The following is a 56032-nucleotide window of genomic DNA, read 5'->3' as shown; positions in this document are numbered from 1 at the left end:
GCGCTGGGCCGACAAGATCGCCACCAGCAACGGGTTCTCGAACATCAGCCACACCGTGGAGATCGTCGGGACGTGCTCGACCTGCGCGGCGGGTTGACGGACGAGTCCGGTGTCGTTGCCGGGCAGTGTCGGACCTCCGTGGGATACTGACCACTGAGTGAGGAGGTCGTAGCGATGACTGCCCTTCCCGAGCCGGAATGGGCTCACCTAGTGGGACAGGACCGGCTGATGACCGTCGACGAGTATGCCGCGCTGGGGGAAACCAAGTCCGGCTATACCGAGTTAATCGAAGGCCGGATCATGATGTCGCCGAGTCCCGCGCCGAAGCACAACATCGCCCTGGGTGAGCTGTTCATACAGCTCAGGGGGCAAGTGCCCGCACACCTGCGCGTCATCCAAGACGTCGACGTCGATCTCGAGTTGGTGGCGGCCGATCAACCCGGATTCTCCCGCCGGCCCGACCTCGTCGTCGTGGAAAGTGAGGCTGTCGAGCGGGTGGAACGCGAAGGCGGCATGCTTCGGGCAGCCGAGGTCGTCGTCGTGATCGAGGTCGTCTCCCCTGGCTCGCGCCGCATCGACTACAAGGACAAGCACGGCGAGTACGCCGACGCGGGCATCCCGCACTACTGGATCGTCGACCTGGACGAGCCAGCCTCGGTCGTTGCTTGCCACCTCGCCGGTGTCCTTGGCTACCAGGATGCTCCCGATGTCACCGGCGTGTTCGCGGTCCAGGAGCCGTTCCCGGTCGAGCTAGACCTTCGTCGACTGCGCTGACGGACGACTACTGCTGCTCGACGTCGGCCATACCGAGCAGGTCCGAACGCAGCTGCGACGCGGTGGAGACCACCAGCATCAGCAGCGTGCCCAGCGGCGTCTCCTCCAGCCCGTCGGCCGGGAAGGCGTAGCGCAGCGTGACGTCCAGCCCGGTCTCGGTGTGGACAACACCGAGGGTGCCGAACAGTCCCTGACCAGCGCGTTCGGCCGCCGACGCCGCCAGCGAGGGGTCGTCGGGCAGATCCCACGCGACGACGCAGGTCAGGCTCAGCACGGTCAGGCCCTCCGCGAGCCGCACCGCCTGCACGGCGCAGGGGACGTCGGAGTGCCGGAAGGTCAGCGCGCCGTCGTCGTCGACGTGCACCTCGATGTAGCGCTCCAACGCCTCCTTGGCGTTCGCCAGCAGCTCGGCGGTGTGGGTGGCCTCGGTACTCATCATTGACTCTCTTCCACGGCGTCACGGGCGGCCCCGAAGCGTCGATCGCGCTTGGCGTACTCCAGGCAGGCCTGCCAGAGATGGGTGCGGTCGAAGTCGGGGAACAGCGTGTCCTGGAAGACGAACTCGGCATACGCCGACTGCCACAGCAGGAAGTTCGACGTCCGCTGCTCACCGGACGGCCGCAGGAACAGGTCCACGTCCGGCATCTCCGGCTGGTACAGGTACTTCGCGATGGTGCGCTCGTTCACCTTCGCCGGGTTGATCTCGCCTGCCGCCGCGAGCTCCGCGATGCGGCGCGCGGCGTCACCGATCTCCGCACGACCACCGTAGTTCACGCACATGGTCATGTTCAGCTTCGTGTTGTGCTTGGTCTTCTCCTCGGCCGCCTGCAGCTCCTTGATGACGCTGCGCCACAGCTTGGGACGACGTCCCGCCCAGCGGATCCGCACCCCGATCGAGCCGAGGTAATCGACCTGGCGGCGAATGGTGTCGCGGTTGAAGCCCATCAGGAAGCGCACCTCCTCGGGGCTGCGCTTCCAGTTCTCGGTGGAGAACGCGTAAACCGACAGCCACTTCACGCCCAGCTCGACCGCGCCGCTAGCGACGTCGATCATGACGGCCTCGCCCCGCTTGTGACCCTCGATGCGCGGCAGTCCCCGCTGGTTGGCCCAGCGGCCGTTGCCGTCCATCACCAGGGCGACGTGACGCGGCAGGAACTCGGCGGGGATGTCCGGCGGTCGCGCACCGGACGGGTGGGGGTCCGGTGCGTTGATCGTGCCGGGCGTGCCCGGGTCGTGACGGCTACGCCGCACTGTTTCAGCCTCCGCTCGCTGCCTCACTCGCTGCTTCGGTGCCCAGGGTCCCCTGCCACACGCGCCGCTCAACCAGCGGAAGTGAGCGTAACTGACGCTCCAGATGCCACTGCAGGTGCGCGGCGACCAGGCCACTCGCATCGCGTCGAGTACCCTGCGCCGTCGCGTCCGCCGTGTCCCAGTCGCCGTGCAGCAGCGCCCCGAGCAGGCCGATCACCTCGGGGGCGGGGCTGACCGCGCCCGCGGGCTTGCACCGCGCGCACACCAGCCCGCCCGCCTGCACGCTGAACGCCGAGTGCGGGCCGGGAAGCCCGCAACGGGCGCACTCCGACACGGCGGGCGCCCACCCCGCGAACGCCATCGCGCGCAGCAGGAAGGCGTCCAGCACCAACGAGGAATCCCGCTGCCCGTCCGCGAGCGCCCGCAGCGCGCCGACGACCAACAGATACAGCCGCAGCGCCGGTTCGCCCTCCTCCGCGGCGAGCCGGTCGGCGGTCTCGGCGATCGCGCTGGCCGACGTGTAGCGCTGGTAGTCCGACACGATGCCGACCGCGAAGGCGTCCACGGTCGTGACCTGGGTGATGACGTCCAGCGTGCGGCCAGGGTAGAACTGCGCGTCGACGTGGCCGAACGGCTCCAGCCGCGCGCCGAACCGCGAGGTCGTGCGGCGCACGCCCTTGGCGACGGCACGTAGCTTGCCATGCTTGCGCGTCAGCAGCGTGATGATGCGATCAGCTTCACCGAGCTTGTGCACGCGCAGCACCACACCGGTGTCGCGATACAGATGGGCCACGCCCCGATCATCCCACTCCGTCGGGTGTCAGGGGCGCTGGCCACGCGGTGTGGACAACGGTGGCGAGTCGATCGGACCGCCGTGGTGTGGAGTGTGAGCAGTTGTGGTCGTCCTGGCGACCACAACTGCTCACACTCCACTCGGGAACGGCACGGCGAGGCTGTGCGGCACGTCGGGACAAGGCGACGTCGTCAGATGACGGGCTTGCCGGTGCGCAGGCGCCTGCGGGTGTCCCACCACACCAGGTTGAGCGGGAACTCCCGCAGCACCCGTGGCAGGAACCGGTTCACCAGCCGGATCGCGCGCAACAACGCGTCGAACCGGCGCTGCCTGCGCTCGTCCCAGCGCAGGCCCATCGCCTCACGGAACGGTGGGTGCAGAAATCCGGTGGTGATGAACTCGCCGAACCCACCCAGTAGCCAGGCCACCGGACGTCCGTAGAACCGCAGCCGCGCGATGCCGAGCAGGTACTCGCGGGTGGGCTCATCGACGTCGATCAGCTCGGTGCCCTTGGCCCAGTACTCCTCGAACGCCGCGAGGTCGGCGGGCCAGGCGTCCTCCCGCACCTGCAGCGTCGTGCCCAGGCGTTTGCCGTCCCTATACAGCGTCTCGGCGGTGGCTTCGTCGAGCTCGCCGACGAACGCGCGATAGGTGTCCTCGACGCCCCGGTAGAGACAGGCCGCCACCCAGAGTTGCAGCTCGGGGTCGAAGGCGTTGTAGGGCACTTCGGCGTCCGGCGCTGAGCGCACGTGCGCGTGGACGCCGTCGATCTGTTTGCGCAGCGCACGACGTTCCTCGTCGGTGCCGCGCATCGCGGTCATGAGGTAGGCCAGGGTGGTGCGGGTGCGCTTGATCGGGTGTTCCCAGATGTTGCCCGTGGCCACGGGGCTGTACATCACGCCGTGCCCCACCGGCTTGCGGGCGAGCTGCATGATCACGTTGGCGCCACCCGCGAGGAGCGACGCGCCGTGGATCTCGTCACCCAAGGCACTCCCCGCGCTGGTCTGTTGGGAACGGCGCACCACGGCTCACCACACCTTCGTCATTGTTGACTAACTGCCAACAACAATGGCAAGGCGCGGTGGCGCTGTCAACCTAGCGGCGAGGCGATGGACGTCAGAAGCCGAGGCGGCGGAGCTGCTTCGGGTCGCGCTGCCAGTCCTTGGCGATCTTGACGTGCAGGTCGAGGTAGATCTTCGTGCCCAGCAGGTTCTCGATCTGCTTGCGCGCCTGCGTGCCGACCTGCTTGAGCCGCTGCCCCTTGTGCCCGAGGACGATGCCCTTCTGGCTGGGCCGCTCCACGTAGAGGAACGCGTGGACGTCGAGCAGATCGTCGCGGCCTTCGCGCGGCAGCATCTCTTCGATCGTCACCGCGAGCGAATGCGGCAACTCGTCCCGCACGCCCTCCAGCGCCGCCTCGCGGATCAGCTCCGCGACCAGCGTCTGCTCCGGCTCGTCGGTCAGCTCCCCGCCCGGATACAGCTCCGGCCCCTCGGGTAGCCGCTTGACCAGCAAGTCGGCGAGGACGTCGAGCTGGAAGCCGTCCTTGGCCGATACCGGCACGATCTCGGCGAAGTCGAGCAGGTCCTGCATCGCCACGAGCTGCGCGGCGACCTGGTCGCGCGGCGCGAGGTCGGTCTTGGTGACAATGCCGATCACCGGCGTGCGTTTGGCGACCTTGCGCAGCTCACCGGCGATGTAGCGGTCACCGGGCCCGATCTTCTCGTCGGCCGGCACGCACAGCCCAACGACGTCGACCTCGGACCACGTCGCGTACACCAGGTCGTTGAGCCGCTGACCGAGCAACGTCCTCGGCCGATGCAGACCCGGCGTGTCCACGATGATGAGCTGCGAATCGGGGCGGTGCACGATGCCCCGGATGGCGTGCCGGGTGGTCTGCGGCTTGCTGGATGTGATCGCGACCTTGCTGCCGACCAGCGCGTTCGTCAGCGTCGACTTGCCCGCGTTGGGCCTGCCGACGAAGCACGCGAAGCCGGACCGATGCGGCTCGCTCACCCGATGACCTCGGTGACCGTGCCGCGCGCGTCGGCGACGTAGATCGGTGCCTTCTCGGCGAGGTCACGCACCGCGCGCACCGACGTCTGATCGACGTCGCCATCGGTGACGACGGCCGCCGCCTCGATCCCCTCCGCGCCGCTGGACACGGCGGCGGCGATCGCGGCCTGCAATGCCGTCAGGGACAACGACGGCAGCGAGACCGTGGCGGCGGCGTAGGTCCTGCCGTCGGTGTCGCGCACCGCGGCGCCCTCGGCGGCCTGCGTGCGGGCGCGGGACGACCGCGCCAGCGTCACGATCTTGGCATCCTCGTCGTCCAGCTGGATCTGCTCCGGCATCCGCAACGCTCCTACTCGTCTCACTCGCCACGGTCGATGTGGTCAGTGGGCTGCGACCCGTTCCCCGTGACACCGTTGGCCGCGAGGCTCACCTCGGGGGCTTCCGGACGCACCACCACGGTGCTGATCCGCATGCGGCCCCTGCGGTCCTTGCCGCCCTCCGCGTGCAGCCGCAGGCCAGAGACCTCGGCTTCCGCACCCGGCAACGGGACTCTACCCAGCCGCTGCGCGAGGAGCCCCACCACGGTCTCCACATCGTGTTCGCTGAAGTCGACGCCGTACAACTCGCCCAAGTCGTCCACGCCGAGCCGCGCCGAGACGCGCACCGCGTCCTCGTCGAGGTACTCCACCGGTGGCCGTTCCTCGAGGTCGGACTCGTCGGTGATCTCGCCCACGATCTCCTCGATGATGTCCTCGATGGTGAGCAGGCCAGCCGTGCCGCCGTACTCGTCGACAGCGATGGCGACGTGGTTGCGCGAGACCTGCATCGCCCGCAGCAGCGCGTCGAGGCGCTTCGAGTCGGGCACGAACGTGGCCGAATTCATCACCTCGGCGACCTGGCGCGCGTCACCGCCAGGCACCATGCTGGCGCTGACGAGGTCCTTGATGTTGACGATGCCGACGATGTCGTCGACGTTCTCCCCGATCACAGGCAGCCGGCTGAACCCGCTGCGCAGCGACAACGCCAGCGCCTGCCGCACGGTCTTGGTGCGCTCGATCCAGACGATCTCGGTGCGCGGCACCATCACCTCGCGGGCCACGGTGTCGCCCAGCTCGAACACCGAATGGATCATCTCGCGTTCGGAGTCCTCGACGACGCCACGTTCCTGCGCGAGGTCAACCAGCTCGCGGACCTCGACCTCGGTGGTGAACGGACCCTGCCGGAAGCCCTTCCCTGGGGTGATGGCGTTACCCAGCACGATCAGCAGCCTGCTCAGCGGGCCGAGCAGGAACCCGAGCACCCGCACCGGCCCCGCGACGGCCAGACCAACCCAGTACGGATGCTGCCTGCCGATGGTGCGGGGACCGACGCCGACCAGCACGTAGCTAACGACGAGCATCACGCCCGCCGAGGTGACCACGGCGAGCCACTCCGGGTCGATCCAGCGCAGCATCACCACGGTGAGCAGCACCGTCGCGGTGAGCTCGCAGCCGAGGCGCAGGAGCAACAACAGGTTGATGTGCCTGCTGCGCTCCTCGACGACGGCGGAGAGCTGACGCGAACCGGCGGTGCCCGAGCGAACCAGCCCGGCGACTCGGGCCCGGGAGACGGCGCTGATGGCGGCGTCCGCCGCCGCGAACAGTCCGCCCGCCAGCACGAGAGTCACCGCCAGTACCACGAGTACCGCGGAATTGGTCATGATGCCGCCGGGCTCAACTCTCAGCCGAGCCGCGAGGCTCGTCGAGGCCCACGATGCCTAGCAGCCGCTCGTCGGCGCTGCGCTGCGCGTTCCTGCGCCGCGCGTGGACGATGGCGTCGGCGTAGTCGTCAAGGATGCGTTGCTGCAACCCGAACATCTCGCGCTCCTCCTCCGGCTCGGCATGATCATAACCGAGCAGGTGCAGCACGCCGTGCACGGTGAGCAGGTGCAGTTCGTCCAGCAGCGCATGTCCCGCCTGTTTCGCCTGGTCCTTGGCGAACGCTGGGCACAGCACGATGTCACCGAGCAGCGCTGGCGACGGCTCAGGGGCGTCCGGCCTGCGGACGTTGTACTCGTCCATCGGGAACGCCATCACGTCCGTGGCTCCCGGCAGGTCCATCCAACGCTCGTGCAGCTCTTCCATCACATCGAGCGTGACGAGCACGATGGACAGCTCCGCGAGCGGACTGACCTCCATGCGGTCCAGCGCGAACCTGGCGACGTCGACGATCGTCTCGTCCTCGACATCGATCCCCGACTCGTTCGCGATCTCGATGCTCACCTAGTGCCTTTCTCACCGTCACGCTTGCGTTGATCACCGGGCTTGCGGTCTTTCCCGGACGACCGGCGCTCGCCGTCCGCCTCGGCGTCGCGCTCGGCCTGCCACTTCTCGTACGCGTCGACGATGTCCCCGACAAGGCGGTGCCGCACCACGTCGCTCGACCCCAGTGTCGAGAAGTGCACGTCGTCGACCTCTTCGAGGATCTCACGCACCACCCGGAGGCCACTGCGCTGGCCCCCAGGCAGATCGACCTGCGTGATGTCACCGGTGACGACGATCTTGGAGCCGAACCCGAGCCGGGTGAGGAACATCTTCATCTGTTCCGGCGTGGTGTTCTGCGCTTCATCCAGGATGATGAAGGCGTCATTCAGGGTCCGACCCCGCATGTAGCCCAATGGGGCGATCTCGATGGTCCCCGATTGGATGAGGCTCGGGATTGACTCCGGGTCGACCATGTCGTGCAGCGCGTCGTACAGCGGCCGCAGGTACGGGTCGATCTTCTCGTAGAGCGTGCCGGGCAGGAAACCGAGCCGCTCCCCCGCCTCGACGGCGGGCCTGGTCAGGATGATGCGGTTGACGTCCTTGGCCTGCAGCGACTGCACCGCCTTGGCCATGGCGAGATACGTCTTGCCGGTGCCAGCCGGACCGATGCCGAACACCACGGTGTGCTCGTCGATGGCGTCGACGTAACGCTTCTGGTTGAGCGTCTTCGGCCGGATCGTCCTGCCCCGCCGGGACAGGATGTTCATGCTCAGCACGTCGGCGGGCGACTCCGCACTGTCTCCCGCGAGCATGCCGACCGTGCGGCGGACAGCGTCCGCACCGATGTGCTGCCCCTTACCCGCGAGCGCGAGCAGCTCGGTGAACACCTGTTCCGCGAACGTGACGTCGGCCTGCGCGCCCGTCAGCGTGACCTCGTTGCCCCTGACATGGATATCGGCGTCGAGCTGTTTCTCCAGCGCGATGAGGTTCTCATCGGCTGAGCCGAGCAGTGTCAGCGCTGCCGCCGCTGGGATCGTGAACTGTGACTGCGCTGGTGCCGTTGTGGTCGTCGGGTCGGTGGGGAGCTTGCCGCTCGCCTGGGGGCTTCCTGCCACGTGTTGCGGGCCTGCTTTCTCGATGTGATCGCACTGATGGACACTGCCTTCGGTGCCCTCGATGCTAGCCGGTCTCACCGACATTCCGCAGCCGTGATTACCTGGCGTCAGCACGGACTGTGCCGAGCCACGTCGTCGACCGGCCGCTGGGCCTCTGGGGTGCGTCACGCCACGCGGGCGGCCGGTCCCTGGCCTCCCAGGGGGCGTCACGCCACCCGACGTGGCGTCAGCCCCTGGCCTCCGGACCGAGCGGGCCACCGCCGAGCACGTGCGCGTGGACGTGGAAGACGGTCTGGCCAGCGTCCTCGCCGGTGTTGAACACCACGCGGTAGCCCTTGTCGGCGACGCCCTCGAGCTCCGCGACCTTGGCGGCGGTGTTGAGGACGTCGGCGAGCAGACCGGCGTCCGCCTCGGCGAGCTCGGCGACGTTGCGGTACCGCGTCTTAGGCACGACGAGCACATGCGTCGACGCACGCGGATTGATGTCGCGGAAGGCCAGCGTCGTGTCCGTTTCGTACACGATGTCGGCCGGGATTTCCCGCGCGATGATCTGCTCGAACAAGGTCTCGCTCATGGGTATTTAGCGTATTGGGTCAGCGGTACCCGGCAAGCGAGGGGCTGGTGGCCGACCAGACGTCGGGTATGCCGGACACAGTGTCGTGAGTGCCGGACACAACGTCGTGAGTGCCGGACACAACGTCGTGAGTGCCGGACACAACGTCGTGAGTGCCGGACACAGCGTCGTGAGTGCAGGACACAGCGTCCGGAGTGCAGGACACGGCGTCGGGGACGGGGGACACGGGTTAGCGGGAGTCGACGGCGGGGGCGGCCGCGAGGATCTGCTGCCAGGTCAGGTGGAGGGGTTCCTCGCCGACACCGGCCGTGAGCAGGCCGAGGGTGCGGCGCAGCGCGTGCGCCGACAGCTCGTCACCGAAGCGGTCGACGAACACGAGGGCGCGGGGCCGGGCGAGTCCGCCCAGGACGTCCCGTACGGCGTCGAGCAGGTCGCGGGCGACGCACTCGTCGGCCGCGATGTCGGGGGCCAGCACGACGGCGGCGGCGAGCGAGCGTCCGAGCTGCGAGTCCGCGCGTTCCACCACCTCGGCGGACACCACGAACGGATGGTCCAGGAGCACCTGGCGCACCTCACCCAGCGACACCAGCTGCCCGGACACGCTGGCGACCTCGTCGAGTCTGCCGAGGAACTCCAGGGTGCCGTCCGGTTTGCGCCGCGCCACGTCGTAGGTGGAGTACGACCCCGCGCGGTGCCAGTGCCGCTTGGCGACGTCTTCAGCGCCGGTGCCTTCCATGTCGCGCAGCATGCCCGCCCAGGGCAGCCGCATCAGCAGTTCGCCACTGGCGCCGTCGGGGAGTTCGGTGCCGTCGGCGTCGACGATCGCGAATCCCGGGTCGGGCAGCGCGTCGACGTCGATCGGCCGGTCCACGCTGACGACCCCGCCGAGCTGCACCTGTCCCCAGCCGTCGGCGACGGTGATCTCGCCGCGACCGACGTCGTCGGCGAGCCACGCGGTCAGCGGCGGGTCGACCGGCTCGGCGATCATCACCACCCGGCGCAGACTCGCGACGACGTCCGGCTCCGGTGGGCGACGGGACCAGCCGCGCAGCAGCCGGATCACCGTCGGCGTCGTCAGCAGCGTCGTGACGCCGTAGCGGCGCACGATGTCCCAGGTGCGGTGGCGCGTCGGGACGTCGAGGGTGCCCTCGAACATCACCGCGCTGGTGCCCGCCAGCAGTGGCCCGTAGACGCCGTGGGCTTGCGCGCCGACCCATGAGACGTCGCCCGCGCACCAGAAGACGTCGCCGTCGGCCAGCGCGGCGCGGTGGATCGCCAGCGCCGACGCCGCGAGCGTCGCGGAGCCGTGCAGCACGGAGACCGGTCTGCTGCGGCGGTTGGCGAGGTGGCAGGCGAGCGCGGGGTGCTCGGCGTCGACCGACACGGGATCGGTGTCCGGGGCGGTGGCACCCGGCCGCGTGCCCGCGACGAGGTCGTGCAGCCAGCGGTCACCCTCGTACCAGGCGACGTTGACGCCGGTGCGCCGCACGACGACGGTGTGCTCGACGCCGCCGACCGCGCCAAGTGCCTCGTCCGCGCGAGCCTTGAGCGGCAGGATCGTGCCGTGCCGCCACGCGCCGTCCTGGGTGAACAGCACGCGCGGGCCGAAGTCCTCCAGCCGCTCCGCGAGCGCTTCCGCGGGCAAGGGCGTCGGCAGCACGGCGTGCACCGCGCCGATGCGCGCGCAGGCCAGCATCGCCACCACGATCTCCGGCAGCCACCCCATGTGCAGCGCGACGCGGTCGCCGACGCCGATGCCGAGCGTGCGCAGGGCACCAGCGAGCGCGACGACCTCGTCGTGCAGTTGCTTGTAGGTCAGGGTGCGGCGATCGCCAGGCTCGCCCTCCCAGCTGATCGCGACCTGCTCGCCGCGCTCCGGCAGGTGCCGGTCGACGCAGTTGACGGCGAGGTTGAACATGCCGTCCGCGAACCAGCGTCCGTAGCGGCCGTCGTCGGAGTACAACGTCGTCCACGGCTGGTCCCAGTCGAGCTCATCCGCGACGGCCGCCCACGGTTCGAGCCCTTCGGGTACGACACGGTCAGGCATGGCTCAACGTCCTTCCCGCCGCGCGTCCCGCGCGCGCGAGATGCGCGGCGATCTCCGCGATCTGCGACTCGGACGCTACAGGTGGCGGGGTCGCGGCGAGCGCGGCGATGGCGCGCCCGCTGCCGTCGAGAACGGGGACGGCGATCTCGGGAGGCTCATCCGAGTCGCCGCCCTCGGTGAGGAGGTGGGCGGCTTCCCGCCAGGTCGCGCGCTCGTTCTCGGCGCGTTTGCTGTCGTCGGGGGTGGCGGCGTCGAGGCACTGCTGCCACGCGTCGTCGGTCGCGCGAGCGGCGAGCAGCCTGCCAGCGGCGGTCTCGAACGCCGGGTGCACGCGATGGGTGTCGCGGTAGAGCCCGCCGTCGGCGCCGTCGACACGGTCCACGTAGACGACGTGCCCCCTGACCAGCACCGCGACGTGCACGGTGTGCCCGATGGCGTCGCGCAGTGGCACCAGGTACGGCGCGAGCGCGCCGAGAATCGGCAACCGGGCGAGGTAGCGCTGCGCCAGCCGGGCGACCTCGGGGCCGAGGCCGTAGCGCGAGGAGTTCGGATCCTGCTCGACCAGGTCGGCGAGCACGAGCGAACGCAGAAGCCGGTGCACGGTGGGCACCGAGAGGCCAGAGCGATCCGCGAGGTCGGTGAGCTGCTGGTAGGCGGGGCCTTCCGATAACAACCCGAGCAGGAGTACCGCGTTGCGGACCGTGCCGAGCGTGCCCCTGGCGTCCGGCTCACTCACGCCGCCCAACCCTTTCCTTGTGCCGCATGGCCCGCACTCTACACGGAGATGCGTGTCGGTATAAGAGACACACTTACACATAGTGGAATCGCTTGCTGAGAGGGTGAGGTGGCGCGCCGTGAAGGGCCTCTTACTGGCGTCAGGCGCCATGAAGATGCCCTTCACGGCACACCCACACCGGAGCGCACCTCCAAAATTAGGTATTGCCTTTCAAATAGTGAAAACGTAGGGTCTGCGTCACATCCCCCAACGACGGAGGTGCGCCACTCGTGATCTCGCGGGCCTACCAGCATCCCCTCAACAGCAGCAGGGTGCCGCCGGGCGAGACTCTGCTTGACGTCTCCGGTATCACGCTGCGCTTCGGTGGCATCACCGCGCTGGACGACGTCTCTTTCCGCGTCACGCAGGGGCACGTGCACGCGGTCATCGGCCCCAACGGCGCGGGTAAGTCCAGCCTGCTGAACTGTCTCAGCGGGCTGTACCGGCCGCAGCAGGGCAGCGCGACACTGCACACCCGCGCCGGCGGCGCCGAAGGCAACGGCTCCCCCGAGGCCGCTCCCACCACCACGCACGACCTGGTGCGCATGAAGCCGCACCGAATCGCCGCGCTCGGCGTCGCACGGTCGTTCCAGAACATCGAGTTGTTCCGGCATCTGACGGTGCTGGACAACCTGATGCTTGGACGTCACGTCCGGATGCGGCATCGGCTCCTGCCGTCGCTGGCCTGGTACGGCCCGGCGCGGCGGCAGGAGATCGAGCATCGCGAGCTGGTCGAGGAAGTCATCGACCTGCTGCAGATCCAGGCCGTGCGCCACACCCCGGTCGGCGCGTTGGCCTACGGCTACCAGAAGCGCGTCGAGCTGGGCCGCGCGTTGTGCCTGCAGCCCGCGTTGCTGCTGCTCGACGAGCCGATGGCGGGCATGAACGCCGAGGAGAAGGAGGACATGGCCCGCTACATCCTCGACGTCCACGAGCTGGCAGGCGTGACCGTGATGCTCATCGAGCACGACATGAACGTCGTCATGGACATCTCCAACCGGGTCAGCGTGCTCGACTTCGGCGCGCTCATCGCTGACGGCACCCCGGCCGAGGTCAGCAGCCACCCGGATGTCATCAAGGCGTACCTGGGTGAGGAGCTGAGCGCATGAGGATTGCTCGCAGATCCGAATCATCGGCTCCGATGCCCACTACGGCCCATCCCCCGGCGTCGCAGGCGGTTGCCGGTGCCCGCACCCCCGACACCTTCCCGCTGCTGCTGCGCCAGCTCGCCGCGACGCGCCCCGACGACGTCGCGTTGCAGGAGAAGCGCTACGGCATCTGGCAACCGATCACGTGGCGCGACTACGCCGCCAGGGTCGCCGACTTCGCCCACGGCCTGGCCGAGCTGGGCGTCGAGCGCGGGCAGGTGGTCGCTGTCATCGGTGACAACCGTCCAGAGTGGCTGATCGCCGAGCTGGCGGCGCAGTCCATCGGCGCGGCGGTGGTCGGTATCTACCCGAGCAGCATCGGTGAGGAGGTCGTGCACGTGCTCGACCTCGCGCGGGTGCGGGTGGTCGTCGCCGAGGACCAGGAGCAGGTCGACAAGATCATCCGGCTCAAGGACCGGCTGCCGAACGTCGAGACCGTCGTCTACTACGACCCGCACGGTCTCGAGCAGTACGACGAGCCGTATCTGCGGGAGTTCACCGACGTCGAGACGTCCGGCCGCGCGTGGGGCGAGTCGCACCCCGGTCGCCTGGACTCCTGGGTCGAGGCGACCACGGCGGAGGACATCGCGATCATCTGCACGACGTCGGGCACGACGTCGTTGCCGAAGCTGGCGGAGCTCTCGCACGCGAACCTGCTCACCATGGCCGGTCACCTCACCGAGGTGGACCCGCTGCACAGCACCGACCGGTACGTGAGCTTCCTGCCGTTCGCCTGGATCGGCGAGCAGATGCTGGCGGTGGCGTGCGGGCTTTCGCACGGCCTGACGTTGAGCTTCCCCGAGGACTCCTCCACCCAGCGCGCCGACCTGCGCGAGATCGGCCCGGACGTGATGTTCAGCCCGCCGCGCATCTGGGAGTCGATGCTGTCCGACGTCCAGGTGCGCATCGACGAGGCGGGCGCGCTCAAACGCAAGGTCTTCGGCTGGGGCTACAACGTGGGCGACGCCGTGGCGGAGCGGCGGGTTCGCGGGAAACGACCGAACCCCTGGCAGCGGATCGCGCATCGGATCGCGGACGCCGTGGCGTTGCGTCCGGTGCGTGACCAGCTGGGGTTGGCGCGGCTCAAGCGCGCTTACACCGGCGGCGCGCCGCTCGGGCCGGACGTCTTCCGGTTCTTCCACGCCATCGGCGTCAACCTCAAGCAGATCTACGGTCAGACCGAGATCTGTGGCATCGCCGTGGTGCACCGGGACGACGACGTCCGGTTCAACACCGTCGGCCAGCCGATCCCGGAGACCGAGCTGCGCATCGCGGACGACGGCGAGATCCTGCTGCGATCGTCGTCGGTGTTCCGGGGCTACCACCGGAACAGCGAAGAGACCGCGGGCACGGTCGACGCCGACGGCTGGCTGCACACCGGCGACGCGGGCTACCTCGACGAGGGTCACCTCGTGGTGATCGACCGCGCCAAAGACGTCCGACGCACCGCGGACGGGCAGCTGTTCTCGTCGGCGTTCGTGGAGAACAAACTCAAGTTCAGCCCGTACGTCGAGGAAGCGGTGGTGTTCGGTGGCGAAGCCGACGACGACGTCACCGCGATGATCATCATCGATCCCGCGACGACCGGCGCCTGGGCCGAGCTGCAGCACATCACCTACACCACCTATACCGACCTGGCGTCGAAGCCCGAGGTGTATCGGCTGATCGCCGAGGACGTGGTGCGCGCCAACGCCGACCTGCCGGAGCGCGTCGGCGTGCGGCGATTCGTGTTGCTGCACAAGCAACTCGACCCCGACGACGACGAGATCACCCGTACCCGCAAGGTGCGCAGGGGCGTGATCGCCGAACGCTACGCCGACATCATCGACGCGCTCGCCCGCGGCGACGAGGAAGTCACGCTCTCTAGCACCGTGACCTACCAGGACGGCACCACCGTCGAGCGCAAGACGCCGTTGCGCATCTTCGATCTGTCCACCTTCGCGCTGCCCGAGGGGCACCGGCGCAGGCCTGTCTGGAGTGGCCGCACATGACCGAGTTCTTCCAGCTGACCCTGTTTGGGCTGTCCAACGGCGCGATCCTGGCGCTCGCCGCGCTCGGTTTCGTGCTGATCTACAAGGCAACCAGCGTGATCAACTTCGCGCAGGGCCACTTTCTGCTGATCGGGGCGTACGTCTTCTACGCCGCGATGCTGGTGTTCGGGTTCCACTGGAGCCTGGCGATCCTCATTGGCGTCGCCGTGGCGATCGCGCTCGGTGTGCTGGTGGAGCGGTTCATCCTGCGGCCCATGATCGGCGAGGACGCCATCGCGGTGATCATGGTGACGATCGGGTTGTCGTCCGTGCTGGGTGGCGGCGTGCAGTTCTTCTTCGGGACGTCGCCGAAGCAGACGCCGCAGTTCCTGCCGTCGGGCTCGCTGGACATCGCGGGCGCGACCATCCCCTACAGCCGCCTCGCGGCGATCGCGATCGCAGCCGTGGTGCTGACCGCGTTCACGCTGTTCTTCACCCGCTCCCGGCACGGCATCGCGATGCGTGCCGTCGCCGACGACCAGCAGGCGTCGCTGACCATCGGCATCAGCGTGCGCAGGGTGTTCGCGCTGGCGTGGGCGCTGGCGGCGGTCACGGCCGTGATCGGCGGCATCCTGCTCGCCGACCTCACCGGGGTGTCGGCCAACCTCGCCGGGTTCGGCCTGGTGGTGTTCCCCGTGGTGATCCTCGGCGGACTCGACTCGGTACCGGGAACCATCGTCGGCGGCGTGATCATCGGCCTGCTCGTGCAGTACTCCGCCGGTTACATCGGCAACGGGTTCGAACAGGTCGTTCCGTTCATCGTTCTCATCGCGATCCTGATGGTCCGCCCGTACGGACTGTTCGGTCAGACACGAATCGAGAGGGTCTAGGTCATGCCAGCGACCGCTACCGGGGTCTTCCATCGCAGCTACGCCAGCGAGCTGCGGCTGCGCCACACCCGCGCCGAGAAGGCGCGGCTGGTGCTGGTGGCGCTGCTCGTGCTGACGCTGCCGTTCCTGGTCTCGCCGTACTGGTTGACCATCGTGAACCAGATCGGCATCGCCATCGTCGGCGCGATCGGGCTCAACATACTCGTCGGCTACACCGGCCAGATCAGCCTCGGCCAGGGTGGTTTCCTCGCCGTCGGCGCCTACAGTTCGGCGATCCTGCACCTGCGCGGCGACCTGCCGGTGCCGGTCTCGATCGCGCTGGCGGTGCTGACGACCGCGGTGATCGGCGCGTTGTTCGGCATCCCCGCGCTGCGGCTGAAGGGGCTGTACCTGGCGATCGCGACGCTGGCATCGCAGGAGATCATCCTGTTCACCGTCCGCACCTGGGACGCCGTCACCGGCGGCACCGACGCGATCTCGTTGCCACGCCTGGAGATGGCCGGGTTCGTGTTCCGCAAGGACTTCCACTGGTACTGGATCATCGCGGGCTTCGCGGTGCTGGCGGTGATCACCGGGCGCAACCTGTTCCGCACCGGGCTCGGCCGGTCGTTCATGGCGGTCCGCGACCAGGACATCGCGGCATCGGCGATGGGCATCGACGTCACCAAGACCAAGGTGCTGGCGTTCGCGATCTCGTCGGCCTATGCAGGGTTGGCTGGCGCGCTCACCGCCCACTACACCGGGATCGTCACCTGGGAACGGTTCACTTTGGACGTCTCGGTGCTGTATCTGGCGATCATCATCGTCGGTGGGCTCGGCTCCATCGCGGGCAGCGTCTACGGCGCCGTCTTCATGATCACCCTGCCCGCGCTGATCACCCGGTTCGGCCAAGACCTCCAGAGCGCGTGGTCGGAGGCGGCGGCGAAGGTGCCCGCCGTGCAGGTGATCGTGTTCGGTCTGGTGATCGTGCTGTTCCTGATCTTCGAACCACGCGGGCTCAACCGCATCTGGCAACGCATGAAGGACTACATCCGGTTCTGGCCGTTCCGGTACTGACCGGTCGGCAGGTCCCCAAAGGAGGATTGACGAAGTGAAACACAGGATGCGCACCACCCTCGCCCTCGCGGCAGCGGCGGGCCTCACCCTGACCGCCTGCGGCGGCCCCGACGCGGGCACCGGTGGCGAGGACGGTGGTCCGATCGCCATCGGCGTGCTCTCGGACCTCTCCGGCGCGACGGCGGACGTCGGCACCCCCTACAGCGAGGGAATCCGCGGCTACGTCGACTGGCTCAACGCCAACGGCGGCATCGACGGCCGCGACCTTGAGCTGAAGCTCAACGACTACGCCTACGACGTCGCCCGCGCGGAACAGCTGTACTCGCAGTACGTCAACGAGGACGTCGTCGCCATCCAGGGCTGGGGCACCGCCGACACCGAGGCGCTGCGGCAGAAGGTCGCCCAGGACGAGCTGCCGTTCATGTCGGCGTCCTACGCGGAGACGCTGGTCGACCCCGAGGAGACGCCGTACAACTTCGTCGTCGCCACCACCTACTCGGACCAGATGCGCGTCGCGCTGGACTGGATCTCCGAGGACGCCGGTGGCGAGTCCGAGGTGGCGGTGTTCCACCACGACAGCCCGTTCGGCGAGTCTCCCGTCGCCGACGGCAAGAAGCACATCGACGAGAAGGACCTCGACCTCGGGTACAAGTCGTACGCGATGCCGTCCGGCGCGACCGACTACGTCGCGCAGCTGGGCAGGGCGAAGTCGCAGGGCGCGGAGTACGTCGTGATCCAGAACGTCTCCAGCCCCGCGGCCGTCGTCGCGAAGAACATCGCGCAGCAGAACCTCGACATGAAGATCGTGTGCTTGAACTGGTGCTCGGACGAGCTGTTCATCAAGCTCGCCGGTGACGCCGCGGACGGGCACGTGATGGTGCAGCCGTTCGCGCCGCCGAACAGCGGCGCCAGCGGCCTGGAGGACGCCGCACAGCACCTGGAGAGCGAGGGCGGCAGCCTTGAGCAGAAGGGCCTGCACTACACGCAGGGCTGGTACACGATGCACGTCATGGCCGAGGGCATCCGGCACCTCGTCGAGAACGGCACCGAGGTGACGGGCCCGAACCTGAAGCAGGCGCTCGAGGAGATGGGCCCGGTCGACACCGGCGGCGTGACGCAGCCGGTCGAGTTCAGCGCCGAGAGCCACAAGGGTGTCGACGGCACCGGCATCTACGAGGTCTCCGACGGCGAGATGACCGAGCTGGCGGCGGAAGCGACGCCATGACCAGCTCCACAGTGGACACGCAGCGAGCGGCCGGTGATCCGGGCGCAGTGCCCGGCCGCTCGCTGCTGGCCATCAACAACATCGAGGTCATCTACGACGAGGTGATCCTGGTGCTGCGGGGCCTTTCGCTCGAGGTTCCCACCGGCTCGATCGTGGCGTTGCTCGGCTCCAACGGGGCGGGCAAGTCGACCACGCTCAAGGCGGCGTCCGGGCTGCTGCCCACCGAGCACGGCGAGATCACCGACGGCTCGATCACCTTCGACGGCGCCGACATCACCCACATCGACGCGGCGGAGCGGGTCAAGCGCGGCATCTCGCTGTGTATGGAAGGCAGGCACGTCTTCGAGCACCTCACGGTGCAGGAGAACCTGATCGCGGGCGCTTACACCAAGGGACGACCGTCGAAATCCGACCTCGAGCTGGTCTACGAGTACTTCCCTCGGCTGCGCGACCTGCGTTCCCGCACCGCGGGGTTCCTCTCCGGTGGCGAGCAGCAGATGCTGGCGATCGGCCGCGCGCTGATGGCCAAGCCGACGCTGCTGATGCTCGACGAACCGTCGCTCGGCCTGGCACCGCTGCTGGTGCAGGAGATCTTCGGCTACATCGAGCGCCTCAACGCCGAGCTGGGCACCACCGTGTTCGTGGTGGAGCAGAACGCGTCTCGGGCACTGGCCATCGCCCACCACGGCTACATCATGGAGCAGGGCAGGATCGTGCTCGAGGGGTCGGCGACCGAGCTGCGGGACAACCCGGACGTCAAGGAGTTCTACCTCGGTCTCGGCGAGGAGGGCTCCCGCAAGAGCTATCGCGATGTCAAGCACTACAAGCGCAGAAAGCGCTGGCTGTAGCGAGGGGAACATGTCGACAGGCAGCTCACAAAGCAGCACGATCACGCGGTCCGACAGGGTGGCGCGTGTCGTCACCGACGCCGCGCGGCGAGTGCCCGCGTTCGCGGCGCGACTGGCGGAGGCGGACGTCGACCCCGGCACGATCACGGGCGTCGACGACCTGGCCGCGATTCCGGTGCAGACCAAGGACGACGTCTTGGCGCGGCAACACGCCGAGCCGCCGTTCGGTGGTCTGCTCGCCCCCGACGCCGACGTCGCGCGGGTGTTCCAGTCACCGGGGCCGATCTACGAGCCACAGCTGCCGGGACCAGACCCGTGGCGGTGGCGACCCGCGCTGCGCGCGTGCGGCGTGGACGCGTCCGACGTGCTGCTGAACTGCTTCAGCTACCACCTCTCCCCCGCCGGCGCGATGTTCGACGAGGCGGCGAAGGCGCTGGGGTGCACGGTCCTGCCTGGCGGCGTCGGCAACCTCGACCTGCAGGCGCGGGCGGTCAGCGACCTCAGCGTCACCGCCTACGCCGGGCTGCCCAGCTACCTGCGTTCGCTGATCGAGCGTTACTCGGACGCCAAGCTGGACAAGCAGGAATGGCAGCTGCGCGCGGCCCTTGTCACCGGCGAGCCGCTCCCGGACGACCTTCGGGCGTCGCTGACCGAGTGGGTGCCGACGGTGCTGATGGCCTACGGCACAGCCGAAACCGGCCTGCTCGGCTACGAGACCGCGCCCGGCGAGGGGCTCGTGGTGCCAGACGACGTCGTCGTGCAAATCTGCGACCTCGACACCGGAGCACCGATCGACGAGGGCGAGGGCCAGATCGTGGTCACCGCGCTGCGACCGGAGTATCCGTTGGTGCGGTTCGGCACCGGCGACCTGTCGGCGTGGCACTACGACGACAACGGCGAACGCCGGCTCGCGGGCATCCTCGGCAGGGTCGGGGCCGCGGTGAAGGTCCGCGGCATGTTCCTGCATCCCCGGCAGGTGGAAGCCACCATGCGCGGGGTGAGCGGTGTGGCGGCGTACCAGTTCGTCGTCAACCGTGACGCACATCGCGACGAACTACGCTGTGATGTGGTTCCCGAACCCGGCGCGCCCGCCGAACAGGTGGTCGCCGCCGTGCGAGACCAAGTCCGATCGGGCCTGCGGTTGACCACCGACGTCCGAATCGCGACCACCATCGACGACGAGGCGACGCTAGTTGACCTGCGCACGTGGGAGTGATCGTGACCACCACCGACGACGTTCGGACGCTATGCCCCACTGATCGTCATACATCCGCGTCGAATGCCCGCCAGCCGCGCGAAGGCACCCGGCGCGGGACACCCCGGCCACGGCGACCGCTGCTCACCACGACGATGGCCGAGCAGCGGCACGCCAGGCTCCGGGCCGCTCAGGAACGGCAGCGCATCGCGAGCGCGCTGCACGACGACGTCGGACAGACACTGTTCGCGTTGACGGTGGCAGCGCGCCGCGCGGCCGCGCTGACCGCGGCCGGTGACGCCGACCCTGACGTCACCGCGCTGATCGGTGATATCCAGCGACTCGCCACCGAGGCCAGCACGAAGCTCAGGGAAACGCTGTCGGATCTGACCCCGCGTGAGCCGATCGACCGGCTTCCGGTCGCCGCGCAACGTGACGTCGACGACTTCAGTGCCCGCAGCGGTGTGAGCGCGCACTTGCTGTTGCTCCACGCGCCCGTGCCGGTGGAGCCCGAGATCGAACGTGCGGTGCTGGCGTGTCTGCGCCAGGCCCTGTTCAACATCGAGCGCCACGCGTGCGCGTCGTTCGTGGTGGCGACACTGGAGTACGGCGGGCGGCACCTGTCGTTGGTCGTGCAGGACGACGGCGTCGGGCTCCCCGACGGCTTCACCGCGGCCGCCGTACCCGACGACGGGCGGTCCTGGGGCTGCGCGTCGATGTTGCGTCAGGTCGAACAGCTTGGCGGCACCCTGAGCCTCACGTCGAGGGAGGAAGGCGGTGTCCGGCTGCACGTCCGGCTGCCGCGTGAACGGTGACGATCCACCGTATCGTCGTCGTCGACGACCACCCGGTCGTGCTGCTCGGCGTGCGGCAGCTCATCGACGCCGAATCCGACATGACGGTCATCGGCGAGGCGCAAGACGCCGCGTCCGGCATCCGCATGGTCGGCGAGCTACAGCCCGACGCCGTCGTGCTGGACCTGCGTCTCGGCGACAACGCCAGCCCGGACGTGTGCCGCGAGATGACGACCACCGCACCACGAACCCGCATCCTGCTGCACACCGCCTACGAGCAGGTCGAACCACTCCGCGCGTGCCTGCGCTCCGGGGCGGCGGGCGTCGTGTTCAAGGACGAGTCGCTGCTGGTGACGGCGCTGCGCACGGTGCTGGCGGGCGAGGAGTACGTCGACCCGCGCGCACTCGACCAGTCGCGAGACCCCATCGGAGTGCCGGACAGCGACGAGCTCGTCGAACGGCTCACGCCGCGCGAGTACGACGTGTTGTGCGGGTTCGCGGTAGGCAAGTCCACCCGCGAGGTCGCCAACAGCCTCAACCTGACCGAGAACACGGTCCGCAGCTACACGAAGTCGCTGCTGACGAAGCTGGGGGCGAACAGCAGGCTGCAGGCGCTGGCCATCGCGAAACGCCTGCGCCTGCTGCCCTGATTTATACCCCATATGGGGTAGTCTGACGCGGCCGTTCGGCCCAATTCATACCCCCATATTGGGGTAACGCAAGTCACGTCAAGCCCCTAGGCTGCTGCGCGAAAGATCGACACTGTGCCGCGACGGCAAGTACGAGCGTGGCAGAAACTTCAGCATCGCCGCGGAAGGAGTTCGGAGAATGCTCGATCGCCCGCAAGTGGACACGCGGGAGATCGTCACCTGCCGCAGGACGTACACCGTCGACCTGAACGTGCCGTCCGCTGAACCCGCCGTCGGTGCATTCCCCGGCACGGCCTGGCTTGAGCTGATCTCTAAGCAGCACCTCCCCGACTTCGGCAAGAGCAGGACTACAGCCATGCCCAGGCAAGAATCAAGGCCATGACCAGGAAGGACGAGGCCATGACATCACGCCGTTCGACTCCGGAGCCCAATGCTTCCCCGTCTGCCCCGTCAGCGGATACCGCCGCCGACGCGGAGCAGATAGGCGCGCCCGTCACCGGCCGGCGCCGGTTCCTGGGCTACCTGCTGGCCGGGTCCACTGTGGTGGCGGCCGCCCCGCTCGTCGGCAGCGTTCTCGACCAGTCGAAGGCTCTCGCGGGCGGCGTGCCGTCGAACCCACAGACCTCCGACAACTACGACCTCAGCGACGCGATCTACGACGCGGCGAAACCCACATCCGATCTGATCACGGTCCAGGTCCACCCTGACGGCACCGTCTCGCACGAGATGGTGCGTACCGAGGTCGGCCAGGGCGTCCAGACCGCGATCGCGATGCTGATCGCCGAGGAGATGGACGTCCCGCTCGAGAAGGTCCGTGTCACGCACGCCGACGCCCGCCCCGAACTGGTGTGGAACCAGCTCACCGGCGGATCGACCAGCATCGGGTCGCAGTACTACCCGGTGCGAGTGGCCGCGGCGATCGCCAAGGGTGCGCTGCTGGAGGCCGCGGCCCACAAGCTGGACCTCGCGGCGTCGGAGCTGACGGGCCAGTCCGGCAAGATTCTCGCCCCGACCGGGCAGGTCCTGTCCTACGGGGAGCTGGCAGAGGAAGCCGCCACCCTGCAGAACAAGACGGTACAGGCCGTGCTCAAGCCAGAGTCGGAGTTCAAGATCATCGGCAAGCCGACCAGGCGTGTCGATGCGCTGGACATCGTCACCGGCCGCAAGCAGTTCGTCACGGACTTCGACATGCCGGACGCGTTGCCGACCATGGTGTGCCGACCGCCGACGATCAACGGCACCGTCAAGTCCGTCAACAACGCCGAGGACGTCCAGCGGATGCCAGGTGTCACCCACGTTGAGACCATCACCACCGGGGTGGCGGTACGCGCCAGGACGTTCGGGCAGTGCATCGACGCGATCCACGCATTGGACGTGACCTGGAATCCGGGCCCGGTGGCGGGCACATCGGACGCCTCGATCGAGAAGGAACTGAAGGACGCCGCGCCACCGTGGGTCCTGCCCGCCATACCGGGCACGAAGACCTTCGAGAAGGAGTACACCTTCGCCTTCACCAACAACGCTCCTCTGGAGCCCGCGACGGCGATCGCCGACGTCAAGGAGGACAGCGCGGAGATCTGGGGTGCCGCGAAGCTTCCGATCACGGCCCAAGCCGATGCGGCGAAACTGTTGGGGCTACCGATCAGCGCGGTGAAGTTCCACGTGGTCGGGTCGGGCGGCTCCTTCGGCCGCAGGTTGTTCAACGACGGTCCCCTCGACGCGGCAGAGGCGTCCCAGAAGATGGGGGCTCCGGTGCGGATGATGTGGCACCGTGCCGACGAGTACCGGCAGGGACGCGGCCGTCCGATGCAAGTGTCGAAGATCCGCGCCCACCACAACGGCAAGGACGTGCTCTCGCTCGAGAACCGCTTCATGAGCGTGTTCACCGACTGGGGACACGGGTTCGGTGATGCCGCCGCCGCGATGTACACCCGACTGCCCGGCGCCGAACTGGCCGTGTCGGAGGTCATCTTCGAGTTGACCGCGGTCTGGCCGTACAACATGGGCCCCACCAAGCAGCTGCTCATGGAGACCAGGCAGGCGACAGAGCAACCCGGGGCGCCCCGCACCCGCAGCACCTTCAACACCGGCGCCATGCGCCAGGTGTACAACCCCAACGTGGTCGCCGCCCAGGAGCTGTTCGTTGACGAACTGGCCAACGAACTGGACCGAGACCGCTACGAGTTCCGGCGAGATCTAGCCAAGAACGAGAAGTTCCGCAAAGTGATCGAGAAGGTCGCCGAAGCGGGGAACTGGGGCAGGTCGCTGCCGAAGGGTGTCGCGCAGGGCATCGGCGTGCACGAAGAGTACAAGCAGTACTCGGCGTGCTTGGTCGAAGTCGACTGCCGACCGGAGACGGTCAACCGGAAGGTCCCTGGTGCGACCACCGGGCCGCGGGTCACTCGTGCGGTCTTCGTGACCACGGTCGCCAGGCACTTGGTGAATCCCCTTGGCGCGGAGGCGCAGCTACAGGGCGGAATCATGGACGGCATCTCCTTGGCCCAGACCAACAGCCTGCACCTGCGGGACGGGGCCTTCCTCGAGGGCAGCTACGACGATTTCCGCTACACCCGCCAGTGGAACGTCCCGCTGGACGTGGAAGTGATCTTGCTGCCGGAAGACCCCGCCGCCGAGGTCGGTGGCTTCGGCGAAGTGGGTGTCGCGCCGACATTCGCGGCGGTGGCGTGCGCCATCGGCGCGGCACGAGGCACCTATCCGGACTACCTCCCGATCAGCCACAACGCGGGCATCCCATTCGAGGTGAAGCCCCACGTGCCGCCGATCCCGCAGTCGCCAACCAACGGCCTTGAGCACTACCCCGCGCCCGCGAAGGCCAAGGGAACGCTGCACCCCTGATCCGTTTCGAAACAAGGAGATCCAATGCCTGAGCGCAGTTTCATTGTCAACGGCCGTCAGGTGACGGTTGACATCGACGACGACGTGCGGATGCTGTGGGTGCTCCGCGACGTACTCGGCGTTACCGGTCCGAAGTACGGCTGCGGCATCAACGTCTGCAAGGCATGCACCAGCCACATCAACGGCCGCGCGTTCAACCCCTGTTCGGTGCCGGTGTCCAAGATCAAGCCGGACGACGAGATCACCACCATCGAAGGCCTAGGCCAGCCCGACAACCTGCACCCGATGCAGAAAGCCTGGCTCGAGCACGACGTCGCCCAATGCGGCTACTGCCAGCCAGGCCAGATCATGGCCGCCGTGGATCTGGTGAAGAAGGTCCACGCCGAGGGACGCGAGGTCACCGACGCCGACATCGACACCCAGATGCGCAACGTCTGCCGCTGCGGCACGTACTACCGCATCCGGCAGGCCATCAAGGACGGCGCGAAGCAGATGCAGGGTTCGTAACGTTCATGGCCAAGCCACACACCAAGCGACCGTTCGCGGTCACGCTTGTCGCCGTGCTCGCCAGCACGTACCTGCTGGCGAGCACGGCGCATGCGGACACCGAAGCGCGGTTCGTCAAGCACACCGAAGCGTACGGCGACGTGGTGGTTTCGACCAGCACGGCGAAGGGCAACGGCGAGCTCTCCGACAAAGCCTTCACCGTCACGAACCACGTGGTAAGCGAGTACGCCGAGCAGGACACCGACGGCAAGCCACAGAAGTATCTGCTGGTGTGGGCCGGTGACGAGAACATCGCCGACACCGCCGTTGACGACGTGGAAAAGTTCCCCGAATCACTGCGAGACCCGGTGAACAAGGTCAGGAACGCGTCGGTGGGACCGGACTTCCTCGCGGTCATCGACGTGACCAAGGGCTCGCCGTCGTACGGCAGACTCGTGAACACGGCGACAGTCGGACCGCTCGTGGAGAACGAGCCACACCACATGCAGTACACCTGGCACCGGGGCGACGCCGTGTACGCCGGCGGTCTGTTCAGCTCGGTGACCTACTCCTTCGACGTATCCGCCCTGCCGGAGATCAAGCTCAACGGCGTGAGCGTGCCGACCGACACGATGGGCGGGTCCGTGCCGGACGCGTACTGGGTGCTGAGCGACGGCACCGCCTACGCCACCTACATGGGCGGCCCGGTAGTGCCCGGCCCGTACCGTTACTCGGACGGTTCGGTGCGTACCGGGAACGGCTTCGCCGGCGGTCCCGGGATGGTCGTGCGCTTCGACCGCAACGCCAAGGTGCTCTCCGAGTCCCCAGCGGCGACGCCAGCGGGTGAGGACCCGAAGCGCTGCCAGAGCATGGTGCCGGTGGGCAAGCCGAGCTGCGCCAACCCGCACGGCATCCAGCTGCGTGAGGACCTCGACACGATGGTCACCGCTGACTACGTCGAGCCGAGGAGCCTCATCCTCGACCCGGTCCCCCCGCCGTCGCCGTACCTGTTCCGGCGCACGGTGCGGATCTGGGACATCTCCGACCGCGACCACCCGAAGGTCAGGTCGGTGTCGTACCTACCCAACGATCCGGACGAGGACGTGGCAGACCCCCGGTACGAGGACAGCAGCGCGGTGATGGAGGTCGCCGTAACCCACCAGCCGGACCACAAGGGCGCGTTCGTACAGACGATGAAGGGCGGAGGGATCTTCTACACGCCCGACATCACCGCGCCGAAACCACAGTGGCGGAAGGTGTGGGACGACGGTGCCGCGTTCAAGGCGTTCAACCCGGACAGCGGCGACAACGGTGCCGACGCCAATGGCGGCTGGATCTGGGTCAGCGAGAACGATCGGTTCCTGTACCACACGATCATGGGTCGCCACAAAGGCACGCTGAGCCCGGACGATCCCGGCGCACCCGGCGGCGTGATCGCGCTGGACATATCAAAGCTGGTGAACGGCGAGGACCCGGAATGCGACCTGCACGCCAAGCCGAAGGCCAACGACTGCCCGACGCTGGCAGGTGCCGCCGGGATCAACGCGGATGAGCCGGGCAAAGGGCCACACTTCGGCAACGCGGACAACTTCAAGCTCGGGCCGGACGGCAAGTACCACGAAACCGACCAGCCCACGATGCTGTCGATGACGGACTACTTCGTCGCGCGGTCCGGGCACGGTGGCGACCACAAGCTATGGGTGTCCACCGTGAGCGAAGACGGCCAGATCTCCGTTGACGAGGAGTTCAACGATCTGTTCGTGCCCGAGCGTGGCTGGGACTTCAACCGGGACGCCTGGCCACACGGTCCGTTTGGCAACGCCAAACCGCATCATTCGCTCTTCGTCGTCGCGGACAAGGATGTGCGGTAAACCTCCGACCGACACAGGCACGGGGTCGCATTAAAGAAGCCGCGGGGCGGTGGAACCTGGGGGTCGCTCCACCGCCTCCGCGGCGCCGCCGGACCGAGGGGGGGAGGTGTCCGGCGGAGTCTGTGTCAGGGGTCCATTCTGGCCCCCTGCTGCCCTGCATACTAACCATAGATTCGCCATGTTCGCCATAGGATCCTGTCACATTCGCGGCGATATCTGAGTGCTTGTACCGTATGCGTTCGCATGATTACATCCGGATGCAAACGCATCGATTACGACGACAGGAAGCCGTTGACTTAAGCCCAGCGAGTGGTTAAAGCGCCGAGGGCACCGAGCGCCACCGCCGCCGCCGTCGACGTCCGCAACACCGACGGCCCGAGCCGCATCGGAACGGCACCGCCCGCCACCAACGCGTCGCGTTCGTCGTCGGTGATACCGCCCTCCGGCCCGACGATCACCACCAGCTCACCGGACGACGGCAGCGTCACATCACCGATCCCGTGAGACGCCTCACCGTCGAGCACCAACGCCGCGTCGGCGGCACGCACTAGATCGGAAACCCCAGCCAGATCAACGGGATCGCGTACCTCGGGCAGCCACGGCCGCCTGCCCTGCTTTGTCGCGGCCCGTGCGCTCGCCCGCCACCGCGCCAGCGCCTTCGCGCCGCGTGGACCGTCGTCCCAGCGGGCAACACAGCGCGCAGCACGCCACGGCACGATCGCGTCCGCGCCCGCCTCCGTGGCCAGTTCCACCGCGAGCTCACCGCGATCGCCCTTCACCAACGCCTGCACGATGGTCACGCGCGGCTCCGGCGGCGGCACCGACGTCCGCCGCTCCACCGAGAGCGTCAGTGCGGGATTCTTCCCGGAACGCACCTCGGCGACGACGCACCGCGCGATCCCGCCAGTGCCGTCGCCGAGCATCACCCGCTCGCCGACACGCGTGCGGCGCACGGTGGCGGCGTGCCGAGCCTCCTCGCCGTCGAGCACGAACTCCCCGCCGGACGGCAGCGCGTCGACGAGGAACAGCGGCAGCCGGGACGAGAACGCCGTGCCGTCCGCGTCTCGCTCCTGGGCGGCATCCCCCGGGGTGGTCCCGTCAGGCGTCACGGCGGCACGCGCGGCTCAGCGGCCCGCCTTGGCGCGGAACCGGGAGAACAGCCCACCGGACTGCTTGCTGCCCGTCAGCACGGCCGATGAGTCGTCCCCGCGCAGCTCCGCCAACTCGGAAAGCAGCTTGCGCTGTTGATCGTCCAGTTTGGTCGGCACGACGACGTCGACGTGGACGTGCAGGTCACCGCGTCCGTCGACGCGGCCGGACGACCGCAGCTTCGGCATGCCCTTGCCGGTGAGCACCAGCTCGGTGTCCGGCTGGGTACCCGGCTCGAGCGTCAGCTCGTGCTCGCCGTCGATCAGGGTCTCCAGCGGCACGGTCGCGCCGAGCGCCGCCGTGGTCATCGGCACGCGCACGTGGCAGTGGATGTCGTTGCCCTCGCGCATGAAGACGTCGTGCGGTTCCTCGTCGATCTCGACGTAGAGGTCGCCAGCGGGACCGCCGCCGGGACCGACCTCGCCCTGCCCGGACAGCCGGATACGCATGCCATCGCCGACACCGGCCGGGATCTTGGCGGTGACCGTGCGGCGCGAACGGACCCTGCCGTCGCCGCCACACTTGCGGCACGGGTCGGTGATGACCTCGCCGAAGCCGTGGCACACCGGGCACGGCCGCGCGGTGACGACCTGACCGAGGAAGGACCGCTGCACCGACTGGATCTCGCCGCGCCCGTCGCAGGTGTCGCAGGTGGCCATGGTGGCGCCCTCGTTGGTGCCGTCGCCCCGGCAGAGGTCGCACAGGATGGCGGTGTCGACCGCGATCTCCTTGGAGAGCCCGGTGGCGCACTCCTCGAGGGTGAGGCCGACCCGGATCAGGGCGTCGGAACCGGGCTGCACCCTGCTGCGCGGGCCCCTGCCCGCCGCGGCACCGGCGCCGCCGCCGAAGAAGGCGTCCATGATGTCGCCGAGCCCGCCGAACCCGGCGAACGGGTCACGCCCGCCGCGCGCGCTCGCGCCGTTGTCCATGGGGTCGCCGCCCAGGTCGACGATCTTGCGCTTCTGCGGGTCGGACAGGACCTCGTAGGCCGTGGTGACCTCGGCGAACTTCTGCTGAGCGTCCTCGGACGGGTTGACGTCTGGGTGAAACTCGCGGGCAAGCTTCCGGTAGGCGCGCTTGATCTCCTGATCACTGGCGTTCTTCGCGACACCCAGGATGCCGTAGTAGTCCCTCGCCACTCCTCGTCGTCCTCCTCAAGATCATGGGCGCAGTGCAGCGACCGGAACCTCACACCAGCGCGGCGCTACCTTCCGGACAGGATCTGGCCGACGTAGTTGGCCACGGCACGCACGGCCGCGATCGTGGTCGGGTAGTCCATGCGCGTCGGACCAACAATGCCCATACCCCCGAACAGCATGTCGTCGGACCCGTACCCGATCGACACTACAGAGGTACTTCGCATCTGTTCGTCCTCATTCTCCTCACCGATGCGCACGGTGACCGAACCGGGTCCGCGTGCCGCCGCGAGCAGCTTGAGGACGACGACCTGTTCCTCGAGCGCCTCCAGCACCTGGCGCAGTGACCCGGGGAAATCGGCGACGTTGCGGGTCAGGTTGGCCGTGCCGCCGAGCACGAGCCGCTCCTCTGGATGCTCGACGAGCGACTCCACCAGCACCGTGGACACCCGCATCATGGCGTCGCGCAGCTCAGCAGGGGCTTGTTCCGGCAGCTCGGCCACCGCCGCGGCGGCGTCGGTCAGCCGCTCCCCCTCCAGCGCGCCGTTGAGCACGGTGCGCATCCGCGCGATGTTGTCCTCGGTGATGACATCGCCGAGATCGACCGTGCGCTGGTCCACCCTGCCGCTGCCGGTGATCAGCACGATCATCAGCCGCGCCGGGGTGAGCGAGACCAGCTCGATGTGACGCACCGTCGAGTTCGACAGTGTCGGGTACTGCACGATGGCGACCTGCCTGGTGAGCTGCGCGAGCAGCCGCACCGACCGACGCATGACGTCTTCCAGGTCGATCGCGCCCTCGAGGAAGTTCTTGATCGCCCGCCGCTCGGCCGCGCTCAGCGGCTTGATCTCGGAAAGCCGGTCGACGAACACCCGGTAGCCCTTGTCGGTGGGGATCCGGCCCGCGCTCGTGTGCGGCTGGGCGATGTAGCCCTCGTCCTCGAGCGCGGCCATGTCGTTACGGACGGTCGCGCTGGACACACCCAGGTTGTGCTTGTCAACGAGGGCCTTCGACCCGACCGGTTCCTGATTCGACACGTAGTCGGCGACGATAGCGCGCAGCACCTCGAACTTGCGGTCTTCCGCGTTGGCCATCTCACCTCCGCTCGCCGATGACTACCGACCAGTTTACGGCGCCGTCGCCAACTGGTGTCTTGTGAGTCGCCTGGCCTTGGGATGTGTCCGAGTGCGGAACAGGGCAAGATCGTTACCGTGCGCGATGCCGTCATCCCGATCAACGCCGTCCTCGCCGTCGTCCTCATGGGGCTGGTGGCGATCGCGGCCATCGTCTCGGCCGTCGGCCAGCTCGGCACCGCGCGGACGACGGTGTTCGCCGCCGCGCGCGCCGTGATCCAGCTCGCCGCCGTGTCGACGGTGATCGTGTTCGTGCTGCGCTCCGGCTGGCTGACGGCGTTGTTCCTGGTCGTGATGCTGTCGGCGGCCGGAGTGACGTCCTGGCGGCGCATCACCCGCGACCGCAGCGGCGCGTGGGCGGCGGTGGCGATCACGGCGGGACTCGCACCGGTACTCGGGCTCATCCTGGGCTCGGGGCTGGTGCCGATGAGCGGCGTCTCGATCATCCCGATCGCGGGCATCCTCATCGGCAACGCCATGGTGGCGACGTCGCTGGCGGGCAGGCGCGCGCTGGACGAACTGGAGAACCGCTACGGCGAGTACGAGGCCGCCCTGGCACTCGGCTTCCTGCCGCGCGTCGCCGCCCTCGAGGTCTTCCGGCCAGCGGCGTCCCAGGCGCTGGTGCCGTCGCTGGACCAGACCCGCACGGTGGGCCTCGTCACCCTGCCCGGCGCCTACGTCGGCGTCCTGCTGGGCGGCGCGAGCCCGCTGGAGGCGGGCGCGGCGCAGCTGCTGGTGCTGGTCGGGGTGCTGGCCGCCCAGGCCATCGCGGTACTGCTGATGATCGAGCTGGTCGCGGCCGGGCGGGTGGTCCGGGGCGAGCGGCGCTGAGATGAGGTGCGCGGCGCGGCGTGGTCCGGGCGAGGCGTCCCCGCTCAGCCGACCAGGCGCCGGACGACGCCGTCCGCGAGCAATCGCCCCGCGTCGGTGAGCACCGCCCGGCCAGCCGCGAGCGCGTCGACGTCCAGCAGCCCCTCGGTCGCGGACCGCCGCGCCTCGCGTCGCCCGGCGTCGTCGAGGACGTCCAGCGCCAGGCCGTCGGCGAGTCGCAGCTCCAGCATTACCCGCTCCAGATGCTGGTCGGACACCGACAGCAGCTCGCGACCAGCGGCGGGCGACTCCCCCGCCGCGAGCAGTGCGGCGTAGCGGGCGGGGTGTTTGACGTTCCACCAGCGCACGCCGCCGACATGGCTGTGCGCGCCGGGACCGGCGCCCCACCAGTCGCCGCCGCGCCAGTAGATCAGGTTGTGCTCGCAGCGCGCCTCGGCCGACGCGGCCCAGTTCGACACCTCGTACCAGCGCAGCCCCGCCTCGGCCAGCGTCGCGTCGATGAGTTCGTAGTCGGCGGCGAGGACGTCGTCGTCCGGCATCGGTAGCTCGCCGTTGCGGACCTTGCGTGCCAGTGCGGTGCCGTCCTCCACGATCAGCGCGTAGGCGGAGACGTGGTCGGCTCCGGCATCGAGCACCGCGTCCAGCGACGCGCGCAGGTCGTCGGTGGTCTCGCCGGGCGTGCCGTAGATCAGGTCCAGGTTGACGTGCTCGAAGCCCTCCGCGCGGGCTTCCTTGGCCGCGGCGACCGGACGTCCTGGCGTGTGCACCCGATCGAGCGTCCGGAGCACGTGGGGCGCGGCCGACTGCATGCCCAGCGACACCCGGGTGTAGCCCGCGGCGCGGATGCCCGCGAAGAACTCCGGCGACGTCGATTCGGGGTTGCTCTCGGTGGTGACCTCGGCGTTGTCGGTGAGCCCCACGGTGGAGCGGACGACGTCCAGCACGGCGGCGAGGCCGTCCGCGCCGAGCAGTGACGGCGTGCCACCGCCGACGAACACCGTCCGCGCGCGGGGCGGCTCGCCAAGCACCCTGGCGGCGAGGTCCAGTTCGGCGCGCAGGCCGTCCAGCCACGACTCGGGCGATGTGGACAGCTCCCCCGGCGTGTAGGTGTTGAAGTCGCAGTACCCGCAACGGGTGGCGCAGAACGGCACGTGCACGTACACGCCGAACGGCCGCTCGCCGAGCCCGCGCAGGGCGGTCTCGGGCAGGGTTCCGTCGCGGGGCGCCTCGGCGCCGTCGGGCAGTGCTGGCACGCCTCCAGTGTCCCAGGTGGTGTGCCTCGCGACCCGGCGCCGCGACAGAGTGGCGTTGCTCCCACCATGTGAACAGCGCTAGACCACATCCTGGGCGGATGGCACTCTAAGAGCCATGAGTTCTTCCGCCGGTGTCCTGCTCGTGGTTCGTCGCCACGTCGACTACCGGCGCGTCTCTAGCGCCCTGTGCCAGGCATCGGCCTGACCTACCTGGGGTTTTCCGCAATTCCCACCTGGTGAGTGGCCGGCACGGCACGTCGCGTCGCGCTGCCCGCTCACGACCAGCACCCACGCAGGCACCCGTCGCGATACCGGAGGACGACGTGACCACTCCCACCAAGCGGACGTCGAAGCCACGTCGGCGCAGGGGCGAAGGCCAATGGGCCCTTGGCTACCGCGAGCCGCTGAACAAGAACGAACAGAGCAAGAAGGACGACAACCCGCTCAACGTCCGCGCCCGGATCGAGAACATCTACGCCCACACCGGCTTCGACGGCATCGACCCCGGTGACCTGCGCGGACGTTTTCGCTGGTACGGCCTCTACACCCAGCGCAAGCCCGGTATCGAGGGCGGCAAGACCGCCACACTCGAGCCGGAGGAGCTGGACGACTCGTACTTCATGCTGCGGGTGCGCAGCGACGGCGGCGCGCTGACCACCGAGCAGCTGCACCTGCTTGGTGAGCTGTCGCACACCTACGCGCGCGACACGGCCGACATCACCGACCGGCAGAACATCCAGTACCACTGGATCCAGATCGAGGACATGCCCACCATCTGGCAGCGCCTCGAGGACGCGGGCCTGACCACGATGGAAGCCTGTGGCGACAGTCCTCGGGTGATCCTCGGCTCACCCGTCGCGGGTATCGCCAAGGACGAAGTGATCGACGGCACCCCGGCGATCGACGAGATCAAGCGCCGCTACATCGGCGCGCCGGAGTTCTCCAACCTGCCGCGCAAGTTCAAGACCGCCATCACCGGCCTGCCCGACGTCGCGCACGAGGTGCACGACGTCGCGTTCGTCGGGGTCAACCACCCGGAGCACGGTCCGGGTTTCGACGTCTGGGTCGGCGGCGGGCTCTCGACCAACCCGATGATCGGCAAGCGGCTCGGCGCGTGGGTGCCGCTGGACGAGGTGCCGGACGTCTGGGCTGGGATCGTGAGCATCTTCCGCGACTACGGCTACCGCAGGCTGCGGCACCGCGCCCGCATCAAGTTCCTGGTCAAGGACTGGGGGCCAGAAAGATTCCGCGAAGTTCTCGAGAATGAGTACCTGGGCCGCGAGCTCATCGACGGCCCGGAGCCGGAGGTACCGGAGCATCCGATCGACCACGTCGGCGTGCACGAGCAGAAGGACGGCCAGTACTACGTCGGCGCCGCGCCGGTCGCGGGCCGGGTGTCCGGCACCACGCTGATGGGGGTGGCGAAGGCCGCCGAGCGCGCCGGGTCGACCAGGGTGCGGTTTACGCCACAGCAAAAGCTGGTCGTCCTGGACGTCGCCGAGTCCGAGGTCGAGGGCCTGCGTGGCGAGCTGGACGCGCTGGGGTTGTCCACCGAACCGTCGCCGTGGCGGCGCGGGGTGATGGCCTGCACCGGGATCGAGTTCTGCAAGCTCGCCATCGTCGAGACCAAGCAGCGCGCGAAGGACTTGGTCGACGACCTGGAGAAGCGGCTGGCGGACCTGACAGCCGCCGCGGACCTGCCGCCGCTGAGCATTCACCTCAACGGGTGCCCGAACTCGTGCGCGCGGATCCAGACCGCCGACATCGGGCTCAAGGGCCAGATCGTCACCGACGCCGACGGCAACCAGGTCGAGGGCTTCCAGGTGCACCTCGGCGGTGGGCTCGGCCTCGACGCGGGCTTCGGTCGTAAGCTGCGCGGCCACAAGGTGACCGGCGCCGAACTGGGCGACTACGTCGAACGCGTGGTGCGCAACTTCATCGACCAGCGCACCGACGGCGAACGCTTCGCCCAGTGGGCCGCCCGGGCGGCGGACGATGATCTCACATAACGGGACGAGGCATGACCGAACGCGCGCAACCGTTCTACTGCCCGTACTGCGGTGACGAGGATCTGCGGCCGCACGAGGAGCGCACCTGGTTGTGCGCCTCGTGTCGCCGGGTGTTCACGGTGACGTTGCTCGGGTTGAACTTTCCGGAGGGTGCAGGATGACCATCACAGAAACCACGAGTCAGAAGGAAGAGCTCAAAGCGCTGGCCGAGCGGGCCGAGGCCGAACTGGCCAACGCGAGCACGGACGAGGTGCTGCGCTGGGCGTTCGAGACCTTCGGCGACCGGCTGATCGTGGCGTCCAACATGCAGGACGCGGTGCTGGTCGACGTCGCCACCAGGGTCAAGCCCGACGTCGACGTGCTGTTCCTGGAGACCGGCTACCACTTCGCGGAGACCCTCGGCACCCGCGACGCCGTGGCCGCCCAGTACCCGAACGTGCGGATCGTCAACGCCGAGGCGGAGCAGTCGGTGGCCGAGCAGGAGGCGCGGTTCGGCCTGCTGAACCGCACCGACCCGGACAAGTGCTGCTTCCTGCGCAAGGTCGTCCCGCTGCGGAACACGCTGGCGCGCTACGACGCCTGGATCACCGGCGTGCGCCGCGTCGAGGCCCCGACGCGCGCGAACACACCGCTGGTGCAGTGGGACAAGGGCAACGGCCTCGTGAAGATCAACCCGCTGGCCGCGTGGACCGACGACGAGTTCCGCGCCTACATCGACCGGCACGGCATCCTGGAGAACCCGCTGGTCGCCGAGGGCTACCTGTCCATCGGCTGCGCCCCGTGCACCGCGAAGGTCGCCCCTGGCGACGACCCCCGCAGTGGCCGCTGGGCGGGCCAGTCGAAGACCGAGTGCGGCCTGCACAGCTAACGCGGAAGGACCTGATGACTGAGACGCACCCACCGGTGGCGCTCGACGCCGGTCCAGACCCGGCGCTGACCGCGCTGGAGTCCGAGGCGATCCACATCTTCCGCGAGGTGGCCGGCGAGTTCGACCGTCCGGTGATCCTGTTCTCCGGCGGCAAGGATTCCACCCTGCTGCTGCACCTGGCGATCAAGGCGTTCTGGCCAGCTCCCGTCCCCTTCCCACTGTTGCATGTGGACACCGGGCACAACTTCGATGAGGTCATCGAGTTCCGTGACCGGGTCGTCGCGGAGCACGGTCTGCGGCTCGTCGTCGCCAAGGTCCAGGACTGGATCGACGACGGACGTCTTGAGGAGCGCCCGGACGGCACCCGCAATCCACTCCAGACGGTGCCGCTGCTGGACACCATCACCGAGCACGGCTTCGACGCCGTCTTCGGCGGCGGCCGTCGTGACGAGGAGCGGGCGCGGGCGAAGGAGCGGATCTTCAGCCTGCGCAACGCGTTCGGCCAGTGGGACCCGCGCCGCCAGCGCCCGGAACTGTGGAACCTCTACAACGGACGTCACAAGCCCGGCGAGCACGTCCGCGTGTTCCCGCTGTCCAACTGGACCGAGGCGGACGTCTGGGCTTACATCGCGCGCGAGAAGGTCGAGTTGCCGTCGATCTACTACGCGCACGAGCGCGACGTCTACTGGCGCGACGGCATGTGGCTCACCGAGGGCCCATGGGGCGGCCCGCGCGACGACGAAGAGGTCCTCCGCAAGATGGTGCGCTACCGCACCGTCGGCGACGGCTCCTGCACCGGCGCGGTCGAGTCCACCGCGACCACCGTGGCCGAGGTCATCGCCGAGGTGCAGGCCAGCAGGCTGACCGAGCGGGGCGCGACCCGCGCCGACGACCGGCTCTCCGAGGCAGCCATGGAGGACCGCAAGCGTGAGGGGTACTTCTGATGAGCTCACTGCTACGGCTGGCCACCGCCGGTAGCGTCGACGACGGCAAGTCCACACTGGTCGGAAGACTGCTCTACGACACCAAATCGGTGCTGGCCGACCAGCTGGACGCCGTCACGCGGGCCAGTGTGGACCGGGGCGCTGATACACCGGACCTGTCGCTGCTCGTCGACGGGCTGCGCTCGGAACGCGAGCAGGGCATCACCATCGACGTCGCCTACCGCTACTTCGCGACGCCGAAGCGGTCGTTCGTGCTGGCCGACACGCCAGGTCACGTGCAGTACACCCGCAACACGGTGACCGGCGCGTCCACCGCGCAGCTCGGTGTGCTGTTGGTCGACGCGCGCAACGGCGTCATCGAGCAGACCCGCCGCCACGCCGCCGTGTTGGCACTGCTGGGCGTGCCGAGGCTGGTGCTCGCGGTGAACAAGATCGACCTGGTCGACTACGACGAAGGCACCTTCGAGGTCATCGCCAAGGAGTTCACCGACCACGCGGCCGCGCTGGGCTACGGCGTCGGCGACGTCCTGTCGGTGCCGGTCTCGGCGCTGCACGGTGACAACGTCGCGACTCGCTCCGAGCACACGCCCTGGTACACCGGGCCGACGCTGCTGGAGCACCTGGAGGAGGTTCCGGTCGCGCCGGACCCCCACGACGAACCGTTCCGGCTGCCGGTGCAGTACGTCATCCGGCCGCGCACCGAGCGGTTCCCGGACTACCGGGGCTACGCCGGCCAGATCTCGTCCGGCACGGTCCGGCCCGGTGACGAGGTCGTCGTCCTGCCTGACGGCCACCGGACCACGGTCACCGGCATCGACACCGCGGACGGGCCGTTGGAGGAAGCCGGCTCGGGCGCGTCGGTGACGCTGTTGCTCGCTGACGACGTCGACATCGCGCGCGGCGACATGATCGCGGCGGCGGCCTCCGCACCGGAGGTCACCGACGAATTCACCGCCGCGTTGTGCTGGCTGGCGTCCAAGCCGCTGAAGCCGGGCGCGCGAGTGCTGGTCAAGCACGGCACCAAGACGGTGCAGGGGATGGTCTCGGAGCTGTCGGCGCGGTTCGACGAGCAGAAGCTGACGGTGGAGGACGCGCCGGAGTCGTTGGCGCTGAACGACATCGGCCGCGTCGAGCTGCGCACGGCCGAGCCACTGCCGGTGGACGACTACGGCCACGCGCACCGCAACGGGGCGTTCCTGGTGATCGACCCGGCCAGCGGTGACACGCTCGCCGCCGGGCTCGTGGGTGCGCCGCTGTCGGCGTTGGGTGTCGGCTGACGATGCGGGCATTTCGGGGCCTCAGCGCGCGCCACGGCGCTTCGCGCGGCGTGGCGCCGCAGGTCAACGCTGGTCCCGCGGTGCCATGGCGCGTCGTGCCCGGTGCGACACGCGGCTCTGGTGACGCGCCGCTGGTCGTCGTCGCTCACGGCAGCCGCGACCCGCGCTCGGCAGCCACGATCCGGCGGCTCGCCGACGTCGTCTGCCGCCTCGCGCCGGGCTTGGACATCCGGGTGGGGTTCCTCGACCTGTCGGAGCCGCTGCTGTCAGACGTGCTGGACGATGTCGCCGCCGAGGGACATCGCGACGTCGTCGCGGTGCCGCTGCTGCTTGGCAACGCGTTCCACTCCAAGGTGGACCTGCCCGCGCTGGTCGCCGACGCCGAGCAGCGCTCGCCGGGGTTGCGGGTGCGGGTGTCCGACGTGCTCGGTCCTGACCCGCTCCTGCTGGATGCGGTACAGGGGCGGCTCGCCGAGACGGGCACCGCGCCAGACCCCGCGCTTGGTGTCGTGCTGGCCGGGGTCGGCTCCGCCGACGCCGCCGCCAACGACGTCGTCGCCGACGTGGCCGCGCGGCTGCACCGACGCGGCGACTACGCGGCCGTCACGCACGCGTTCGCGACCTGCGGCCCCGACGTCGAATCCGCCATCGCCGCCCTGCGGGCACGCGGCGCGGAGCGCATCGCCATCGCGCCGTGGTTCCTCGCCCCCGGCCTGCTACTGGACCGCATCGAGCGGCGAACCCGCGACGTGGCTCCCGACGCCGTCTTCGCCGCCCCGCTCGGCGCGGCCGAGGCCGTCGCCACCGTCGTCCTCACCCGCTACGCCGCGGCCACCCACCCGGCCGCCCACGCCGCGTAAGCCTCGCGAGTCCCGCGTTGTGGGGCCGCGAGTCCCGCGCTGTGGAGCCCGTGGTTCCGGCTTCCGGCGCCCGTGACCGTCGTCACGGCTCGCCACGGCGACCATCGCGACGACATATGCGAGGCTGTCTCCCATGGCTGACGAACTGGTGCACTACGTAGTGGATCGCGGCGTCGCGACCATCACGCTCGACTCCCCCAGCAACCGCAACGCGCTGTCCGCGCAGCTCCGCTCCGAGCTCAAGCAGCACCTGACCAGCGCGATCGACGACGACGCGGTGCGGGTCATCGTGCTCGACCACACCGGCCCCGTCTTCTGCGCCGGCATGGACCTCAAGGAAGCGCGCGGCTCCGGCGCCGGCGACCAGGGCGTCAACGAGTTCCCGCAGTTGCTGACCCAGATCATGACCAGCCCGAAACCGGTGGTCGCCAAGCTGGCCGGGCCCGCTCGCGCGGGCGGCGTCGGCATCGTGGCGGCCGCCGACATCGCCGTGGCCGTCGAGGACGCGACGTTCGCGTTCAGCGAGGTACGCATCGGCGTCGTGCCCGCCGTGATCTCCATCCCCGTGCTGCCGAGGCTGCTGCCCCGCGCGGCGCACGAGCTGTTCCTCACCGGCGAGCAGTTCACCGCTAGCAGGGCCGCCGACATCGGCCTGCTGAACTCGGCGGTGCCCACCGACGCGCTTGATGACGAGGTGCAGCGCTTCGTCAACGCGCTGGTCGCTGGCGGTCCGCAGGCGGTCGCGGCCACGAAGGAGCTGCTGCGCGGCGACGTCACGGCCGACGACCTGGCGAAGTCGTTCAACGACATGCTCGCGATGTCAGCGCGGTTCTTCGCCAGCGAGGAAGGTCAGGAGGGCATCACGGCGTTCGCGCAGAAGCGCAAGCCGAACTGGATTCCGGACGCCTGACGGACCCGCGGCGGCGAGTGTGGGACACGACGTCGTGGTACTCGCCGCTTCAGGTGCCGCAGTAGGTGACGTGCGGCGGACATCCCGGCGGAGCGGGGTCGGTGAACTCCGCCAGCCCTGGCCGCTCGTCGAACGGCCGAGAGACGGCGTCCACGAGGCGGTGGAACTGGCCCATCTCCCCGACCGTCGCCTGCTCGAGTGCTTCCTCGACCCGGTGGTTGCGTGGGATGTAGACGGGGTTGACGCGGTCCATCGCCGCTGCCACGGCCTCGCGGTCAGCGGGCAACAGGGCCTCGCGTCGCTTCGCCCACGCGTCGAACGGCTCGGGGTCGGTGAAGAGGCTCCGCGCGGTGCCTGCCGACAGCGCGCGGAAGAACCGGGTGTAGTCGACGTGCTGGTCGCGCATCAGCTCCAACAGGTCCGTGACTAGCTCCGGGTGGGGCTCGCCTAGCCCGAGCTTGGCGGCCATCCCCTCGGACCAGAGGCGGTCGTAGCGCTCGGCGAAGCCGCCGAGCACCTCGGTGGCGGCCTCGACCGCCGCGTCCACGGATTCATCGATGAGCGGGACCAAGGCCTCACCGAACCGCGCGAGGTTCCACTGCGCGGCCTGGGGCTGGTTGCCGTAGGCGTAGCGGCCCGTGTGGTCGATCGAGCTGAACACCGTCCGCGGGTCGAAGGCGTCCATGAAAGCGCACGGCCCGTAGTCGATGGTCTCGCCGGAGATCGTCATGTTGTCGGTGTTCATCACGCCATGGACGAAGCCGACCAGCATCCACTGGGCGACGAGCTCGGCCTGGACGTCGACCACGCGGCCCAACAGCGCGAGGTACGGGTTGTCCGCGTCCGCGGCCTCCGGGTGGTGGCGTTCTATGGCGTAGTCAGCGAGGGCGCGCAGCGTCTCCCGGTCGCCGGACGCGGCGGCATACTGGAATGTGCCGACACGCAGGTGGCTCGCCGCGACCCGGCAGAGCACCGCGCCAGGCAACTCCTGCTCCCGAAGTACCCGCTCACCGGTGCCGACGACCGACAACGCCCGCGTCGTGGGGATACCGAGGCCGTGCATCGCCTCACCGAACAGGTACTCCCGCAGCATCGGCCCGACCACCGCCTTGCCGTCGCCGCCACGGGCGAACGGGGTGCGTCCGGAACCCTTGAGGTGCAGGTCCCGACGACGGCCGTGGGTGTCGGTCACCTCGCCGAGCAGCAGCGCCCTGCCGTCACCAAGCCGGGGCACGTACCCGCCGAACTGATGGCCCGCGTAGGCGTGGGCGACCGTGGTGGTCTCCTCGGGCACCTGACCGACGAGCAGTCCGACGCCGGACGGCTCGCGCAGTGCCGCCGGATCGACGCCGAGTTCGGTCGCCAGGTCGTCGTTGAGCGCCAGCAGTTCGGGATCGGGCACCGGCGCGGCCGTCCACGGCACGGACAGACCGGACACCGCGCGGGCGTAGGAGTCGTCGAACCGGAACAGCGCAGTCGGGGTGGACATGATTCCCATGCTACGGATCAAACGCGCGTCACCGGCGTCATCACCTCACTCGCGGACCACTACCACTCGCTTCGCCTCATCGCTGACCGAGCTGCCTCGAACGTGTAGTCATTTCACCGCGTCTCATGATGAGCACCCGCGGGTTCTTGACTGGCTCCAGAGAGCAGTAGTGGACTGGAAGGTGTGTCACGGGCCGCAGGTCCGCGCTGGCGCGTCCTGGGTGCCCGAAACCTACGGTGCCGCACGCCGAACGATCCCACCATGAGGAGGCACGGCCATGACACGCGGCGAACCCAAGCCGACAACGACAGACGCGGGTATACCCGTCCCGAGCGACGAGCACTCACTCACCGTTGGCCCGGACGGCCCGATCCTGCTCAACGATCATTACCTGATCGAGCAAATGGCGAATTTCAACCGGGAGCGCATCCCGGAGCGGCAGCCCCACGCGAAGGGCGGCGGCGCGTTCGGCCGGTTCGAGGTGACCAACGACGTCAGCGCCTACACCAAGGCCGCCGTGTTCCAGCCGGGCGCCAAGACCGACATGCTGATCAGGTTCTCCAGTGTCGCTGGCGAACGGGGTAGCCCGGACACCTGGCGCGACCCGCGCGGCTTCGCGGTGAAGTTCTACACCTCCGAGGGCAACCTGGACATCGTCGGCAACAACACGCCGATCTTCTTCGTCCGCGACCCGATGAAGTTCCAGCACTTCATCCGCTCACAGAAGCGCAGGCTGAACAACAACCTGCGGGATCACGACATGCAGTGGGATTTCTGGACGCTCTCGCCGGAGTCGGCCCACATGGTGACGTGGCTGATGGGCGATCGAGGCATCCCGAAGACGTGGCGGCACATGAACGGCTACTCCAGCCACACCTACAGCTGGATCAACGCCGATGGCGAGCGGTTCTGGGTCAAGTACCACTTCAAGACCGACCAGGGCATCGACTTCCTCACCCAGGACGAGGCCGACCGCCTCGCGGGTGAGGACGCCGACTACCACCAGCGGGACCTGTACAACGCGATCGAGTCGGGGAACTACCCGAGCTGGACGCTGTACATGCAGATTATGCCGTTCTCCGACGCCAAGACGTACCGGTTCAACCCGTTCGACCTCACCAAGGTGTGGCCACACGGCGACTACCCGCTGGTGGAGGTGGGCCGGTTCACGCTCAACCGCAACGTCACCGACTACCACACCGAGATGGAGCAAGCGGCGTTCGAACCGAACAACCTGGTGGCGGGCACCGGACTCAGCCCGGACAAGATGCTGCTGGCACGCGGGTTCTCCTACGCCGACGCGCACCGCGCGCGGCTCGGCGTCAACTACAAGCAGATCCCGGTGAACCAACCGAAGGTCCCGGTGCACAGCTACTCGAAGGATGGCGTCGGCCGCACCATCAACGCCACCGATCCGGTGTACGCGCCGAACTCCTATGGCGGCCCGCACGCCGACCCGTCGCTGACCGCCGAAGCCGGCCTTTGGTACACCGACGGCGAGATGGTGCGCGAAGCTTACACACTGCGTAAGGATGACGACGACTTCGGGCAGGCGGGCACGATGGTCCGCGAGGTACTCGACGACGCCGCCCGCGAGCGCCTGGTATCCAACGTGGCAGGTCACCTGAGCAACGGCGTCTCCGAGCCGATCCTGCGGCGGGCGTTCGAGTACTGGCGCAACGTCGACAAGAACATCGGCGACCGGATCGAGAAGGCTGTGAAACGCAACGGTTGAGACAGTCGACGCTGGCGGCGATCGTCCTACGTCGCGTCGTCAGCGTCGGCACTGTCCGTGAGATGCGTGCTGAGCCACGCCTTCGCTCGCCGCGCCGACGCGCGGGACAACCACGCGTCCTGCACTTGCTCCGCCAGCTCCTGCCGAGTCAGCTCACCGAGACGGCTCGCGCGCACCAACACCGACAGGTGTCCGTTGAAGTGTGGCGTTGTGAAGAACGGCAGCGCCGGATCCTGCACCAAAGCCTGCTTCTCCGCCTCGGACGAGACCCAGAAGACGATGACGTCCTCGTAGCGCTCCCCTGCCTCAGGGTCGACCGCGTCCGGTCGCGGCGTGCGGAAGAAGATGAACGACTTCCCACCGACCTGATAGACCGGGTTCTCGCTCGGTCCGTGCGTGACGGAAACGTGCGGCATGGCCAGCGCCAACTCGTGCACGTCCTCGACCCGAGCCGGTCGACTCCCCAGGTCGGACATGTCACCCGCCTCAGCGACCATCACGCACTCCTCACCCGCACGACCTACTTCGTCCTGCTCGCCACCCTCGGCGTCTGGAACTGACCTCGCTCAACGACGCGTGACCTTGGCCTTCGCCGGGAGCGTCCTCGCGAAAGCCACGCCACGGGTCACCCACGCCGCGAGTTCGTCATCCGACCGGACGGCGTCCTCGGCGACCTTGAGCCAGCCGCGCATCTCCCTTCCGCGCATGACCATCGGCGTGACGTGTGCGCCGTCGATGAGATCGCCCGCGTCATCCGGATCAACGCGCACGAGCAGTCCGCCCTGCCCGCTGGCCGCCACGGACATGTTCCCCTCGATAAGGAAGGCGAGTCCACCGAACATCCGTTGCTCGGAGAGACCGGTCTCCGCGGCCACCAGCTCGCGAATCCGGTCCGCGAGGTCTTCGTCGTATGCCATGCGAACACTATCCCGCAAGGGACCGACAAAACGGCATTCACGGGATACGCGGGCACCGTGGCGGGTGTCTGGTCGTGGCGCTATGGGGCTCCCACGTCGCCGCTCTCAGCCAGCACCGCGAGTCGGTCCAGTGATGCCCGAAGGTTGTCCGCGCTGGTCGCCCGGGCTCGCGTGAACCGGTTCTCGTCGGTCAGCCGCGACCAGTCATAGGTGTGGGTGACACGTGTGTGCTCGGCGTCGATCGGCTCGAGTTCCCAGCGCCACAGATGTCCGGCCGGTTCGCGGCCGGGATCCGAGGGTCGCCACGCGATGCGGCGGCCTTCCTCGAACTCGACGACGTGGTTCTCCCGGACCTCGCCGATCGTCAGCGTCACGGTGAACACCTCGCCGACGCCGCGAACTCGCTGCCCGGTCGGTGCTTCGGCGAGGTTGTCGTTGCCGTCCCAGCGCGGCTGCTGGGACGGATCGGCGATGAGCTCGAAGATCTGGTCGGCGTTGGCCGCGATGACACGACTGGCGCTGACCACGTGCGGGACGTCGTCATGAGTGGACACGCCCTCATCGAATCATGGCGCCAGGCCGGCGAGATAGTCCCGCGATGACTGAGGCGGGCACAATGAACCCGTGCGCACGATCGACTGGCGCGGCGACCACATCGAGGCGATCGACCAGACCCGCCTCCCGGGCGAGGTGGTCACGCTGCGAATCGAGACAGTGGATGCCCTGGTGGACGCCGTGAAACGACTCGCCATCCGAGGCGCGCCCGCACTCGGCGTCGCCGGGGCACTGGGCGTGGCACTGGCCGCAAGGACAGGTGACACCGCGGAGGTCGCGCGGCAGGCCGAGTCGTTGCGTGCGGCCCGGCCGACCGCGGTGAACCTGTCCTGGGGTGTCGACCGTGCGCGGGCGCGACTCGCCGACGGTCCCGATGCCGTGCTCGCGGAGGCGCTGGACATCCTGGAAACCGATGTGCGGGCGAACCACGCGCTGGGCTCGCGCGGGGCTCGATGGCTGCTCGACGCACTGGGCAGCACCGAACACGGGGTGAACGTCCAGACGCACTGCAACACCGGTGCCCTCGCGTGTGTGGAGTGGGGCACGGCCCTGGGCGTGATCCGCACGTTGCATCACGAAGGCGCGCTCGGCCGGGTCTACGTGAACGAGACTCGTCCGCTGTTGCAGGGCGCCCGGCTCACCACATGGGAACTGGCGCAGGCCGGTATCGAACACACGCTACTCGTGGATTCGGCCGGACCAAGCGTCGTGGCGCGGGGCTTGGTCGACGCGGTGGTCGTTGGCGCGGACCGGATCGCCGCGAACGGCGACGTGATCAACAAGATCGGCACCTACCCGCTGGCGCTGGCGGCTGCCCGTGTCGGCATCCCGTTCGTGGTCGCGGCACCCGAGTCGACGTTCGACCCTGCCACAGCGGACGGATCTGCCGTTGAGATCGAGATCCGCGATCCGGTGGAAGTGCTCGGGCAGGACACCCCGGTCGGCACCACCGCGTTGAACCTCGCCTTCGACGTCACACCCGCGGACCTGGTGACCGCGATCGTCACGGAGGATCGGGTGGTGACTCGCTGAGCCGGTGAAGGCGTCCGTAGTCGCGGTCGAGCGCGGCTTTGCGGGCGGCGGCCTGCTGTTCGCCGTCTAACGCACGGGGTGTAGCGATCGCGGCCGCTTTCTGATAGACGCCGCAGGCCCACTCCAACAACAGCGCGTCGTCCAGCGCGCGGTCCAGTGTGGACGCATAGGTGATAGCTCCGTGGTTGGCCAACAGGGCCGCCGACTTGCCTTCCAACGCGGTCAGCACCAGTTCAGCCAGCTCGGACGTGCCAAATGGAGCGAATGGGGCCACCCGGATGGCGCCGCCGATATCAAGCAACTGGTAGTGGATGCACGGCAGTTCGTCCAGCACGGTCGAAAGCGCCACCGCGAGCGGTGAGTGCGTGTGCACCACGGCACCCGCGCGATACCGGTGGTAGATCCCGAGGTGCATCCGGAGCTCCGAGGTGGGCTCCAGGTCACCCGCGACCACGTTGCCCGCCAGATCGACCACCGTCACGTGCTCACGCGACGCCTGGCCCAACACGACCCCGGTGGCCGTGACCGCCACGTGCTCGCCCGACCTGGCACTCACGTTGCCCGCGGTTCCGATCACCGATCCCGACGAAGCCAGTGATCGGCTGGTGCTCGCGACGGCATCCCGGACGGCATCCCACGACGGTGCGGTGCTCACGTCCAAACCGTACCGTCTGGGCTCCTCCGCGACCTCCGGGCAGGACGTCGCTGACTGATTCGGTGCTCATGAGAGCGGCTCGATCGGCGAACCCCGTCTCGGAAAATCAGATGAGATTCACACAACGATGCGGAAGACTCCGTCCGGCCGGTGAGTTGTGCCAGGTGCCGACTTCTACCGGTCAGCCAAGCCAGCGGCCCGTAGCCGTGAGGCGACTGTGACCACAGAACCCCAGCGAGGTGCCGCGATGTCAGCCACGATCCAGGAACGACCTGCAGTCAGTGCGGGCCGCACACCGACCGTGGTGCGACTGCTGGTGCTGGCCACGTTCGTGGTGATCCTCAACGAGACCATCATGATCAACGCCATCCCTCGGCTGATGGACGCCATGCACATCACCGAGCAGTCGGCGCAGTGGGTGTCGACCGCGTTCATGCTGACCATGGCGGCCGTGATTCCGATCACCGGCTGGTTCCTGCAACGGGTCACCACCCGCCAGGCCTACGCGATCGCGATGGGCGTTTTCCTCACGGGGACGGTCCTGTCGGCCGTGGCCCCGATCTTCGAGGTGCTGCTGGGGCGCATCGTGCAGGCCGCTGGCACGGCCGTGATGATGCCCCTGCTGATGACCACGTTGATGATCGTGGTGCCCGAGCACGATCGCGGCAGGGTGATGGGCAATGTCACGCTCGCGATCTCGGTGGCACCCGCGCTCGGACCCGCCGTGTCTGGCTTGGTCCTGCAGCTTGGCTCCTGGCGACTGCTGTTCGTTGTCGTGTTGCCGATCGCGGCTCTGGTGACCGTGTTCGGTCTGCGCAAGCTGGACAACGTCAGCGAGCCGGAGGTCAGCTCCATCGACTGGGTCAGCGTCGGCATGGCGGCGCTCGGCTTCGGCGGCCTGGTGTACGGGTTGAGCCTCTTCGGCGAGGCTGACCCCCGTGTCGGGCTCGGCATCGGCGTCGTCATCGCGGGGATCGCCACGATCGCGACGTTCGTGGCACGCCAGCTCCGGCTGCAACGCACCGGCGCGCCGCTGCTGGACCTGCGTACGCTCACCCACCGCACCTACGGCCTTGGCCTGGCCATCATGGCCGTCGCGTTCTTGGTGATGCTCGGGTCGATGATCCTGCTGCCGCTGTACCTGCAGAACTTGCGTGGACTCAGCGCGCTGGAGACCGGCCTGCTGGTGATGCCAGGCGGCCTGGCCATGGGTCTGCTTGGCCCGACCGTCGGGAAGCTGTTCGACCGGTTCGGCAGTCGCCCGCTGGTGCTGCCCGGCTCGATCGGCATCGCGACCGCCCTCATCGGGTTCACCCAGATCACGATGACGACGCCCTACTGGCAGGTGCTGGGGCTGCACACGCTGCTGATGCTGAGCCTCGCGGCGACGTTCACGCCGGTGTTCACACTCGGCATGGGCGCGCTACCGCACCACCTCTACTCGCACGGCAGCTCGATGCTCGGGACACTGCAACAGGTCGCGGCGGCGTTCGGTACCGCGCTCGTGGTGACCGTGCTGTCCGCCCGCTCCGCGCACCTGGTCGCGGATGGTGTCGCGGCCGTACCCGCGCAGCTGAGCGGCATGAAGATCGCGTTCGCCGTCGTGGCCGCCATCTCGCTGGTCTCGATCGCCGTCGCGGTGCTGCTGCCCCGCCGCGTCCCATCGCCGCAACCCTGATCCTGGCGCGCTTCACGCCCGCTGTGTCAAAAAGATGTCCCCGATGTCCGGTTCTGCTTGTCACAGCGGGCGTGAAGCTGAACCAAGCCAGGGCGCTCGGACGTCGAGCCGACTCAGGGTGCGGCGATAACCGCCGTGAACTGGCGGCTGTCGGCGCGCTCACCGCTGGGCCCGAGGGCGCGCTGGGCGTCCGAGAGGACACTGCGGATCGCCAGGTAGGACTTCGGGTCCTGCTCGGCGAGCCCGGTGGCCGACACCCAGATCAGCACGTGCTCACCAGCGGGCAGCCAGGACAGGTCCGTCAGGCAGTCGTAGAGCGCGTCCAGGTTGCGGCCGAACGTGTCGGGGAACCGCATCGTCGTCGCGATCCCGTCCAGCACGGCGAGCTTGTCGCGCAGCGCATCGCCCTGCAACGTGTGCACGAAGGCGCCGCGCGCCCTCGCCTCCGCCGCGACGGCGTTCGCGTTGGGTGGCTCTGCCATGATGCTCACAGATACCTACCGATCGGGGTCGACGAGTACGAATGACTGGTAATGGTCCTCGGTGTAGTACAGCTCGCCATCCTCCCCCGTGACGAGCCGACGGGCACCGCGGTGATCAAGACCGGGCGTGTCCACCGTGTACTCCTGGTAGTAGCCGTGCGGCCGGTCGGGCAACAGCCCCTCGCGGTTGCCGAATACCGTCCCATCACTGGGATACGGAAACGGCCCCCCAGCCTGGATCCGCTGCCAGGTCTCGGTGGCCTGCGGCGGCAGCTCGGACAACGCGACGACGTCGGATCCGGCGTTCCCGTCAGCGACGACGTCCTGGACAAGCCAGCCGCCGACGACGAGGACGAGAAGCCCGACAAGGGCCGCGCTGATCCGTCTACGGGAGAACACGTGCGAATCTTAGACGTCGCCACGACGTCGACGAGACGCAACCTGACCGCCATCGACCCCTCGCCATCGCTCATTCGCGCGGACCACGTAGCGCGGCCGCGACGCGGTCGACAGCACGGTCAACGGCCCACGCCGCGATCAAGCACACCGGCACGACGGCGGCCATGACCACGACGAACTGTAACGGGAACCACAGTTGCACGACCCACAGTTCGACGCTGTCCCACCAGGCCCCGAGCTCACCAAGCACACCTCAAGCGTAGTCCCCGGAAGCGGGCTCGCGTCGTCTACGGTGTCTTCTATGTTCGCTGTCTACGCTTCTGAGCCCAACGCTGACGACCCGCTCGCCTCACTCGCCGTCGGTGACCGCCCCGAACCGGACGTCCCGGACGGCTGGGTCACGGTGAACGTGAAGGCCGCGAGCCTCAACATGCACGACATCTGGACGCTGCGAGGCGTCGGCATCAAGCCGGACCAGTTCCCCATGATCCTCGGCTGCGACGGTGCCGGGGTGCTCGACGACGGCACCGAGGTGGTGCTGCACTCCGTCATCGGCGACCCGGAATGGCGCGGTGAGGAGACACTCGATCCGAAACGCACGCTGCTCACCGAGAAGTACCAGGGCACGTTCGCCGACAAGGTCGTCGTGCCGAAGCGCAACGCGATCGGCAAACCCGCCGAGATGTCGTTCGCCGAGGGCGCGATCATGGGCACGGCATGGCTGACGGCGTACCGGATGCTGTTCGTCAAGTCGGGCCTGCGACCTGGGCAGACGATGCTGGTGCAGGGCGCGTCCGGCGGCGTGTCGACGGCGCTGGTGCAGCTCGGCCGCGCCGCTGGCATGCGCGTGTGGGTCACCGGGCGCAGCGAGGCCAAGCGGGACCTCGCGAAACAGCTCGGGGCGCACGAGACGTTCGAGTCCGGCGCCCGGCTGCCCGAACGGGTGGACGCCGTGTTCGAGACGGTCGGCAAGGCCACCTGGTCGCACTCGATGAAGTCGCTCAAACCGGGCGGCATCATCGTGGTATCCGGCTCGACCAGCGGCCCCGACCCGAGCGCCGACCTGCAGCGGCTGTTCTTCCTGCAGCTGCGGGTGGTCGGCTCCACCATGGGCACCCGCGACGAGCTGGCGAGTCTGCTGGAGTTCGTCCGACTTGCCGGAATTCGCCCGCAGATCGGCACTGAGCTGCCGCTCTCGGAGGCCAAGGAAGGCTTCCGCACCATGCTCGAGGGCGACACGGCGGGTAAAACGGTGTTCACGCTGTAGGCCCGAACGGAGCAGCCGGGTCGCTCGTTGAGACCATACTCAACGCAGGTCACGGTGGGCGGAGCGTTCCGATGCTGGTTTGTGATCGCGTTTCGTAGGCATAAAACAGGTCGTTTCTGTTTAACCTGGATCTATGACGACCGCATCGGAGCGGCCCACGACGCCGAACGGCGCCCCGCAGGCACGCGGGGCGACCGTCCGCGTCCGGCACCGGCGTTTCGCGGGCGTGCGCACCCGCGTGTTGGAGGTCGGGCCGCGGCGCGAGCGTGCCCGTAAGACCCGGCGCGGCAGGACCCTGCCAGGGTCACCGTCCCGGCCCCGTTTCGTGCTGTTCCACGGGTACTGCGACAGCGCCGACACCTGGACGTCGCTGCTGCACCAGTTGGCCGAAGAAGGCCAGTCGGCCATCGCGATCGACCTGCCCGGCTTCGGTGAGGCCGACGAACTGCACGACGGCGCCATCCTGCCGCAGCTGGACGCCTTCGTGAGCGCGGTCGTCAAGGACCAGGCCGCCCACGGCGAGGTCGTGCTGGTCGGCAACTCGCTCGGCGGCACGGTCAGCCTGCGCGCCGCGCAGAACCACTGGCTGCCGATCGCGGGCGTCACCTCGATCGCCGCGCCAGGGTTCTCCGACACCTGGCTGGTGCGCGCCGTCCGAAAGTACCCGCTGCCGCTACGGCTGTACGCCTCACTGCCGCTCCCGGTGCCGGGCAAGGTGATCCGTACGGTCGCCGACAGCGTCATCCCCCGGTTGCTGTACGCGACGCCGAGGTCGAGCGACGACGAGCACGTGCGGCGCTTCCTGTCGTTGTTCCCGGACCACCGATCGACGAAGTGGCGGCTCGCCCAGGCGCGCAAGCTCGTCGAGGAATTGGACGACTGCTACGAGCTGGACCGGATCACCGCGCCACTGCTGGTCGTGGCCTGTGGACGCGACCGCCTTGTCCGCGCGGCGGGCGGCACCATGCTGCACACCCTCGTCCCGCACAGCAGGCTGTTGGTGCGCGAGGACTGGGGACACTGCCCGCAGCTCGACCACGCCGAGGAGATTCACCAGCTGGTGAGCTATTTCGGCGAGGGCTGCGCCCGCACGACGCGGCGCGGCACCCATGCCACTCAGCAGGCGGTCCGGCCGGACGCCGCGGCGAGCTAACCGGTAACGCGCGCGGTCACCGGGAACGTGACCGGTGGCCGCGCGCTATTTCTTGCCCTTCCCCTTGTCCGCGGGGGCGTCGGCGGAGAGCGCCGCGACGAAGGCTTCCTGCGGGACCTCGACCCTGCCGACGGTCTTCATCCGCTTCTTGCCTTCCTTCTGCTTCTCGAGCAGCTTGCGCTTCCGGGAGATGTCACCGCCGTAGCACTTGGCCAGGACGTCCTTGCGGATCGCGCGGATGGTCTCGCGCGCGATGATCCGCGAGCCGATGGCGGCCTGGATCGGCACCTCGAACTGCTGCCGCGGAATCAGTTCCCGCAGCCGGGTGGCCATCTTCGTCCCATACGCGTAGGCGTGGTCCTTGTGCACGATCGCGGAGAACGCGTCGACAGGTTCGCCCTGCAACAGGATGTCCACCTTGACCAGCTCGGACGCCTGCTCGCCCGCCTCCTCGTAGTCCAGCGACGCGTAACCACGGGTACGGGACTTCAGTGAGTCGAAAAAGTCGAAGATGATCTCTCCGAGCGGCAGCTTGTAGCGCAGCTCGACCCGCTCCTCCGACAGGTAGTCCATGCCAAGCAGCTCGCCCCGTTTGCCCTGGCACAGCTCCATGATCGCGCCGATAAACTCCGAAGGCGCGATCACCGTGACCTTGCTGACCGGCTCGTGGACCTCGGCGATCTTGCTGGTCGCGGGCCAGTCGGAAGGGTTGGTCACCTCGAAGTCGGTGCCGTCCTCCAGGTAGACCTGGTAGACGACGTTGGGCGCGGTGGCGATCAGGTCGAGGTTGTACTCGCGCTCCAGCCTGGAGCGGGTGATCTCCAAGTGCAGGAGACCGAGGAACCCGCACCGGAAGCCGAAGCCAAGCGCGGCGGACGTCTCCGGCTCGAAGGTCAGCGAGGCGTCGTTGAGCTGCAGCTTCTCCAGCGCTTCCCGCAGCACCGGGTAGTCGGAGCCATCCACCGGGTACAGCCCGGAGTAGACCATCGGCTGCGGCTCGCGGTAGCCGGGCAGCGGCTCGGTGGCACCGCGCTTCTCCCAGGTCACGGTGTCACCGACCTTGGACTGGCGGACGTCCTTGACGCCGGTGATCAAGTATCCGACCTCGCCGACGCCGAGTCCCTTGCTCGGCTTCGGTTCCGGCGAGATGATGCCGACCTCGAGCAGCTCGTGGGTGGCGTTCGTGGACATCATCCTGATCCGCTGCCTCGGCGTGATCTGCCCGTCGACCACCCGGATGTAGGTGACGACGCCCCGGTAGGTGTCGTAGACCGAGTCGAAGATCATCGCGCGGGCCGGTACGTCGGCCTGGCCCTCCGGCGGCGGCACCTGCTTGACGATCTCGTCCAGCAGCTCCCGCACGCCGTCGCCGGTCTTGGCCGACACCCGAAGCACGTCGGACTGGTCGCATCCGATGATGTGGGACAGCTCGGCGGCGTACTTGTCCGGCTCCGCGGCGGGCAGGTCGATCTTGTTCAGTACCGGGATGATGTGGAGGTCCTTCTCCAGCGCCAGGTACAGGTTCGCCAGCGTCTGCGCCTCGATGCCCTGCGCCGCGTCGACCAGCAGGATCGCGCCCTCACACGCCGCGAGCGCGCGGGAGACCTCGTAGGTGAAGTCGACGTGACCGGGGGTGTCGATCAGGTGCAGCACGTGGTCCTGCCCGTCGACGGCCCACGGCAACCGCACGTTCTGCGCCTTGATGGTGATGCCGCGTTCCCGCTCGATGTCCATCCGGTCCAGATATTGCGCCCGGTAGTCACGCGCTTCGAGAACGCCGGTGAGCTGCAACATCCGGTCGGCAAGCGTTGACTTGCCGTGGTCGATGTGCGCGATGATGCAGAAGTTGCGGATCTGCTCCGGCGGGGTAAACGTCGTATCGGCGAACGTGCTCACTCAGCGTGGTCCTCTGACTGGTCTGCGGGTGCACCGCCTATCGTCCCATGCCGCCGCCCGCGGCTGGTCAGGTGGCGGCGGGCAGGGTGTGGCAGCGCACCCGCGGAGCCGGTCATGTGCCCTGCTGGGATCGCTCCTCTTCCTGCTTCTCCGCTTCCATCTTGCCGAGCTCGGTCTGGTAGTTGTCGTCCTGATTTACCTCATCATTGAGCGTGCCCTTAATGACTCCCACGCCCAGCGCATCCGAGTTGAACGTATCGGCGAATCCGTCGTTGCCACGCATTCCCAGGTACTTCTCATCGATTCGGCCAGCCGCATCTCGGACGCTGTCCGGCAGGACCCTGCCGACGGTGTTATCGGCGAAACCACGTTTGATTTGATCAGCTCGATTCATCACCGTCCGCGCGGCCTCGCCGTGACGACCCGCGGCCCTGCCCAGGTTCTGGGCGATGTCGTCGAATTTCCGGGCTGTCCTCCCCAGCGCCTGTACGGCACCACGCAGGTGCGAGAACTTGTTCAAGATCTCGGCGAGCTTGGTCATCAGCTTCGATATCTTGCTCGCGATCTTGCCCGCGGTCGCCGCGCCCCGTGCCACCGCGTAACCGGTGAAAGCGGCGATGGAGCCACCGAACGTAGCCCAACTGGTAGCCAGCGCGGATGCCGCCGCGATAACGAGTTCGGCGACGACGTCCGCGATCAGGTCGCGAATGATGCCTCGTACGGTCGCCACCAGCACACCCGAGTTCTGGATCGCGGCCGACACCGACCGCGCGGCGGATTCCAGCGACTCGAGTTGTGCGGCGACGCCGTCGGCCAGTTTCCGGTAGGCGTCCGCCGCATCGCCTTGCCAGCTGACGGTCTCTCGCCGTACTGCCTCTCGGAAACTCTCTGCGACCTCGACGACCTCACTCTTGACCTCTTCACCCCAGGTGATCGCCACCCGCGTGACGGCACTGGGATCGCCCGCGAGCGCGTCGAGTGGCTCCTTGAGAAAGTCCAGATGCTCGATAAGCCAGCCAATCCCGGCTGACAGCAGTCCACTCAGCGGATTCGCGACGAAACCGAGCGCATCAAGTCCCAGACTCAGGCCGTCCACAGCCAAGTCTCCTGGGTTGTTCAGGCCATTGGCTGCCGCCTCGACGTCCACGCGTGTCTCATTGAGCGTGTCAAAGATGCCTGCCCCCGCTGTCGCTTCCGGCATTACCTGAGCCCCCTCGCCTTCGCCTCATAATCCTTCGCGGAGGCTTCTTCCATCCGTTCGTACGCCTCAGCGCAGGTCTTCACCGCCTTAGACAGCGACGTCAATCCCGCCGCGTAGTCCCTCATCGACTCCCCCGCCGCGGCGATTTCCTCACGAGCCCCGCCGCTGAAGAACTGACCGATAATGCCGTAGGTGTCGACGCCAAGCTCGACGCCAGTGCCCTTGTCAGCAGCTTTCCGAAGTCGCTCGCTGAGTTTGTCCACCGTGCCAGCGTGCGTTGCCAGGTCTTCCGGTTCGACCTTGTATCCGTCCCCCATGCCTCACCTCGTGAACGGGCGGTTGAAGCCCTCGTCGTCATCGTCGAAGTCGTCGTCATCACGCCGGTGCCGGGCGCTCTCGGCATCGTCATCCGCCGGTGCGAACGAGGCATTGATCTGCTCTCGCAGGAAATCCATGGCGTCCGACTCGCCCACCAGCGGCCGCAGCGCTTCCTGGGTCTGCGCGGCCGCGTTGGCGTGGGCCGACTGAACGGTCTGGGTAATGGTATCGGCGAGGCGCTCATGACCGAGCCGCATCGCCTCAGCAGACAGATCCAGCTTCTCGAGACGTCCCCCAGGCGCCAGCACGACCGAAACGCTTCCGTCCGCGCTGGATGCTTGAGCTCGCGCGGAGTTGATCTGCTCCTGTACCTGTTCGGCTCGCCGTTGAATGTCCTCGACGCGGCGGGTGTAGTCCGTTACCCATCGCTGCGCGTCATCGAAGCCGGGCTGCATTCCCCTGTGTCTCCTTCCAGATTCTTCAGTGGCCTACGACTTGGCGGCGCTGGCGTTGGTTCCATCGGATCGAGCGATCTCTTCGTGGATCGCCAATAGCCTGCTAAGCCGGTCGTACTTTGGTTCCACCGTGACCAGCAGAATCGCCCCCAGCAGAGCTAGCACGATCGCATCACGCAAACCCGCGATCATGACAACCATCGGTGCTCCGCTGGGAAGCTGTGCGAACGCATGGAGCCCCGCGAATGCGGCCAGCCCTAGCACGATGACCGCCAACACGACCCCGCGCTGATACGCCCCGCGCCTGCCGTCGGCCATCCGGCGCAGCATCTCATTACCTTGTTTTCGCGAGAGGTTGCCTTGCTTGGCGAGGAATGGCATTCCATACCGGACGATCCGAGCCGAGGATGTCCGTAGTTGCGACGTCATCCAGAACAACAATGCCGCGACACCAGCGCCCACGATCGCGACACCAAAATGCGGAACAACACCAAGTCCGTCCGGACCCACCAACCACGCGCGCGCGATCTCCGGCCACGGCGACACGAAATCGATCGCGCGCGGCGCGTCAGCACGAGGGATCGACGTGAACACGTGCAGTGCTATGGCCAGACAACACAGCGCGCTGACCAGCTTCACACGGAGCTCACGCCGGAACTTTGGCACGTTCGCCATGTCCGCGTCAGTGACCGGCCAGCTACCTTTCGCGCGATCGTACCGACCGAGTTCGCGGCCAGCGTTCTCGTTCATCGTCCGCCACACACCCCGACCAGGACTGGCGACGCCGAACGCCCGATGCCTTGGCCGGACCACCCAGTAAGCATTCATGGCGGCGGCGAACAGCGCGAAGACGCCGAGAAGACCCAGCACCGTGGCGCTGACGATCCCGGCCGTGACCCACTTCGCGCTGTCGTTCACGCCAGGCTCGCTGGAGATAGGTCTGCCACGACCGCCTGTTTCCGGAAGTTCTGGCTCGAACACGGGCACCGCCTGACCACGGTGCTCCGGACTCAACTGCCCAGCGGGAAACCACTCACGGCTCGTACTTCCGTCATCCCAGGTGACATCAGCCTGGCAGCGGTAGAAGTAGCCCAAACCGGACGCGCTCACGGGGCCTCTTTGGATGCATTCCCGCACCTCCGCGGTGCCCGTCGCATGGGCCTCTGGACCGCCTGACGAAGCATCGGCCACCGTCATCACGGTCAATGCCCCCAGCAGGCTGAATCCGCCAAGAAGCAGGGCACCGACACATCGAAGTAGGTAGCGCGACCGTGTGCGCTGCTTCGACCGCTCCCAGGTGTGATCGCTCTCCCCTGTGTTCACCACGGCGAGCAGTGTCTCAGACCCTGATATGGCGCGCGGCTGAATCAGGGCGATTCCCCGATGCGGTGCCTCACCAGCGGTGATGTGCTCGGGACATGAGCCAATCCATCCTTGATCAAGCGTTCGGACATCCGAGCGGCGGACTCGGCCGGATCGGCGGCGCATTGATGGCACGGGGCAACGCGGCGACCGAGCGTCACGTGGTCGACGTCGCCGCGTTGGCCGAGACCGACATCGTGCTCGTGCTCGGTCCAGGTCCTGGTGTCGGACTGCGCGCCGCCGCAGAACGAGCGCGCCACACGACCGGCGTCGACCCGTCGGAGGACATGCTGCGCGCCTGCGTTGACCGGTGTCGTGACCTGGTGCATTCGGGCAAGGTCGGCGTCCGCGACGGTTCCGCGGAAGCGACCGGTGCCAGCGACGACGCCTTCGACGTCGTGCTGAGCGTCAACAACGTCCAGTTGTGGGACGACATCGCCGCGGGGTTGAAGGAGGTGCATCGGGTGCTGCGACCAGGTGGGCGGTTCGTG

Annotated in this window: 59 protein-coding genes (2 of these 59 running past the window's edge); 29 read left to right on the top strand and 30 right to left on the bottom strand. The window is 68.3% G+C overall.

Features of this window, described 5'->3' with window-relative positions:
• A protein-coding gene (locus ACFQGD_RS12100; protein WP_345396272.1) for a Fur family transcriptional regulator crosses the window boundary here: on the top strand, positions 1 to 97 show its end. Its footprint begins 332 nt before the window's first position; 97 of the gene's 429 nt are visible here — the last part of the coding sequence; its start codon lies off the left edge, out of view; it ends in the stop codon at positions 95 to 97.
• A 77-nt stretch (positions 98 to 174) separates the two neighbouring features.
• A complete protein-coding gene (locus tag ACFQGD_RS12095) occupies positions 175 to 774 on the top strand; it encodes a Uma2 family endonuclease (protein WP_345396275.1) in 600 nt (199 codons plus the stop codon).
• Between the two features lie 7 nt (positions 775 to 781).
• Here the strand turns inward: ACFQGD_RS12095 and ACFQGD_RS12090 are convergent, their stop codons facing one another.
• The 13 genes from ACFQGD_RS12090 to ACFQGD_RS12030 form a co-directional block, all read right to left on the bottom strand.
• Entirely contained in the window at positions 782 to 1210 is a 429-nt protein-coding gene (locus tag ACFQGD_RS12090; RefSeq protein ID WP_345396578.1) for a hypothetical protein, read from the bottom strand.
• Positions 1210 to 2025 carry an isoprenyl transferase gene (locus ACFQGD_RS12085; protein WP_345396278.1) on the bottom strand — a complete coding sequence of 272 codons (816 nt, stop codon included), beginning with the start codon at positions 2023 to 2025 and terminating at the stop codon, positions 1210 to 1212. The genes ACFQGD_RS12090 and ACFQGD_RS12085 overlap by 1 nt, the downstream gene beginning before the upstream one ends.
• A 4-nt stretch (positions 2026 to 2029) precedes the next feature.
• Positions 2030 to 2818 (bottom strand): DNA repair protein RecO, encoded by a 789-nt coding sequence (recO, locus tag ACFQGD_RS12080; protein WP_345396281.1) that lies wholly within the window; start codon positions 2816 to 2818, stop codon positions 2030 to 2032.
• A 191-nt stretch (positions 2819 to 3009) separates the two neighbouring features.
• Positions 3010 to 3843: an oxygenase MpaB family protein gene (locus tag ACFQGD_RS12075; RefSeq protein WP_345396284.1), complete on the bottom strand. Its 834-nt coding sequence runs from the start codon at positions 3841 to 3843 to the stop codon at positions 3010 to 3012.
• 91 nt (positions 3844 to 3934) lie between these two features.
• A complete protein-coding gene (gene era, locus ACFQGD_RS12070) occupies positions 3935 to 4834 on the bottom strand; it encodes a GTPase Era (RefSeq protein ID WP_345396287.1) in 900 nt (299 codons plus the stop codon).
• Positions 4831 to 5172 (bottom strand): cytidine deaminase, encoded by a 342-nt coding sequence (locus ACFQGD_RS12065; protein ID WP_345396290.1) that lies wholly within the window; start codon positions 5170 to 5172, stop codon positions 4831 to 4833. The genes era and ACFQGD_RS12065 overlap by 4 nt, the downstream gene beginning before the upstream one ends.
• 20 nt (positions 5173 to 5192) lie before the next feature.
• Positions 5193 to 6533: a hemolysin family protein gene (locus ACFQGD_RS12060; protein WP_345396293.1), complete on the bottom strand. Its 1341-nt coding sequence runs from the start codon at positions 6531 to 6533 to the stop codon at positions 5193 to 5195.
• 13 nt (positions 6534 to 6546) lie between these two features.
• A complete protein-coding gene (gene ybeY, locus ACFQGD_RS12055) occupies positions 6547 to 7095 on the bottom strand; it encodes an rRNA maturation RNase YbeY (RefSeq protein WP_345396296.1) in 549 nt (182 codons plus the stop codon).
• Positions 7092 to 8192, bottom strand: a complete 1101-nt coding sequence (locus ACFQGD_RS12050) for a PhoH family protein (RefSeq protein ID WP_390183544.1) — start codon at positions 8190 to 8192, stop codon at positions 7092 to 7094. The genes ybeY and ACFQGD_RS12050 overlap by 4 nt, the downstream gene beginning before the upstream one ends.
• A 226-nt stretch (positions 8193 to 8418) precedes the next feature.
• Positions 8419 to 8766 carry a histidine triad nucleotide-binding protein gene (locus ACFQGD_RS12045; RefSeq protein WP_345396300.1) on the bottom strand — a complete coding sequence of 116 codons (348 nt, stop codon included), beginning with the start codon at positions 8764 to 8766 and terminating at the stop codon, positions 8419 to 8421.
• Positions 8767 to 8785: 19 nt separating this feature from the next.
• Entirely contained in the window at positions 8786 to 8971 is a 186-nt protein-coding gene (locus ACFQGD_RS12040; protein WP_390183547.1) for a hypothetical protein, read from the bottom strand.
• Positions 8972 to 8995: 24 nt separating this feature from the next.
• Entirely contained in the window at positions 8996 to 10813 is a 1818-nt protein-coding gene (locus ACFQGD_RS12035; RefSeq protein WP_345396303.1) for an AMP-binding protein, read from the bottom strand.
• Positions 10806 to 11549 carry an IclR family transcriptional regulator gene (locus ACFQGD_RS12030; RefSeq protein WP_345396306.1) on the bottom strand — a complete coding sequence of 248 codons (744 nt, stop codon included), beginning with the start codon at positions 11547 to 11549 and terminating at the stop codon, positions 10806 to 10808. Before ACFQGD_RS12030 ends, ACFQGD_RS12035 begins: the two co-directional genes overlap by 8 nt.
• Positions 11550 to 11818: 269 nt before the next feature.
• On the opposite strand from ACFQGD_RS12030, the gene ACFQGD_RS12025 reads away from it, so the two are divergent.
• The 13 genes from ACFQGD_RS12025 to ACFQGD_RS11965 all read left to right on the top strand — a co-directional run bounded on the left by ACFQGD_RS12025 (position 11819) and on the right by ACFQGD_RS11965 (position 26577).
• Positions 11819 to 12697 (top strand): ABC transporter ATP-binding protein, encoded by an 879-nt coding sequence (locus ACFQGD_RS12025; protein ID WP_345396309.1) that lies wholly within the window; start codon positions 11819 to 11821, stop codon positions 12695 to 12697.
• 32 nt (positions 12698 to 12729) lie between these two features.
• A complete protein-coding gene (locus tag ACFQGD_RS12020) occupies positions 12730 to 14727 on the top strand; it encodes an AMP-binding protein (RefSeq protein WP_345396312.1) in 1998 nt (665 codons plus the stop codon).
• Complete coding sequence (locus ACFQGD_RS12015; protein WP_345396314.1) at positions 14724 to 15596, top strand: branched-chain amino acid ABC transporter permease; 873 nt, start codon at positions 14724 to 14726, stop codon at positions 15594 to 15596. The genes ACFQGD_RS12020 and ACFQGD_RS12015 overlap by 4 nt, the downstream gene beginning before the upstream one ends.
• Positions 15597 to 15599: 3 nt before the next feature.
• Entirely contained in the window at positions 15600 to 16652 is a 1053-nt protein-coding gene (locus ACFQGD_RS12010; RefSeq protein ID WP_345396316.1) for a branched-chain amino acid ABC transporter permease, read from the top strand.
• Positions 16653 to 16686: 34 nt separating this feature from the next.
• Entirely contained in the window at positions 16687 to 17877 is a 1191-nt protein-coding gene (locus ACFQGD_RS12005; protein ID WP_345396319.1) for an ABC transporter substrate-binding protein, read from the top strand.
• Positions 17878 to 17939: 62 nt separating this feature from the next.
• Positions 17940 to 18725 carry an ABC transporter ATP-binding protein gene (locus ACFQGD_RS12000; RefSeq protein ID WP_345396584.1) on the top strand — a complete coding sequence of 262 codons (786 nt, stop codon included), beginning with the start codon at positions 17940 to 17942 and terminating at the stop codon, positions 18723 to 18725.
• A gap of 10 nt (positions 18726 to 18735) precedes the next feature.
• Positions 18736 to 19941 (top strand): phenylacetate--CoA ligase family protein, encoded by a 1206-nt coding sequence (locus ACFQGD_RS11995; protein WP_345396322.1) that lies wholly within the window; start codon positions 18736 to 18738, stop codon positions 19939 to 19941.
• 2 nt (positions 19942 to 19943) lie between these two features.
• Positions 19944 to 20735, top strand: a complete 792-nt coding sequence (locus ACFQGD_RS11990) for a sensor histidine kinase (protein ID WP_345396325.1) — start codon at positions 19944 to 19946, stop codon at positions 20733 to 20735.
• A complete protein-coding gene (locus tag ACFQGD_RS11985) occupies positions 20732 to 21364 on the top strand; it encodes a response regulator transcription factor (RefSeq protein ID WP_345396328.1) in 633 nt (210 codons plus the stop codon). The genes ACFQGD_RS11990 and ACFQGD_RS11985 overlap by 4 nt, the downstream gene beginning before the upstream one ends.
• 178 nt (positions 21365 to 21542) lie before the next feature.
• A complete protein-coding gene (locus ACFQGD_RS11980) occupies positions 21543 to 21746 on the top strand; it encodes a hypothetical protein (RefSeq protein ID WP_345396331.1) in 204 nt (67 codons plus the stop codon).
• Positions 21743 to 24220 (top strand): molybdopterin cofactor-binding domain-containing protein, encoded by a 2478-nt coding sequence (locus ACFQGD_RS11975; protein ID WP_345396334.1) that lies wholly within the window; start codon positions 21743 to 21745, stop codon positions 24218 to 24220. The genes ACFQGD_RS11980 and ACFQGD_RS11975 overlap by 4 nt, the downstream gene beginning before the upstream one ends.
• A 24-nt stretch (positions 24221 to 24244) precedes the next feature.
• Entirely contained in the window at positions 24245 to 24727 is a 483-nt protein-coding gene (locus tag ACFQGD_RS11970) for a (2Fe-2S)-binding protein (protein ID WP_345396337.1), read from the top strand.
• A gap of 5 nt (positions 24728 to 24732) precedes the next feature.
• Complete coding sequence (locus ACFQGD_RS11965) at positions 24733 to 26577, top strand: hypothetical protein (protein WP_345396340.1); 1845 nt, start codon at positions 24733 to 24735, stop codon at positions 26575 to 26577.
• A 296-nt stretch (positions 26578 to 26873) separates the two neighbouring features.
• Here the strand turns inward: ACFQGD_RS11965 and ACFQGD_RS11960 are convergent, their stop codons facing one another.
• The 3 genes from ACFQGD_RS11960 to hrcA form a co-directional block, all read right to left on the bottom strand.
• Positions 26874 to 27611, bottom strand: coding sequence for a 16S rRNA (uracil(1498)-N(3))-methyltransferase (locus ACFQGD_RS11960; protein ID WP_345396587.1), 738 nt, complete (start codon positions 27609 to 27611; stop codon positions 26874 to 26876).
• A gap of 90 nt (positions 27612 to 27701) precedes the next feature.
• Complete coding sequence (gene dnaJ, locus ACFQGD_RS11955) at positions 27702 to 28865, bottom strand: molecular chaperone DnaJ (RefSeq protein ID WP_345396343.1); 1164 nt, start codon at positions 28863 to 28865, stop codon at positions 27702 to 27704.
• Between the two features lie 65 nt (positions 28866 to 28930).
• Complete coding sequence (hrcA, locus tag ACFQGD_RS11950) at positions 28931 to 29956, bottom strand: heat-inducible transcriptional repressor HrcA (RefSeq protein WP_345396346.1); 1026 nt, start codon at positions 29954 to 29956, stop codon at positions 28931 to 28933.
• Positions 29957 to 30073: 117 nt separating this feature from the next.
• On the opposite strand from hrcA, the gene ACFQGD_RS11945 reads away from it, so the two are divergent.
• On the top strand, positions 30074 to 30826 hold the full coding sequence (locus ACFQGD_RS11945; protein ID WP_390183542.1) for an ABC transporter permease: 753 nt from the start codon (positions 30074 to 30076) through the stop codon (positions 30824 to 30826).
• A 44-nt stretch (positions 30827 to 30870) separates the two neighbouring features.
• On the opposite strand, the gene hemW is transcribed toward ACFQGD_RS11945, so the two are convergent.
• Positions 30871 to 32079: a radical SAM family heme chaperone HemW gene (gene hemW / locus ACFQGD_RS11940; protein ID WP_345396349.1), complete on the bottom strand. Its 1209-nt coding sequence runs from the start codon at positions 32077 to 32079 to the stop codon at positions 30871 to 30873.
• 323 nt (positions 32080 to 32402) lie between these two features.
• On the opposite strand from hemW, the gene ACFQGD_RS11935 reads away from it, so the two are divergent.
• The 7 genes from ACFQGD_RS11935 (at position 32403) to ACFQGD_RS11905 (ending at position 38947) form a co-directional block, all read left to right on the top strand.
• Positions 32403 to 34088, top strand: coding sequence for a nitrite/sulfite reductase (locus ACFQGD_RS11935; protein ID WP_345396352.1), 1686 nt, complete (start codon positions 32403 to 32405; stop codon positions 34086 to 34088).
• Positions 34089 to 34099: 11 nt separating this feature from the next.
• Positions 34100 to 34249 (top strand): Insertion element protein, encoded by a 150-nt coding sequence (locus ACFQGD_RS11930; protein WP_345396355.1) that lies wholly within the window; start codon positions 34100 to 34102, stop codon positions 34247 to 34249.
• A complete protein-coding gene (locus ACFQGD_RS11925; RefSeq protein ID WP_345396358.1) occupies positions 34246 to 34956 on the top strand; it encodes a phosphoadenylyl-sulfate reductase in 711 nt (236 codons plus the stop codon). Before ACFQGD_RS11930 ends, ACFQGD_RS11925 begins: the two co-directional genes overlap by 4 nt.
• Positions 34957 to 34970: 14 nt before the next feature.
• Complete coding sequence (gene cysD, locus ACFQGD_RS11920) at positions 34971 to 35900, top strand: sulfate adenylyltransferase subunit CysD (RefSeq protein WP_345396361.1); 930 nt, start codon at positions 34971 to 34973, stop codon at positions 35898 to 35900.
• Positions 35900 to 37177, top strand: a complete 1278-nt coding sequence (locus ACFQGD_RS11915; RefSeq protein WP_345396364.1) for a sulfate adenylyltransferase subunit 1 — start codon at positions 35900 to 35902, stop codon at positions 37175 to 37177. The genes cysD and ACFQGD_RS11915 overlap by 1 nt, the downstream gene beginning before the upstream one ends.
• Before the next feature lie 2 nt (positions 37178 to 37179).
• A complete protein-coding gene (locus ACFQGD_RS11910) occupies positions 37180 to 38037 on the top strand; it encodes a sirohydrochlorin chelatase (protein ID WP_345396367.1) in 858 nt (285 codons plus the stop codon).
• A gap of 133 nt (positions 38038 to 38170) precedes the next feature.
• Positions 38171 to 38947, top strand: coding sequence for an enoyl-CoA hydratase family protein (locus ACFQGD_RS11905; protein WP_345396370.1), 777 nt, complete (start codon positions 38171 to 38173; stop codon positions 38945 to 38947).
• Positions 38948 to 38996: 49 nt separating this feature from the next.
• Here ACFQGD_RS11905 and ACFQGD_RS11900 read toward each other — a convergent pair whose 3' ends face one another.
• Complete coding sequence (locus ACFQGD_RS11900; RefSeq protein WP_345396373.1) at positions 38997 to 40436, bottom strand: protein adenylyltransferase SelO; 1440 nt, start codon at positions 40434 to 40436, stop codon at positions 38997 to 38999.
• 277 nt (positions 40437 to 40713) lie between these two features.
• Here ACFQGD_RS11900 and ACFQGD_RS11895 point away from each other — a divergent pair, with 277 nt between their 5' ends.
• Entirely contained in the window at positions 40714 to 42171 is a 1458-nt protein-coding gene (locus ACFQGD_RS11895) for a catalase (RefSeq protein WP_345396376.1), read from the top strand.
• Positions 42172 to 42197: 26 nt separating this feature from the next.
• Here the strand turns inward: ACFQGD_RS11895 and ACFQGD_RS11890 are convergent, their stop codons facing one another.
• The 3 genes from ACFQGD_RS11890 to ACFQGD_RS11880 form a co-directional block, all read right to left on the bottom strand.
• A complete protein-coding gene (locus tag ACFQGD_RS11890) occupies positions 42198 to 42668 on the bottom strand; it encodes an MmcQ/YjbR family DNA-binding protein (protein ID WP_345396379.1) in 471 nt (156 codons plus the stop codon).
• Between the two features lie 69 nt (positions 42669 to 42737).
• The gene (locus tag ACFQGD_RS11885; protein WP_345396382.1) at positions 42738 to 43088 is read right to left on the bottom strand and encodes a TfoX/Sxy family protein; all 351 of its coding nucleotides are present in this window, start codon (positions 43086 to 43088) and stop codon (positions 42738 to 42740) included.
• A gap of 80 nt (positions 43089 to 43168) precedes the next feature.
• Entirely contained in the window at positions 43169 to 43642 is a 474-nt protein-coding gene (locus tag ACFQGD_RS11880; RefSeq protein WP_345396385.1) for an SRPBCC family protein, read from the bottom strand.
• 70 nt (positions 43643 to 43712) lie between these two features.
• Between ACFQGD_RS11880 and mtnA the strand changes: the two genes are divergently transcribed.
• A complete protein-coding gene (mtnA, locus tag ACFQGD_RS11875; protein WP_345396388.1) occupies positions 43713 to 44675 on the top strand; it encodes an S-methyl-5-thioribose-1-phosphate isomerase in 963 nt (320 codons plus the stop codon).
• Here the strand turns inward: mtnA and ACFQGD_RS11870 are convergent.
• The gene (locus tag ACFQGD_RS11870; protein WP_345396391.1) at positions 44647 to 45330 is read right to left on the bottom strand and encodes a class II aldolase/adducin family protein; all 684 of its coding nucleotides are present in this window, start codon (positions 45328 to 45330) and stop codon (positions 44647 to 44649) included. The two genes, mtnA and ACFQGD_RS11870, sit on opposite strands and share 29 nt — an antisense overlap.
• A gap of 247 nt (positions 45331 to 45577) precedes the next feature.
• Between ACFQGD_RS11870 and ACFQGD_RS11865 the strand changes: the two genes are divergently transcribed.
• On the top strand, positions 45578 to 47008 hold the full coding sequence (locus ACFQGD_RS11865; RefSeq protein ID WP_345396394.1) for an MDR family MFS transporter: 1431 nt from the start codon (positions 45578 to 45580) through the stop codon (positions 47006 to 47008).
• Positions 47009 to 47121: 113 nt separating this feature from the next.
• On the opposite strand, the gene ACFQGD_RS11860 is transcribed toward ACFQGD_RS11865, so the two are convergent.
• The 3 genes from ACFQGD_RS11860 to ACFQGD_RS11850 all read right to left on the bottom strand — a co-directional run bounded on the left by ACFQGD_RS11860 (position 47122) and on the right by ACFQGD_RS11850 (position 48139).
• A complete protein-coding gene (locus ACFQGD_RS11860) occupies positions 47122 to 47490 on the bottom strand; it encodes a barstar family protein (RefSeq protein WP_345396397.1) in 369 nt (122 codons plus the stop codon).
• Between the two features lie 15 nt (positions 47491 to 47505).
• Positions 47506 to 47889, bottom strand: a complete 384-nt coding sequence (locus ACFQGD_RS11855; RefSeq protein ID WP_345396400.1) for a guanyl-specific ribonuclease — start codon at positions 47887 to 47889, stop codon at positions 47506 to 47508.
• A 70-nt stretch (positions 47890 to 47959) separates the two neighbouring features.
• Positions 47960 to 48139, bottom strand: coding sequence for a hypothetical protein (locus ACFQGD_RS11850; protein ID WP_345396403.1), 180 nt, complete (start codon positions 48137 to 48139; stop codon positions 47960 to 47962).
• 51 nt (positions 48140 to 48190) lie between these two features.
• On the opposite strand from ACFQGD_RS11850, the gene ACFQGD_RS11845 reads away from it, so the two are divergent.
• Both ACFQGD_RS11845 and ACFQGD_RS11840 read left to right on the top strand, forming a co-directional pair.
• Positions 48191 to 49156, top strand: a complete 966-nt coding sequence (locus tag ACFQGD_RS11845; RefSeq protein WP_345396406.1) for a zinc-binding dehydrogenase — start codon at positions 48191 to 48193, stop codon at positions 49154 to 49156.
• 133 nt (positions 49157 to 49289) lie between these two features.
• The gene (locus tag ACFQGD_RS11840) at positions 49290 to 50309 is read left to right on the top strand and encodes an alpha/beta hydrolase (RefSeq protein WP_345396409.1); all 1020 of its coding nucleotides are present in this window, start codon (positions 49290 to 49292) and stop codon (positions 50307 to 50309) included.
• Between the two features lie 45 nt (positions 50310 to 50354).
• Here ACFQGD_RS11840 and lepA read toward each other — a convergent pair whose 3' ends face one another.
• From lepA to ACFQGD_RS11815, 5 genes are all read right to left on the bottom strand, one after another.
• A complete protein-coding gene (gene lepA / locus ACFQGD_RS11835; protein ID WP_345396412.1) occupies positions 50355 to 52205 on the bottom strand; it encodes a translation elongation factor 4 in 1851 nt (616 codons plus the stop codon).
• 112 nt (positions 52206 to 52317) lie between these two features.
• Positions 52318 to 53406, bottom strand: a complete 1089-nt coding sequence (locus ACFQGD_RS11830) for a hypothetical protein (RefSeq protein ID WP_345396415.1) — start codon at positions 53404 to 53406, stop codon at positions 52318 to 52320.
• Positions 53406 to 53723 carry a type VII secretion target gene (locus ACFQGD_RS11825; protein WP_345396418.1) on the bottom strand — a complete coding sequence of 106 codons (318 nt, stop codon included), beginning with the start codon at positions 53721 to 53723 and terminating at the stop codon, positions 53406 to 53408. The genes ACFQGD_RS11830 and ACFQGD_RS11825 overlap by 1 nt, the downstream gene beginning before the upstream one ends.
• A gap of 3 nt (positions 53724 to 53726) precedes the next feature.
• Positions 53727 to 54179 carry a YbaB/EbfC family nucleoid-associated protein gene (locus ACFQGD_RS11820; protein ID WP_345396421.1) on the bottom strand — a complete coding sequence of 151 codons (453 nt, stop codon included), beginning with the start codon at positions 54177 to 54179 and terminating at the stop codon, positions 53727 to 53729.
• A 33-nt stretch (positions 54180 to 54212) separates the two neighbouring features.
• Positions 54213 to 55667 carry a DUF6346 domain-containing protein gene (locus ACFQGD_RS11815; RefSeq protein WP_345396424.1) on the bottom strand — a complete coding sequence of 485 codons (1455 nt, stop codon included), beginning with the start codon at positions 55665 to 55667 and terminating at the stop codon, positions 54213 to 54215.
• Here ACFQGD_RS11815 and ACFQGD_RS11810 point away from each other — a divergent pair.
• A protein-coding gene (locus ACFQGD_RS11810; protein WP_345396427.1) for a class I SAM-dependent methyltransferase crosses the window boundary here: on the top strand, positions 55598 to 56032 show its 5' portion. 156 nt of this gene lie beyond the right edge of the window; 435 of the gene's 591 nt are visible here — the first part of the coding sequence; it begins with the start codon at positions 55598 to 55600; the stop codon falls past the right edge of the window. The genes ACFQGD_RS11815 and ACFQGD_RS11810 overlap by 70 nt on opposite strands.

Origin of the sequence: Haloechinothrix salitolerans, assembly GCF_042662605.1 — a bacterium.
GTDB classification, from domain to species: Bacteria; Actinomycetota; Actinomycetes; order Mycobacteriales; family Pseudonocardiaceae; genus Haloechinothrix_A; species Haloechinothrix_A salitolerans.
The sequence above is the reverse complement of the archived record's forward strand: the minus strand, read 5'-3'. Positions and strand labels throughout refer to the sequence as shown.

What these genes read in the sequence shown, in the direction of transcription:
- ACFQGD_RS12095 (WP_345396275.1), top strand. Translation starts at nt 175, where the DNA reads ATGACTGCCCTTCCCGAGCCGGAATGGGCTCACCTAGTGGGACAGGAC.
- ACFQGD_RS12090 (WP_345396578.1), bottom strand. Translation starts at nt 1,210, where the DNA reads ATGAGTACCGAGGCCACCCACACCGCCGAGCTGCTGGCGAACGCCAAG.
- ACFQGD_RS12065 (WP_345396290.1), bottom strand. Translation starts at nt 5,172, where the DNA reads ATGCCGGAGCAGATCCAGCTGGACGACGAGGATGCCAAGATCGTGACG.
- ACFQGD_RS12060 (WP_345396293.1), bottom strand. Translation starts at nt 6,533, where the DNA reads ATGACCAATTCCGCGGTACTCGTGGTACTGGCGGTGACTCTCGTGCTG.
- ACFQGD_RS12045 (WP_345396300.1), bottom strand. Translation starts at nt 8,766, where the DNA reads ATGAGCGAGACCTTGTTCGAGCAGATCATCGCGCGGGAAATCCCGGCC.
- ACFQGD_RS12035 (WP_345396303.1), bottom strand. Translation starts at nt 10,813, where the DNA reads ATGCCTGACCGTGTCGTACCCGAAGGGCTCGAACCGTGGGCGGCCGTC.
- ACFQGD_RS12020 (WP_345396312.1), top strand. Translation starts at nt 12,730, where the DNA reads ATGCCCACTACGGCCCATCCCCCGGCGTCGCAGGCGGTTGCCGGTGCC.
- ACFQGD_RS12015 (WP_345396314.1), top strand. Translation starts at nt 14,724, where the DNA reads ATGACCGAGTTCTTCCAGCTGACCCTGTTTGGGCTGTCCAACGGCGCG.
- ACFQGD_RS12010 (WP_345396316.1), top strand. Translation starts at nt 15,600, where the DNA reads ATGCCAGCGACCGCTACCGGGGTCTTCCATCGCAGCTACGCCAGCGAG.
- ACFQGD_RS11995 (WP_345396322.1), top strand. Translation starts at nt 18,736, where the DNA reads ATGTCGACAGGCAGCTCACAAAGCAGCACGATCACGCGGTCCGACAGG.
- ACFQGD_RS11980 (WP_345396331.1), top strand. Translation starts at nt 21,543, where the DNA reads ATGCTCGATCGCCCGCAAGTGGACACGCGGGAGATCGTCACCTGCCGC.
- ACFQGD_RS11975 (WP_345396334.1), top strand. Translation starts at nt 21,743, where the DNA reads ATGACCAGGAAGGACGAGGCCATGACATCACGCCGTTCGACTCCGGAG.
- ACFQGD_RS11970 (WP_345396337.1), top strand. Translation starts at nt 24,245, where the DNA reads ATGCCTGAGCGCAGTTTCATTGTCAACGGCCGTCAGGTGACGGTTGAC.
- ACFQGD_RS11965 (WP_345396340.1), top strand. Translation starts at nt 24,733, where the DNA reads ATGGCCAAGCCACACACCAAGCGACCGTTCGCGGTCACGCTTGTCGCC.
- hrcA (WP_345396346.1), bottom strand. Translation starts at nt 29,956, where the DNA reads ATGGCCAACGCGGAAGACCGCAAGTTCGAGGTGCTGCGCGCTATCGTC.
- ACFQGD_RS11930 (WP_345396355.1), top strand. Translation starts at nt 34,100, where the DNA reads ATGACCGAACGCGCGCAACCGTTCTACTGCCCGTACTGCGGTGACGAG.
- ACFQGD_RS11925 (WP_345396358.1), top strand. Translation starts at nt 34,246, where the DNA reads ATGACCATCACAGAAACCACGAGTCAGAAGGAAGAGCTCAAAGCGCTG.
- cysD (WP_345396361.1), top strand. Translation starts at nt 34,971, where the DNA reads ATGACTGAGACGCACCCACCGGTGGCGCTCGACGCCGGTCCAGACCCG.
- ACFQGD_RS11915 (WP_345396364.1), top strand. Translation starts at nt 35,900, where the DNA reads ATGAGCTCACTGCTACGGCTGGCCACCGCCGGTAGCGTCGACGACGGC.
- ACFQGD_RS11910 (WP_345396367.1), top strand. Translation starts at nt 37,180, where the DNA reads ATGCGGGCATTTCGGGGCCTCAGCGCGCGCCACGGCGCTTCGCGCGGC.
- ACFQGD_RS11905 (WP_345396370.1), top strand. Translation starts at nt 38,171, where the DNA reads ATGGCTGACGAACTGGTGCACTACGTAGTGGATCGCGGCGTCGCGACC.
- ACFQGD_RS11900 (WP_345396373.1), bottom strand. Translation starts at nt 40,436, where the DNA reads ATGTCCACCCCGACTGCGCTGTTCCGGTTCGACGACTCCTACGCCCGC.
- ACFQGD_RS11895 (WP_345396376.1), top strand. Translation starts at nt 40,714, where the DNA reads ATGACACGCGGCGAACCCAAGCCGACAACGACAGACGCGGGTATACCC.
- ACFQGD_RS11890 (WP_345396379.1), bottom strand. Translation starts at nt 42,668, where the DNA reads ATGGTCGCTGAGGCGGGTGACATGTCCGACCTGGGGAGTCGACCGGCT.
- ACFQGD_RS11885 (WP_345396382.1), bottom strand. Translation starts at nt 43,088, where the DNA reads ATGGCATACGACGAAGACCTCGCGGACCGGATTCGCGAGCTGGTGGCC.
- ACFQGD_RS11865 (WP_345396394.1), top strand. Translation starts at nt 45,578, where the DNA reads ATGTCAGCCACGATCCAGGAACGACCTGCAGTCAGTGCGGGCCGCACA.
- ACFQGD_RS11860 (WP_345396397.1), bottom strand. Translation starts at nt 47,490, where the DNA reads ATGGCAGAGCCACCCAACGCGAACGCCGTCGCGGCGGAGGCGAGGGCG.
- ACFQGD_RS11845 (WP_345396406.1), top strand. Translation starts at nt 48,191, where the DNA reads ATGTTCGCTGTCTACGCTTCTGAGCCCAACGCTGACGACCCGCTCGCC.
- ACFQGD_RS11840 (WP_345396409.1), top strand. Translation starts at nt 49,290, where the DNA reads ATGACGACCGCATCGGAGCGGCCCACGACGCCGAACGGCGCCCCGCAG.
- ACFQGD_RS11830 (WP_345396415.1), bottom strand. Translation starts at nt 53,406, where the DNA reads ATGCCGGAAGCGACAGCGGGGGCAGGCATCTTTGACACGCTCAATGAG.
- ACFQGD_RS11825 (WP_345396418.1), bottom strand. Translation starts at nt 53,723, where the DNA reads ATGGGGGACGGATACAAGGTCGAACCGGAAGACCTGGCAACGCACGCT.
- ACFQGD_RS11820 (WP_345396421.1), bottom strand. Translation starts at nt 54,179, where the DNA reads ATGCAGCCCGGCTTCGATGACGCGCAGCGATGGGTAACGGACTACACC.
- ACFQGD_RS11815 (WP_345396424.1), bottom strand. Translation starts at nt 55,667, where the DNA reads ATGCGCCGCCGATCCGGCCGAGTCCGCCGCTCGGATGTCCGAACGCTT.